The sequence below is a fragment of the Stenotrophomonas sp. 21LCFQ19 genome, from assembly GCF_056861425.1.
The window spans coordinates 336,834-387,092 of record NZ_JBSPUF010000003.1; the positions used below are offsets into that span (position 1 = coordinate 336,834).

Annotated in this window: 36 protein-coding genes and 1 pseudogene (1 of these 37 cut by a window edge); 19 read left to right on the forward strand and 18 right to left on the reverse strand. The window is 65.0% G+C overall.

Annotation, left to right across the window (positions count from 1 at the left end):
• Both AC13FW_RS05465 and AC13FW_RS05470 read left to right on the forward strand, forming a co-directional pair.
• Positions 1-1,341, forward strand: the 3' portion of a protein-coding gene (locus AC13FW_RS05465; RefSeq protein WP_482988447.1) for an ATP-binding cassette domain-containing protein. The gene continues 276 nt to the left of window position 1, outside the view; only the last 1,341 of its 1,617 coding nucleotides appear in the window; its start codon lies beyond the left edge, outside the window; its stop codon occupies positions 1,339-1,341.
• A gap of 128 nt (positions 1,342-1,469) precedes the next feature.
• Positions 1,470-2,504 (forward strand): glycerophosphodiester phosphodiesterase, encoded by a 1,035-nt coding sequence (locus AC13FW_RS05470; RefSeq protein ID WP_482988448.1) that lies wholly within the window; start codon positions 1,470-1,472, stop codon positions 2,502-2,504.
• Positions 2,505-2,748: 244 nt separating this feature from the next.
• On the opposite strand, the gene AC13FW_RS05475 is transcribed toward AC13FW_RS05470, so the two are convergent.
• Positions 2,749-3,537, reverse strand: a complete 789-nt coding sequence (locus tag AC13FW_RS05475; protein WP_296247298.1) for a rhomboid family intramembrane serine protease — start codon at positions 3,535-3,537, stop codon at positions 2,749-2,751.
• A 96-nt stretch (positions 3,538-3,633) separates the two neighbouring features.
• Positions 3,634-4,593 (reverse strand): TerC family protein, encoded by a 960-nt coding sequence (locus AC13FW_RS05480; protein WP_482988469.1) that lies wholly within the window; start codon positions 4,591-4,593, stop codon positions 3,634-3,636.
• Positions 4,594-4,877: 284 nt separating this feature from the next.
• On the opposite strand from AC13FW_RS05480, the gene AC13FW_RS05485 reads away from it, so the two are divergent.
• Positions 4,878-6,047 (forward strand): class I SAM-dependent rRNA methyltransferase, encoded by a 1,170-nt coding sequence (locus AC13FW_RS05485; protein ID WP_482988449.1) that lies wholly within the window; start codon positions 4,878-4,880, stop codon positions 6,045-6,047.
• A 287-nt stretch (positions 6,048-6,334) separates the two neighbouring features.
• Complete coding sequence (locus AC13FW_RS05490; protein WP_482987714.1) at positions 6,335-7,576, forward strand: dipeptidase; 1,242 nt, start codon at positions 6,335-6,337, stop codon at positions 7,574-7,576.
• A gap of 302 nt (positions 7,577-7,878) precedes the next feature.
• Here AC13FW_RS05490 and AC13FW_RS05495 read toward each other — a convergent pair whose 3' ends face one another.
• From AC13FW_RS05495 to AC13FW_RS05505, 3 genes are all read right to left on the reverse strand, one after another.
• A complete protein-coding gene (locus tag AC13FW_RS05495; protein WP_482988450.1) occupies positions 7,879-9,315 on the reverse strand; it encodes an amino acid permease in 1,437 nt (478 codons plus the stop codon).
• 226 nt (positions 9,316-9,541) lie between these two features.
• A complete protein-coding gene (gene leuE / locus AC13FW_RS05500; protein ID WP_282270305.1) occupies positions 9,542-10,168 on the reverse strand; it encodes a leucine efflux protein LeuE in 627 nt (208 codons plus the stop codon).
• Between the two features lie 18 nt (positions 10,169-10,186).
• Positions 10,187-10,732 (reverse strand): nucleoside 2-deoxyribosyltransferase domain-containing protein, encoded by a 546-nt coding sequence (locus AC13FW_RS05505; RefSeq protein ID WP_482988451.1) that lies wholly within the window; start codon positions 10,730-10,732, stop codon positions 10,187-10,189.
• Between the two features lie 120 nt (positions 10,733-10,852).
• Between AC13FW_RS05505 and AC13FW_RS05510 the strand changes: the two genes are divergently transcribed.
• Both AC13FW_RS05510 and AC13FW_RS05515 read left to right on the forward strand, forming a co-directional pair.
• On the forward strand, positions 10,853-12,391 hold the full coding sequence (locus tag AC13FW_RS05510; RefSeq protein WP_482988452.1) for a DNA recombination protein RmuC: 1,539 nt from the start codon (positions 10,853-10,855) through the stop codon (positions 12,389-12,391).
• A 444-nt stretch (positions 12,392-12,835) separates the two neighbouring features.
• Positions 12,836-13,381, forward strand: coding sequence for a glutathione peroxidase (locus tag AC13FW_RS05515; RefSeq protein WP_282267706.1), 546 nt, complete (start codon positions 12,836-12,838; stop codon positions 13,379-13,381).
• A gap of 176 nt (positions 13,382-13,557) precedes the next feature.
• Here the strand turns inward: AC13FW_RS05515 and AC13FW_RS05520 are convergent, their stop codons facing one another.
• The 6 genes from AC13FW_RS05520 to AC13FW_RS05545 form a co-directional block, all read right to left on the reverse strand.
• The gene (locus tag AC13FW_RS05520; protein ID WP_482988453.1) at positions 13,558-14,544 is read right to left on the reverse strand and encodes an MlaA family lipoprotein; all 987 of its coding nucleotides are present in this window, start codon (positions 14,542-14,544) and stop codon (positions 13,558-13,560) included.
• Between the two features lies 1 nt (position 14,545).
• Positions 14,546-14,854 (reverse strand): STAS domain-containing protein, encoded by a 309-nt coding sequence (locus tag AC13FW_RS05525; RefSeq protein WP_282267702.1) that lies wholly within the window; start codon positions 14,852-14,854, stop codon positions 14,546-14,548.
• Entirely contained in the window at positions 14,844-15,515 is a 672-nt protein-coding gene (locus AC13FW_RS05530; RefSeq protein ID WP_282267700.1) for an MlaC/ttg2D family ABC transporter substrate-binding protein, read from the reverse strand. Before AC13FW_RS05530 ends, AC13FW_RS05525 begins: the two co-directional genes overlap by 11 nt.
• Positions 15,512-16,036 (reverse strand): outer membrane lipid asymmetry maintenance protein MlaD, encoded by a 525-nt coding sequence (gene mlaD, locus AC13FW_RS05535; RefSeq protein WP_296247276.1) that lies wholly within the window; start codon positions 16,034-16,036, stop codon positions 15,512-15,514. The genes AC13FW_RS05530 and mlaD overlap by 4 nt, the downstream gene beginning before the upstream one ends.
• Positions 16,037-16,145: 109 nt before the next feature.
• The gene (locus AC13FW_RS05540; protein ID WP_282267696.1) at positions 16,146-16,895 is read right to left on the reverse strand and encodes an MlaE family lipid ABC transporter permease subunit; all 750 of its coding nucleotides are present in this window, start codon (positions 16,893-16,895) and stop codon (positions 16,146-16,148) included.
• Positions 16,896-17,109: 214 nt separating this feature from the next.
• Positions 17,110-17,907 (reverse strand): ABC transporter ATP-binding protein, encoded by a 798-nt coding sequence (locus AC13FW_RS05545; RefSeq protein ID WP_282267693.1) that lies wholly within the window; start codon positions 17,905-17,907, stop codon positions 17,110-17,112.
• A gap of 225 nt (positions 17,908-18,132) precedes the next feature.
• Between AC13FW_RS05545 and recC the strand changes: the two genes are divergently transcribed.
• From recC to AC13FW_RS05595, 10 genes and pseudogenes are all read left to right on the forward strand, one after another.
• Positions 18,133-21,495, forward strand: coding sequence for an exodeoxyribonuclease V subunit gamma (gene recC / locus AC13FW_RS05550; RefSeq protein WP_482988454.1), 3,363 nt, complete (start codon positions 18,133-18,135; stop codon positions 21,493-21,495).
• The gene (gene recB / locus AC13FW_RS05555) at positions 21,492-25,118 is read left to right on the forward strand and encodes an exodeoxyribonuclease V subunit beta (protein ID WP_482988455.1); all 3,627 of its coding nucleotides are present in this window, start codon (positions 21,492-21,494) and stop codon (positions 25,116-25,118) included. The genes recC and recB overlap by 4 nt, the downstream gene beginning before the upstream one ends.
• A complete protein-coding gene (gene recD / locus AC13FW_RS05560; protein ID WP_482988456.1) occupies positions 25,115-27,154 on the forward strand; it encodes an exodeoxyribonuclease V subunit alpha in 2,040 nt (679 codons plus the stop codon). The genes recB and recD overlap by 4 nt, the downstream gene beginning before the upstream one ends.
• A gap of 37 nt (positions 27,155-27,191) precedes the next feature.
• Complete coding sequence (dinD, locus tag AC13FW_RS05565; RefSeq protein WP_296253853.1) at positions 27,192-28,037, forward strand: DNA damage-inducible protein D; 846 nt, start codon at positions 27,192-27,194, stop codon at positions 28,035-28,037.
• A gap of 54 nt (positions 28,038-28,091) precedes the next feature.
• On the forward strand, positions 28,092-28,637 hold the full coding sequence (locus AC13FW_RS05570; RefSeq protein ID WP_482988457.1) for a DUF3828 domain-containing protein: 546 nt from the start codon (positions 28,092-28,094) through the stop codon (positions 28,635-28,637).
• Between the two features lie 154 nt (positions 28,638-28,791).
• Entirely contained in the window at positions 28,792-29,391 is a 600-nt protein-coding gene (folE, locus tag AC13FW_RS05575; protein WP_282267683.1) for a GTP cyclohydrolase I FolE, read from the forward strand.
• A gap of 22 nt (positions 29,392-29,413) precedes the next feature.
• Positions 29,414-30,883 (forward strand): DUF3375 domain-containing protein, encoded by a 1,470-nt coding sequence (locus AC13FW_RS05580; RefSeq protein ID WP_282267681.1) that lies wholly within the window; start codon positions 29,414-29,416, stop codon positions 30,881-30,883.
• Positions 30,870-31,577: a DUF4194 domain-containing protein gene (locus tag AC13FW_RS05585; protein ID WP_482988458.1), complete on the forward strand. Its 708-nt coding sequence runs from the start codon at positions 30,870-30,872 to the stop codon at positions 31,575-31,577. The genes AC13FW_RS05580 and AC13FW_RS05585 overlap by 14 nt, the downstream gene beginning before the upstream one ends.
• Before the next feature lie 157 nt (positions 31,578-31,734).
• Positions 31,735-35,050: pseudogene (locus tag AC13FW_RS05590) on the forward strand (ATP-binding protein); the annotation flags it as partial.
• A gap of 441 nt (positions 35,051-35,491) precedes the next feature.
• The gene (locus AC13FW_RS05595; RefSeq protein ID WP_282267677.1) at positions 35,492-35,869 is read left to right on the forward strand and encodes an MAPEG family protein; all 378 of its coding nucleotides are present in this window, start codon (positions 35,492-35,494) and stop codon (positions 35,867-35,869) included.
• 211 nt (positions 35,870-36,080) lie between these two features.
• Here the strand turns inward: AC13FW_RS05595 and AC13FW_RS05600 are convergent, their stop codons facing one another.
• The 5 genes from AC13FW_RS05600 to AC13FW_RS05620 form a co-directional block, all read right to left on the reverse strand.
• Positions 36,081-39,005, reverse strand: a complete 2,925-nt coding sequence (locus AC13FW_RS05600) for a TonB-dependent receptor (protein ID WP_482988459.1) — start codon at positions 39,003-39,005, stop codon at positions 36,081-36,083.
• A gap of 144 nt (positions 39,006-39,149) precedes the next feature.
• Positions 39,150-39,893 carry an SDR family NAD(P)-dependent oxidoreductase gene (locus tag AC13FW_RS05605; protein ID WP_482988460.1) on the reverse strand — a complete coding sequence of 248 codons (744 nt, stop codon included), beginning with the start codon at positions 39,891-39,893 and terminating at the stop codon, positions 39,150-39,152.
• A gap of 76 nt (positions 39,894-39,969) precedes the next feature.
• The gene (locus tag AC13FW_RS05610; RefSeq protein WP_482988461.1) at positions 39,970-41,601 is read right to left on the reverse strand and encodes an EAL domain-containing protein; all 1,632 of its coding nucleotides are present in this window, start codon (positions 41,599-41,601) and stop codon (positions 39,970-39,972) included.
• Positions 41,602-41,696: 95 nt separating this feature from the next.
• On the reverse strand, positions 41,697-42,476 hold the full coding sequence (locus AC13FW_RS05615) for a sulfite exporter TauE/SafE family protein (protein ID WP_282267671.1): 780 nt from the start codon (positions 42,474-42,476) through the stop codon (positions 41,697-41,699).
• A gap of 33 nt (positions 42,477-42,509) precedes the next feature.
• On the reverse strand, positions 42,510-44,147 hold the full coding sequence (locus tag AC13FW_RS05620; protein WP_482988462.1) for an EAL domain-containing protein: 1,638 nt from the start codon (positions 44,145-44,147) through the stop codon (positions 42,510-42,512).
• A 377-nt stretch (positions 44,148-44,524) separates the two neighbouring features.
• Here AC13FW_RS05620 and AC13FW_RS05625 point away from each other — a divergent pair, with 377 nt between their 5' ends.
• The 3 genes from AC13FW_RS05625 (at position 44,525) to AC13FW_RS05635 (ending at position 48,178) form a co-directional block, all read left to right on the forward strand.
• Positions 44,525-44,920: a YchJ family metal-binding protein gene (locus AC13FW_RS05625; RefSeq protein WP_482988463.1), complete on the forward strand. Its 396-nt coding sequence runs from the start codon at positions 44,525-44,527 to the stop codon at positions 44,918-44,920.
• Between the two features lie 320 nt (positions 44,921-45,240).
• On the forward strand, positions 45,241-47,364 hold the full coding sequence (locus AC13FW_RS05630; protein WP_482988470.1) for a lytic murein transglycosylase: 2,124 nt from the start codon (positions 45,241-45,243) through the stop codon (positions 47,362-47,364).
• A gap of 82 nt (positions 47,365-47,446) precedes the next feature.
• Entirely contained in the window at positions 47,447-48,178 is a 732-nt protein-coding gene (locus AC13FW_RS05635) for a GYF domain-containing protein (protein ID WP_482988464.1), read from the forward strand.
• 60 nt (positions 48,179-48,238) lie between these two features.
• Here AC13FW_RS05635 and AC13FW_RS05640 read toward each other — a convergent pair whose 3' ends face one another.
• Both AC13FW_RS05640 and AC13FW_RS05645 read right to left on the reverse strand, forming a co-directional pair.
• Positions 48,239-49,429, reverse strand: a complete 1,191-nt coding sequence (locus AC13FW_RS05640) for a benzoate/H(+) symporter BenE family transporter (RefSeq protein WP_296252157.1) — start codon at positions 49,427-49,429, stop codon at positions 48,239-48,241.
• 642 nt (positions 49,430-50,071) lie between these two features.
• A partial coding sequence (locus AC13FW_RS05645; RefSeq protein WP_482988465.1) for a hypothetical protein occupies positions 50,072-50,259 on the reverse strand: 188 nt, incomplete at its 5' end.

Consider the following 50,259-nt stretch of genomic DNA (forward strand, 5'->3'; position numbering starts at 1 on the left):
CGTGTGGATGCATTGCGCAGGATTGAAGCAGGAAGCACGCTGCAAGCGGATTTCGACGCGATTGGCGAGCAATGGAGCCTGTGTGAAACCCTGCAGCAGGCCTTGGCTGATGCGGGCCTGTGCGGCGTTGATGCGGATACACCTGTGGATAAGCTCAGTGGCGGGCAATGCATGCGCGTCGCCTTGGTGGGTGCATTGCTGCAGCCGGTGGAGTGGCTGATCCTCGACGAACCCAGCAATCATCTCGATCACGCCGGCCGGCATTGGTTGGCCGAGCAACTGCAGGCGAGGAAACAGGGCCTGATCCTGGTCAGCCACGATCGCCTGTTGCTGCAACAGGTGGAACGCATCGTCGAACTGTCGCCGCAGGGGCTGCGCAGCTACGGCGGCAACCATACGCTTTATGCACAGGCGCGCGCTGGCGAACGCGCAGCGGCCGAGGCTTTGCTGCAGCAACGTCGGCACGAGCGTCGCAAGGGCGAGCAGGCACTGCGCGAACAACGCCAGCGGCTGGAACAACGCAGCGCGCGCGGCAACCGCGAGGCCGCCAACGCCAATCAAGCGCCGATCCTGCTTGGCCTGCAGCGGCAACGCGCCGAAGCCAGCCTGGGCAAGGCGCGCGCGCAACTGGATCAACGGCAGCTGCAGTTGCACGATGCGGTGCGCGAGGCGCAGGCCGACAGCGAAGCCGCCGCCCCGGTGTTGCTGGTCCCGAACGTGCAAATCAGCGGACCGAAGTGGGTAGTGCGTTCCACCGGACTGCAGCTGCCGCATGTGGCACCGGCGTTGCGCGCGCTGGACTTCAACCTGCGCCGGGGTGAGCGCGTCGCCATCACCGGCGGCAACGGTCTGGGCAAGTCGACCTTGTTGAAGGTGTTGGCGGGGCAACTGCCAGCGCTGGCTGGCGAAGTGAGTGTGCAGGTGCCAGTGGCCCTACTGGATCAGCAACTGCAGTTGCTACCCGAGCACAGCAGCGTGCTGGAGGCCCTGCGCCTGCGTAATCCGGGCATGGCCGAAGGTGAGTTGCGCAGCCGGTTGGCCTTGCTTGGTCTGGATGCAGACCAGGTACAGCTGCCCTCGGCCCAGCTCAGTGGCGGGCAACGCCTGAAGGCCGGCCTGGCCTGCGCGCTGTACGCCGATCCACCAGCACAGCTGCTGTTGCTGGACGAGCCCGGTAATCACCTGGACCTGGATGCGCTGTCGGCTCTGGAAGATCTGCTGCGGCAATACCAGGGCAGCCTGTTGCTGGTTTCGCATGACGAGGCGCTGCTACAGGCCATCGGCATCAGCGCGCGCCTGCATGCCAGCGCCGATGGCTGGGAGTGGCAACGCAATCAGTGAGGCGATGTTCTTCCGCACGTCACATGCGGCCGTCATGCTGCGCGCCTTGTTTTCGAATTGGAGTAGTGACGGTGCGAAGCTGGGCCTGGTTGATGGCGGTGGGGGTTGGCGTGGCATGCTGTTGGGCAATGGACAGCTCAGCCGCGCAGACTTATCCCCAGGTTTCGGTGTACGCGCACCGTGGTGCCAGCGCGCTGCTGCCCGAGCACACCCTGGCCGCTTATGCACAGGCCATCAGCGACGGCGCCGATTACATCGAGCCGGACCTGGTGATGAGCAAGGACGGGGTGATGCTGGCCCGGCACGAGAACGAGATCGGCTCGACCACCGATGTCGCCAGCCATCCCGAGTTCGCCAGCCGTCGCACCCGCAAGCTGATCGACGGCCAGCAGGTCGAGGGCTGGTTCACCGAAGACTTCACCGTCGCCGAGCTGAAGACGCTGTACGCGCGCGAGCGCCTGCCGCAGATACGTGGCACCGCCTTCGATGGCCAGTTCCGCATTGCCACCCTGGACGAGATCATCAGCTTCCTGGTGCAGCAGGCCGGTCGCGCCAACCGTGGCATCGGCCTGGCGCCGGAGATCAAGCACGGCAGCTACTTCCAGAGCATCGGCCTGCCGATGGAAGACAAGCTGTTGAGCACCTTGCAGGGCAACAGCTACACCAAGGTCGCGCCGATCCTGCTGCAGTCCTTCGAGACCGCCAACCTGCGGCAGATCCGCGGCAAGCTCGGCAAGGACAGCAATATCCGTCTGCTGCAGTTGCTGGGCAGTGGTGAAGAAAAGCCGGCCGACGTAGCCTTGGCCGGCGGTAAGCTGACGTATGCACAGATGATGACTCCCGCTGGCTTGGGCGAAATCGCCAGCTATGCCGATGCGATCGGTGTGGAACGGCGCGCGCTGGTGCCGCTGGACGCGCAGGGCAAGTTGGCTGCGCCCACCGCTTTGATCGGCGACGCGCATGCGGCCGGCCTGCAGGTAGTGGCTTACAGCTTCCGACCGGAAAACCCGTTCCTGCCGCCGGCCTTGCGCCAAGGTGCGGAGAATGCGCGCAATCCGGAGGCTTCGGTGGCCGAGATCCGCACCTATCTGCAGGCGGGCATCGATGCGTTCTTCACCGATGATCCGGCGCTGGGGCGACGGGCGGTGGATGGTGGTTCTTAAAAGCTGAAGAGCGACCCCTCCCCAACCCTCCCCTTGGCTACGCCAAAGGGAGGGAGCCAAGCGGCTAAGCTGCTCACTGGCAAATCGCCGAGAACGGCCCCCTCCCTTTGGCGTAGCCAAGGGGAGGGCTGGGGAGGGGTTAGCTCTTAGGCCTTTCAAGCTTCGCGGCCTATGCCGCTCCTGCAGGTTGATGGTTCGCGGGTAGAGCCTCTGCCGAGCATGGCTCGGCACTACCGTGCGGCGCTTAGGGCCGTTCGTCTGAATCCCGCCGCCGCAGCGGTACCACCACCTCATAGTCACGCCCTTCGCGCGGCTGCCACAGCACCGGCACCTGGCCCGGTGCGGGCGGTTCCAGTTCGTTGTCGGCTTCGGCCAGCTGCTCGGCGTCTTCCTCGTCTTCCCAGCTGTAGCGCTTGCGTGCAGCGCGCGGGTCGACGTTGCGGAACAGCAGTGCGGCGATCACGCCTGCCGCAGCTCCGCCCATATGCGATTGCCAGGACACGCCCGGCTCGTGCGGCAGGATGGTGATCAGCATGCTGCCGTAGAACAGGAAGCCGATCAGGCTGGCGGCGATTGCCGGCCGGTCGCGGCGCAGCAGGCCGAGCACGAATACCAGGAACATCAGGCCGTGGGTCAGGCCGCTGGCGCCGAGGTGGCGGCTGCCGGCATCACCCAGCATCCAGGCGCCCAGACCGGAACCAAGCCACAGCAGGGGCAGGGCACGTAGGGTGGCTTTGGGATAAACGCTGCCAGCCAAGGTACCGAGAATAAGCAGGGCGACCGCGTTGGCGCCCAGGTGTTCGATCGACCCATGCAGCAGGGGCGCGCCAAGCAGGCCGGCCAGACCGCTGGCTTCCAGCGGCGCTACTGCCCAGGGCCGCCAATCCCAGCCGCTGCTCTGCAGGGCGAACATCGCCACCAGCAGCAGGACAAAGCCCAGGCTGATGTTGAACGCGCGCAGCACCCGGCTGCGGTCGTTGCGGGCGGTGGTGGCCGGCGTGTCGCCGGTGTCGGGCAGGGTTGGCGTGTCCATGATCAAGGGATTGCGGCGCCTTCAGCGAAAGCCAAGGGCGCCGCGCATGGGATCTGGCATGCCACCGGCGGGACAATCCCGCCGGTGGCACGGACGTCAGGCCTTGTGGCCGCCCTTCGGCGGGATCTTCAGGCTCAGGATCACCGTGGCCACCAGGACCGCGGCAACCACACCCAGCGATACCGGGACCGGGATCTTGAAGATGTCGATCAGCAGCATCTTGGTACCGATGAAGGCCAGGATGACGGCCAGGCCGTAGGGCAACAGGTGGAAGCGGTCTGCCATGCCGGCCAGCAGGAAGAACATCGCGCGCAGGCCCAGCACCGCGAACACGTTCGAGGTCAGCACGATGAACGGGTCGGTGGTGATGGCGAAGATGGCCGGGATCGAGTCCACCGCGAAGATCACGTCGGTGACGGCGATCAGGATCAGCACCACGAACATCGGGGTGAACCAGCGCACGCCATCCTTTTCGGTGACCAGGTTGTTGCCGTTGTACTCGTGGGTGATGCGCAGGTGCTTGCGCATGAACTTCAGCGCCGGGTTGTTGTCCAGGCTGGGTTCCTCGCTGGCGGCGAACCACATCTTCCAGCCGGTGTAGAGCAGGAAGGCGCCGAACACGTAGAGCAGCCAATGGAACTGGGTAACCAGCACGGAACCGGCGAAGATCATGATCGTACGCAGCACGATCGCGCCCAGGATGCCGATGATCAGCACGCGCTGGCGCTGGGTCTCGGGCACCGCGAAGTAGCCCATGATCAGCAGGAAGACGAAGATGTTGTCGACCGCCAGCGCCTTCTCGATCAGGTAGCCGGTCAGGAACTGCAGGCCCACTTCATTGGCGACGGCCGCGCCTGCGGTCTCGTGCAGGTAGTACCAGAGGCCGGCATTGAAGGCCAAGGCCAGTGCCACCCAGCCCAGCGACCAGTAAATGGCCTCCTTGAAGGTGACCTTGTGCGGGCCACCGTGGCGCATCAGCACCAGGTCGATCAACAGCGCGGCGATGACGACGACGATGAAGCCGCCCCACAGCCAAGGATTACCGATTGTCTGCATCATTGGAAAAATTCCGGTCGTGAACGGGGATATCTCGGAACCACAAAGGCCAAGAACTGGACACGGAATAAGGAGACCGGGGACAGAGCTTCGCCGTTGCGGCGAAGGTCTTGCTCACAGTCCCGATGGTCGGAACTGCCGTTGCACCGGAGCCTTGCGGCTCGAATTGACGGCGACAACGTCTGGGAGCTACTCCCCTTCTGGGGCGAATAGTGCCGTGTGGGCCTATTACAGTCAATGAATACGCTGCAGGCAGGGGGCGGCGCCCGGCTACAATAGCGCCCATGAATACCCCACTCCCCGTCGTACGCCTGAAGAACGCGTGGCGCTCCAGCCACCCGTGGATTTTCCAGAAACTGGTCGAGAAGCCGACCGTCAAGCCCAAGTCCGGCACCATCGTCGATGTGGTCGGCGTGGACGGCGAGTGGATTGGCCGCGGCTTCTACAACGGCCACTCGCGCATCGCCGTGCGCATCCTGGAAACCAACCCGGACGTAGCGGTGGACCAGGCCTGGTTCGCGGAGAAGCTGGCGCAGGCCGTGGCGCTGCGCCGCGATGTGCTGAAGCTGGACGCCACCTCCAATGCCTGGCGCGTTGTCCACAGCGAAGGCGACGGCCTGTCCGGCCTGGTGGTGGACCGCTATGACGACCTGCTGGTGGTGGAGTTCTTCGCCGCTGGCATGTTCCGTCACCGCGAATGGATCTACGAGGCACTGCGCGACCTGTTCCCGGGCTGCCGCTTCCACAGCTTCGCCGACGAGCACGTGCAGAAGCAGGAAAGCTTCGACTTCCACGGCAACACCACCACCGAACCGGCAGTGATCACCGAGTACGGCATCAAGTTCCGCGCTGACCCGGCCGGCGCGCACAAGACCGGTTTCTTCGCCGACCAGCGCGAGAACCGTGAGTGGCTGAGCCAACAGGTCGAAGGCAAGACCGTGCTCGACCTGTGCTGCAACACCGGTGGCTTCGCGGTGTACGCCGCAGCGCGCGGTGCGGCCGAGGTACTGGGCGTGGACATCGACCAGGACGTGATCCAGATCGCCAAGGGCAATGCGCGTTTGAACAACGCCAAGCCCAAGTTCGTGCAGGCCGACATCTTCCCGTGGCTGCGTGATGCGGCCAACCGTGGCGACCAGTACGACGTGGTGATCCTGGACCCGGCCAAGATGACCCGCGACCGCGACCAGGTCATCACCGCGTTGAAGAAGTACCTGGACATGAACAAGCTGGCCTTGGGCGTGGTCAAGCCCGGCGGTCTGTTTGCCACCTTCTCCTGCACCGGCCTGGTGGCCGAGGACCAGTTCCTCGACATGCTGCGCCGTGCCGCCTATTTCTCGGGCCGCACCATCCAGATCCTGAAGGTAGCCGGCGCTGGCCCGGACCACCCGTTCATGGCGCACGTGCAGGAATCGCGTTACCTCAAGGCGGTGTTCTGCCGCGTGCTGGACTGAGGCGAAAGCGACCCCTCCCCAACCCGTCCGGCCCGAAGGCGCAGCCTTCGGTCGTTCATCAGGCCGCGCGCCAATGGCGCGCAAGCAGGCCTTCTTCACCCCCTTCGCTGCGCGAAAGGGAAGGCTCGGCACAGGTAGTGCCGAGCCATGCTCGGCAGGGGCTTTCCCGGTAAAGCTCCAGCCGAGCATGGCTCGGCTCTACAAAAAACCGCTCCATGCCGTCAGTCACTGGCCCGCAGCTCCGCTTGGGCGCTAAGGTCTGGCCTTTCCCTTCACGGTGAGGCCTCATGACGCTGCGTCCCCTGTCCCTGCTGGTATCCCTGTCGTTGTGCGTTCCACTGGCAGCTTCGGCGGTGGAGTTCAGCCAGGCCGAGCTGAGCAAGGCCAGCGCCTTGCAGCACAAGCTGCTGACCCTGGACTCGCATCTGGATACGCCGGCCAACTTCGGTCGTGCCGACTTCAACATCATGCAGCGCCACGACCACAATGCGCTGTCGCAGGTGGACTACCCGCGCATGGTCGAGGGCGCGCTGGATGGCGGCTTCTTCGCCATCTATACCGACCAGGGCGATCGCAGCCCGGCCGCGCATATCGCCGAGCGCGACCACGGCCTGCAGCGCATGCAGGAAATCCACGAAATGCTGGCCGCCAACCCGGACAAGTTCCAGCTGGCACTGACGGCTGACGATGCTGCAAGGATCAAGGCCGCCGGCAAGCGCGTGGTCTACATCAGCATGGAGAACGGCAGCCCGCTGGTCGCCGACCCGACCTTGCTGAGCTACTACTACAAGGCTGGCCTGCGGCTGATGTCGACGGTGCACTTCGCCAACAACGAGTTCGCCGATTCGGCCACCGATCCCAAGGGCGCCGAATGGAATGGCCTGAGCCCGGCTGGCAAGGCGCTGGTCAACGAGGCGGTGAAGCTGGGCATCGTGATCGACCAGTCGCACGCTTCGGATGCGGTGTTCGACAACCTGATCGAGATGATGCCGGTGCCCTTCATCCTCTCGCATAGCTCGGCCAAGGCGGTGTTCAACCATCCGCGCAACCTGGACGACGCGCGCCTGCGCCAACTGGCGGCCAAAGGCGGCGTGATCCAGGCCAATGCCTACGGCGGTTACCTGGTGGATGAAACCAAGAGCGCCGAGCGCAAGCAGGCCGAGGAGGAACTGGAAAAGCGCCTCGGCGGCTGGGAGAACATGACCATGGCCAAGGGCGTGGAACTGCGCAAGGCAATGGCCGAGCTCGACCAGAAATACCCGCGGCGCAAGGCCACGCTGGATGATTTCTTCCAGCACTTCGGCCACATGCTCGACGTGGTCGGCCCGGATCACGTTGGCATCGGCATGGATTGGGACGGCGGCGGCGGCGTGACCGGCATGGAAGACGCGGCTGACCTGCCCAAGATCACCGCCTGGATGCAGCGCCGTGGTTTGACCGACGCGCAGATCGGCAACATCTGGAGCGGCAACGTGCTGCGGGTGATGCGCCAGGCGCAGGACTACGCGGCGGCGCAGAAGAAGTCTTGATCGCGCGCTGTTGATACGTGGAATGACGAAGCGGGCTCAGGCCCGCTTTGCTTTTATCCACACGTTGTTGGGGATAAGTGGGTTGTCCACAGGTGGGGGAGCTTCAAAGCCTTAAAGCAGAAGCACCCCTCCCCAACCCTCCCCTGCGCTACGCGCAAGGGAGGGGGCAGAGCGGCTCCCTCCCTTTGCCGCAGGCAAGGGGAGGGCTGGGGAGGGGTGCTCTTCAAGCAGAACCAACAACTCCCCAAAAACAAAAAGCGGGCCGAAGCCCGCTTTTCGCCTTATCCACAACAACCTGTGGATTACTTGCTACGCCCCAGCACCGCATTGCGGCGGCTGTATACGGCATAGACCAGCAAACCAAACACGTTCCACGCCAGGAACCATAACTGGGTACGCATCGGCAGGCTGATGAACAGGTAGATGCAGCCGCCGATCGCCAGCGGCCCCACCACCCACGCCAGCGGCGTGCGGAAGGTACGCGGACGGTTGGGCTCGCGCTTGCGCAGCACCAGCAGGCACAGGCCGACCGCGGTGAACGCCGCCAGGGTGCCGGCATTGGCCAGCGCGGCGATTTCATCCAGGCGCGCCACACCGGCCAGCGCAGCCACCAGTACCGCGGTGAACAGGGTGATGACCACCGGCGTACCGGTGCGCTGGTTGACCTTGGACAGGCCACGCGGCAGCAGGCCGTCACGCGACATCACGAAGAAGATGCGGCTCTGGCCGTAGAAGAACGCCAGCAGCACGGTCGGCAGCGCGATGATGGCGACGATGCCGATCACCAGCGCGGCGGTGCCATGGCCGAGTTCGCGCATGATCAGCGCCAGCGGCTCGGCGCTCTTGCCGAACACGGTGTAGCTCATCGCACCGACGGCGGCCAGCGCCACCAGCAGGTAGATGATGGTGCAGCCGACCATGGAACCGATGATGCCGATCGACAGGTCACGCTTGGGGTTCTTGGTTTCCTCGGCCGCGGTGGAGATCGCATCGAAACCGTAGAAGGCGAAGAAGATGATTGCTGCTGCCGCCATCACCCCGCGCTCGACGCCATCGGCGCTGATCGACTTGGGGAAGCCATACGGCATGAACGGCTGCAGGTTGGCGCTGTCGAAGGCCGGCAGCGCAACCGCGACGAACACCGCCAGCGCGATCAGCTTGAACACCACCAGCACGGCGTTGAGGGTGGCGCTCTCCTTGGTACCGACCATCAGCATGCCGGCGACCAGGAAGGTGATGACGATGGCCGGTACGTTGAGGAAGCCGCCTTCAACATGCGGACCGGCAGCAAGGGCCTGCGGCAAGGCCACGTTCCAGCCGAACGAGGTGTGCAGCCATTCCAGGAAGCCGACGAAGTAGCCGGACCAGCCGACCGCCACCGTGCTGACCACCAGCGAGTACTCCAGGATCAGGCTCCAGCCAACCACCCAGGCGATGGTCTCGCCCAGTGCGCTGTAGCTGTAGGTATAGGCGCTGCCGGCGGCCGGCATCATCGTCGACAGTTCGGCATAGGCCAGCGCCGCACAGGCGCAGATGGTGCCGGCGATGATGAAGGACAGCAGCACCGCAGGGCCGGCCTTGTCCGCACCCACGCCGATCAGCGTGTAGATGCCGGTGCCGACGATGGCGCCGATGCCAAGCGCGACCAGATGGGGCCAGCTCAGCGTTGGAATAAGCCGACGGCCTTCTTCGTGTTCGGTGAGTTGGTCGATGGGCTTGCGCCGGAGCCAGGATTGCATGCGGACCTCACGGTTCGTGGTGGTTCGGGGAAGCGGCCGAGTTTGGCGTAACGCAGTGCAGCAAAGCTAGAAAAACCCGTCATTTGGCGCGCTTTTACCGCGAATGGATGTCAACGTGCCGAATTCGGCATAAAAACCATCGATCCAGGCCGGGCTGCGGCCCCGCCAAACGAGCTTACGCCGCTGTGGTGGCCTGCTGGCGGTCAGCCGCGGCCTTGCAGCAGCGTCACTCGGCTATGCCAAGCCGCAGCCCGAACACCACCAGGCAGACGCCAACCCCGCGTCGCAGCCACACGCCAACACGCGGATAGCCGGCCAGGCGACGGGCGATGAACTGGCCGCCGAAGATCAGCACCGAGCACCAGCCGATGCTGAGGAGGGCGATCAGCACCGCCATCGTCGCCAGGGTCAGCGCACCGCGCTGCCGTACCGGGTCGATGAATAGCGGGAAGAAGGCCATGTAGAACAGGATCGCCTTGGGATTCAGCACGCCGACCAGCAAGGCCTGGCGGAACCAGCGTCGCCCGTGCTGTACCGGCGCAGCCTCGCCAGCGGCGGCTGCCGGTTCACGCAGCAGGTTGATGCCGACCCAGATCAGGTAGGCTGCGCCGACGTAGCGCAGCGCGGCGAACAGCATCGGATGGGCCTGCAGCAGCGCGGCCACACCGGTGGCGGCGATGGCGATCAGGATCTGGTCGCCCAGCATCAGCCCGGCCAAGGTGGCGTAACCGGCACGCACGCCGCCGCGCGCGGTGGCGGTGAGCAGGGTGAAGGTGCCCGGGCCCGGCAACATCAGGAACAGGATCACGGCCACCACGAAGGTACCCAGGTCGTTGATACCCATCCACGGCATGGTGGTTCTCCGTGGGGATCAGCGCGCGCGCTGCGTGGCGATGCGCTGCTTCACCGCGTCGATCAACGCTTGCAGGTCATCAAAACGCAGCACACCGTAGCGGTCACCGGTGATGTCCAGGTTGCCCTTGCGCCAATAACCCGCTGGTGCCGCAACCAGCAGCTTGCCCGAGCGCGCATACAGGCCGAATTCGAGCAGGGTGATCGGGCTCTGGGTGCCGGGGGCGAAGTACATCAGCACGATGTCGGCCTGTTCCAGTGCGGCCAGCTCCCACTCCACCTGACGGCGGAACTCGGGTTCATCCGCCTCGGCACGCCAGGCCGGGTTCCAGTCGGCGCGGCGTGGATTGAGCATCAGTACGCCCTGGTCGGCCAGCGCGGCCTGCACCTGCTGCTGCCAATCACCGGCCTTACCCATCTCGATGCTGCCAGCCAGGAACACCTTGGGCCGCGCGTCATTGGCGGGCAGGGCGTGGGGCGAGGTGATGGTCTGCGAGTCGCTGGCCAGGGCGGCCATCGGCAGCAGGCACAACAGGCTCGACAACAGCAGGGAGGGCAACTTCATGGTGGGGCTACGGCGGGTGGGGGTGCACATGATCGCAGATAGGCGCCGATGGCTGTTTTCGCCAGCGGTCGGCTGCTTGCAGGATCAGCTTCTGAGACGGGCAGGGCTACACTTCTCCCCATGCAAACCGAAACCCTGATCCTTGGCGGCCTGCTGGTCGTCGTCCTCGTGCTGCAGCTGCTGCTGTTGCTGCGCCGTAATGACAACACCGCGCTGGAAAGCACCTTGCGCGAAGAACAGCGCAGCGGCCGCGGCGAACTGCGCGAACAACTGGAAACCATGGCGCGGCAGCAGGACATCCGCATCGATGGCTTCGGCCGCAACCTCACCGACCTGTCCACCCGCACCGACCAGCGCCTGGACCTGTTGCGTGACAGCCTCAATGACGACGCCCGCAAGGGCCGCGAAGAGACCGCCAACGCCCAGCAGCTGCTGGCGCAGTTGCTGGGCACGCGCCTGCAGGATGTGCGCGGCCAACTCGACGTGTTCGGCCAGCAGCAGGAAGCGCGCATGGAAGCCTTCGCCCGCCAGCTGGCCGGCCTGCAGCAAAGCCTGGTCGAGGAAACCCGCAAGGGCCGTGAGGAAGGCGCGCAGGTCCAGCTGCGTTTCGGTGAGACACTGAACCAGAAGCTGGGCGAACTGACCCAGCGCAACGAGCAGCGCATTACCGAGATGCGGCAGACCCTGGAAGCACGATTGAAGGACCTGCAGGGCGACAACGCCGCCAAGCTCGAAATGATGCGCCAGACCGTCGACGAGAAGCTGCAGAGCACCCTCAATACGCGCCTGGATTCCTCGTTCAAGCTGGTCTCCGAACGACTGGAGCAGGTGCAGCGTGGGCTCGGCGAAATGCAGCAGCTGGCGACCGGCGTTGGTGACCTCAAGCGCGTGCTGAGCAACGTCAAGAACCGCGGCGGCTGGGGCGAAGTGCAGCTGGACAACATCCTCGAGCAGACCCTGACCGCCGAGCAGTACACACGCGGGGTGAAGCTGCGCGCCGACAGCGGCGAGATGGTCGACTTCGCGGTGCGCCTGCCCGGCCGTGGCGATGCCGAGTCGCCGGTCTGGCTGCCGATCGATTCCAAGTTCCCGCGCGAAGACTACGAACGCCTGCTCGACGCACAGGAAGCCGGCGATGCGGAGGCGGTGCGCAACAGCGGCAACCAGCTGGAGCGCGCGATCCGCATCCAGGCCAAGTCGATCAGCGAGAAGTACATCGTGCCGCCGCACAGCACCGACTTCGCGGTGATGTTCCTGCCGACCGAAGGCCTGTATGCCGAGGTGATCCGCCGCGCCGGGCTGGTGGATGCCCTGCAGCGCGAGCACCGCGTGGTGATCGCCGGCCCGACCACGGTGACGGCGCTGTTGAACAGCCTGCAGATGGGCTTCCGTACCCTGGCCATTGAGCAGCGCTCGTCGGAAGTGTGGAGTCTGCTGGGCGCGGTCAAGAGCGAGTTCGGCAAGTTCGCCGGCATCCTCGAAAAGGCCGAGAAGCAGATCAACACCGTCGGCAAGAGCCTGGGCGACGCCAGCCGCAAGACCCGCACCATCGAGCGCAAGCTGCGTGGTGTGGAGTCACTGTCCAGCGATGCCTCGCAGGCAATGCTGGGTACAGACGATGACGCCGACGAGGCCGAAGACGAAAGCCCGACAGCGTAGCGTCGAGCGCAGCTTCTGCTCCCTCCCTTTGCCGCAGGCAAGGGGAGGGTTGGGGAGGGGTTGGCTCTTCGCATGTTGCTGCAGTACCAGCTTCGCGGCTCACGCCGCTCCCACTAAGTGCGGGCAACGCCGGTTTTGCTCCCTCCCTTTGCCGCAGGCAAGGGGAGGGTTTGGGGAGGGCTTGGCTCTTCGCAGGCTGATGCAGCACCGACTTCGCGGCTTACGCCGCTCCCACAACAGGATGCAGGCAACACCCATGTAGTGCCGAGCCATGCTCGGCAAGAGGCTCCAGCGGTAACGCCCCAGCCGAGCATGGCTCGGCACTACCAACAGCTAGCCAGCCGAGCATGGCTCGGCACCACAGTGTTGCAGCACGACTGTCGTGCCAGCGCCACCCGCGCCGCTTATGATTGCGTGCTCCCCAATCCCACAGCAGGCAACCGCATGACCGCTTCCGTATACGACACCGCGCTGACCACCATCGACGGTGCCCCGACTTCGCTGGCCGACTACCGTGGCAAGGTGTTGCTGCTGGTCAACACGGCTTCCAAGTGCGGCCTCACCCCGCAGTACGAAGGCCTGGAAAAGCTCTACCGCGAAAAGAAGGACGCCGGCCTTGAAGTGCTGGGTTTCCCGGCCAACAACTTCAACGGCCAGGAGCCGGGCAGCGAAGACGAGATCAAGCAGTTCTGCGCGCTCACCTATGACATCAGCTTCCCGATGTTCTCCAAGATCAGCGTCGCCGGTGCCGACATCCACCCGCTGTACCAGCAGCTGACCGCTGCCCAGCCGGTCGCCATCGGCGAAGGCCCGATGCGCGAGAAGCTGGTCGGTTTCGGCATCGAGGCCAACCCGGCCCCGGCCGTGCTGTGGAACTTCGAGAAGTTCCTGGTCGGCAAGGACGGCACCGTCGTCGCCCGCTTCGCCCCGGACACCACTGCCGATGACGAAGGCCTGCGCAAGGCCATCGATGCAGCGTTGGCCGCGTAAACCAGCCAACGCTGTGTTGTGGGAGCGGCATAAGCCGCGAAGCTGGAATTGCTTGGCAACCGGTTCCAACCGCGATCTGTTGATCCATCAGCTTCGCGGCTTACGCCGCTCCTACAAAAAGCTAAGCAAAAAGCCCGGGTTTCCCCGGGCTTTTTGTTGGCCAGCAGCAACCAGGATCAGTCGCCCCAGTTCGGCATCGGCATTGCGTCGACCGGAATCGTGGTCTGGTCGTCGTCCTGATGCTTGCGGTCGCGGCGCAGGTCCTTCTCGATCTGGTAGTTGCGGCGTTGCAGCCAGGCATCGCGGGTCAATGCGTATTCGTCCACCGCAGTGTCACGCAGCGAATCCACCGCCATCAGCTGTGCACGCATGTCCACCAGCTGCAGGCCCTGCAGGCCGATGCGGACCTTGTCCATCTCGATCTGGCGCATCGGCGACAACGGGATGTCACCAGCCAGGCCGAACACATCACGCACGGTGCGCGGGCCGAAGAACGGCAGCTCCACGTAACGCGAACGACGCCAGCCCCACGTGCCCAGGGTCTGACCGAAGTCTTCGCTGCGCTTGGGCACCATTGCCTTGCTGGCCGGATCGAACAGACCACCAATACCGAAGGTGGAGTTCATCAGGAAGCGGCCCAGCGTGTCCCAGGCGTCATCGGCGTGGCCCTGCAGCAACTGGTTGACCATGGTCAGCGGTGAGCGCAGGTTGCTGAAGAAGTTGCTGACGCCAGTACGCGCGAACTGCGGCACGACATTGGTGTATGCCGTGGCCAGCGGGCGCGCAACGCCGCGGTCGACCGCATTGTTGAAGCGGTGCACGCCGCGGTTGTACTTCTCCCACGGGTCGTAGGTCACGCTTGCAGCGGCCCCGGCAGTCTCGCCTTCAGCGCTGGGGGCCGGGCCGCCATACAGTGCAGCGAAGTCGTCTTCGGCCCCGGTCGGCGTGGTGTCGTCGCTGGCAGTTGCGGTGCCCTGCGTGCCGTCGGCCGTGGCCGTGCCAGCGGCATCCTGCACGGGGACGGCTGCAGCGTCGACGGTTTGCTCAGCGGCCTGCGGTGCAACCACGGTGGACGCTGGCAGTGCATCGCGCGCTGGCTTGCCAGCACAGGCAGCAAGCATCGCCACGCTGAGCAGGAGGAGGAGGGTGCGGAAAAGTTTCATGTCAGCTTCCTGCCGAGGAGGCGTTGAAATCGAGGGACGGTGACAGCCGGTAGGCTGCACGCAGTTCGTCCAGACCCGCCGGGCTGCCGCTGACGTTGCCGCCACCGTGGGCCCGCAGACCTGCGGCCAGTTCACCCAGCAATGCCAGCCCGGCGCTGTCGATGGCTTCAACCGCCGCCAGGTCGAGCTGACGCACAGGCGCCAGCGCCCGCGTCAGCTGCGGCCACAGTGCAACCACCGCTTCGCGGTTGATCACGCCTGCCAGCAGCAGGGTGTCGCCCTCGGTGCGGAAGGTGGCGTTATTTGCCACGGGGAGCGGCCGGACCCGCATTGGCCTGCATGCTGCCGCTGCGCAGTTCGGTGGCGACCTGCTTGATCGACTTCTGTCGCAGCGGCGCGTCGAACTGGTTCTTGAAGGTCTGCACGTAGGAGATACCTTCGATCATCACGTCGAAGATCTTCCACTGGCCATCGACATTGCGCATCAGGTATTCGACCGGGGTCGGCTCGCTGCCGGCACGCACCAGCTCGGTGGAGACCTTGACGCCGCGGTTGCCCGGCAAGGGCTGCTCGCTCTTGTAGCGGAAGCTGGGCTTGCCCTGGATATCGAGCAGGGCCGAACCGTAACGCGACATCAGGTTGTCGGCCATCGCATCGGCGAACAGCTTGACGTCGGCATCGGCGGCTCCGCGGCCGTGCACGCCCAGCACCAGGCGGGCGGCGTAGTCGCGGTCGAAGGCGCGGCTCAGCTCGCCATCGATATAGCTGCGCAGCGTTGCCGGATTGGCGCGGAACTCAGCGCGACGCGTCTGCAGCGAATTGATGATGCGGGTGCTGGAGTCCAGCACGGTGCGGGCGGCGGCCGAGGGCTGCGCGGCAGTGGCGGCCGGGCGTGCCTGCGCCAGCGTGACCGACGGTGCGGCGGCCAGCAGGGCAGAGGCGAGCACGACGGTAAGCAGTTTCACTTTCATGGTTGCGGTTCCGTAGCGGGCGCGTCTGCGCCGGGGGTTTCGTTTGCAGCAGCGCCGGCATTGCCGCCGCCGCTGAACATGTATTTGCCAACCAGCTGCAGCAGGTCTACCGCCGGCTGGGTGAAGACGATTTCATCACCGGACTTCAATACGTCCGGATCACCACCTGGCTGCAGGCCGATATAGCTTTCGCCCAACAGGCCGCTGGTGAAGATGCCGGCCGAGGTGTCGGCAGGCAGGTCCTTGAACTTGCTGTCCAGCGACAGGGTCACGATGGAATCGTATTTAATCGGGTCCAGCTGAATGTCAGCTACTTGGCCGATGGTCACGCCGCCAACCTTCACTGGCGCCTGCTTGCGCAGCTGGCCGATCTGGCTGAAACGGGCCTTCAGTTCATAGCCGCCACCGCCGGTGCCGAAGCGCTGGTTGGTGGAGGCGACGGCCAGCACCAGCAGCGAGGCCAGGGCCAGCAGCAGGAAGGCGCCGACGGAAAATTCGAGTCTGGGTCCACGGATGGCCATGTTGTGTCTCACTCCTGATCCATCTGGTGCTTCGCCAGGCGAAGCGGGTTGTTCGATTCTTTGTTTGGTTCCCGCACGTGGATGTGCAGGCTCTTGCGAGCGACTCGCATCATTGGAACAGCAGCGCCGACAGCACGAAGTTGAACATCAGCACCAGCAATGAGGCGTTCACCACCGCACGGGTGGTGGCCACCGAGGTGCCTTCGATGGTCGGCTCGGCGTGGAAGCCGACATACGCCGCCACCAGTGCCGCGGTACCGCCGAAGATCGCCGACTTGAGCAGGGCCACGGCGAAGTCGTCCCAGAAGTCGACGCTGCCGCGCAGCCCCGACCAGAAGGTGCCGTTGTCCTGGCCCAGCACATGCACGGCCTCGAAATAGCCGCCAGCAATGGCCAGCGAACAGAAGATGCCGGTCAGCAACGGCACGGTCAGCACCGCCGCCCAGAAGCGCGGCGCGACCGCCTTGGCGATCGGGTCGATGGCCATCAGCTCCAGTGCCTTGATCTGGTCGGTGGCACGCATCAGGCCGAGCTCGGCGGCGATCGAGCTGCCGGCACGGCCGATGAACAGCAGTGCGGTCAGCACCGGCGCCAGCTCGCGGTACAGCGACAGGCCGAGCAGGGTGGACAGCGCATCGGAGGCACCAAAGGTGGTCAGCGTGCGGTAACCCTGCAGGGTCAGCACCAGGCCGACGAAGGCGCCGCCAACGGCGATGATCGGCAGCGAACGCGCACCGATCTTGTAGATCTCACGGGTCAGTTCGGCCAGGAAGTCACGCGTCGGCAGCGAGCCACGCAGCACCGTCAGCGAGAACAGCCCGGCACGGCCCAGCGAGCGGATGGAGGAGGTGAAGGGCATCAGGAAACTGCTCCAGAAGCGCTGATCACGCTGGACGACACGTCCTTCTCCCGCGTGCGGGAGAACGAAGGGCCTGCCCCCGCGAAGGCGGGGGTGCCCGAAGGGCGGATGAGGGGAGCTTTTGCTCTACGTGCTTTAAAAGCGCCCTCACCCCAGCCCTCTCCCGCCATGCGGGAGAGGGGGCAGGAATCACGCATTTCGCGCAGCGTCGTCATCACGCGTTCTCCAGCCCGTAGTTGCGTGTCGGCGCATCGAACGGGATCGGGCCGTCTGGCTGCCCGTGCAGGAACTGCCGCACCAGCGGGTCGGTGCTGGCCTGCAGTTCGTCCGGTGTGCCGGAGAACACGATGCCGCCATTGGCGATCACCACGGCCTGATCGCTGATCGGCAGGGTTTCATGCACATGGTGGCTGACGATGATGCTGGTCAGGCCGAGGCTGTCGTTCAAACGCTGGATCAGGCTCATGATCACGCCCGAGGCGATCGGGTCCAGCCCGGTCAGCGGCTCGTCGTAGATCATCAATGGCGGGTCCAGGGCCAATGCACGGGCCAGCGCCACGCGACGCGCCATGCCGCCGGAGAGCTCGCGCGGCCAGGCATCGGCAGCAGCCAGCAGGCCAACCGCATGCAGCTTCATCTGCACCAGGCGGCGCAGCACCGGCTCGGGCAGCTTGGTATGCGCACGCAGCGGCAGCGCCACGTTGTCGGCCACGCTCAGGTCGGTCAGCAGGCCGTTGCCCTGCAGCAGCACGCCGACGTTCTTGCGCATCTCCAGCAGGTCACGGTTGCCGTGCGGAATATCCTGACCAAACAGCTGCACGGTGCCGGATACCGGCCGCAACTCGCCGGTCAGCGCCGCCAACATGGTCGACTTGCCGCTGCCCGAAGGACCGAGCACCGCGGTGATGCTGCCACGCGGTACCTGCAGCGAAACATCGCGCAGGATGGTGCGTCCGCCGCGATCGATTCGCACGTTGGACAACTGCACCAAGGGAGTCCGGGCTGAGGGCATGACGACCTTTAACGGAAAACCAACGTTCTAGGATTGCCAGCAGCGCCTGAACATAAGCGTACTGGACCGTCCAGTATTGTCTCATTGTCAGCGCACAGTGCCATGCACAGCTTGAGGCGTTGGCAGCAACACAGTGTGCAGGGGATGGGAGAGTCAGCCGGTCCGGATTGTGCGCAATGCATTCATGTCTCGCCCCCTGCGATGCTGCTGCGGCAAGATGGCGCGATGAGCAATGCCCCCGATTTCCGCCTGTACCACTCCAATGCCCTGGACGTGCTGGCCCAGTTGCTGGCCCACGCATTGCGCGAGCCGGCGCCCGGCCAGTCCTTGCTGGCCGCCGATATCGTGCTGATCCCGCAGGTGGCGATGCGCCGCTGGCTGCAGTCGACCCTGGCCGCCGAGTACGGCGTCTCCGCCAATCTGGAATTCCTGACGCCCGGCGAGTTCGTCGCCAAGGCGCTGAAGGCCAATGTGCCGGGTGAGCGCGATGACCTTGGTGCTACCGGCCTGCACTGGCGTCTGTATGGGGCCTTGACCGACAGCAGTTTGATGCAGAAACCGGCGATGGCCGGGCTGCGTGCCTACCTTGACCGCAACGACCCGCTGCGCCCGTGGGCGCTGGCCGCCGAGCTCGGCGGGGTATTCGAGAAGTACCAGGCCTGGCGCCGCGACTGGCTGTTGCGCTGGGAGGACGGTGCCGAGCCGGACGACCCGCAGGCCATCCTGTGGCGGCATATCGCCGGTGGCCAGAACTACCGCGCACGCCGCATCAACGATTACCTCGCCCGTTTCGAAGGCGAGCACCAGCCTTTGCCGCAGGGGCTGCCGCAACGCCTGTTCGCTTTCGCCACGCTCAATGTCTCGCCGGACGTGTTGCGGGTGATCGCCACCCAGGCGCGGGTCGGCACGCTGCACTTCTATATGCCGACCCCGACCCGTTCTTACTGGGGCGATCTGCAGACGCTGAAGGAAAAGCTGCGCAGCGGCCTGGCCGAGCCATTCGGCACCGAGGCCGGCGAGAACCCGCTGCTGCAGGCCTGGGGCGAGGCCGGCCGTGACTTCATGGCGGTGCTGGGCGATTACGAAGTGGTGCATCCCAGCGGCGAAATCGCCGCCTACGTCGACCCGGAAAGCATTGCCGTGCCCGGTCTGGATGACGGCGGGCTTGGTGACAGCCTGCTGCACCGCCTGCAGGCCGACCTGTTCCACCGCCGCGCGCTGCCCTCGTCACCGTTGCGCGAAGCGCTGCGGGTGGACGACCCCAGCATCCAGATCCACGCCTGCCACACCCGCCTGCGCGAAATGCAGGTGCTGCACGACCAGCTGCGCGCGCTGCTGGAAGACCCGCGCTTCGACCCGCCACTGCAGCCGCGCGAGATCGCGGTGCTGGCGCCGGATATCGATCCCTACGTGCCCTACCTGGAATCGGTGTTCGGCGGCCGTGGCGGCAACGATGCGCATATTCCGTGGGCGCTGGCCGATGCCAGTCCGCTGCAGGGTGAGCCGCTGGCCGAGGTGTTCGTGCAGTTGCTGGGCCTGCCGGTATCGCGCTTCGGCCTCAATGAAATCCTCGACCTGCTGGCCAGCGCGCCGCTGGCGTCCGCCTCCGGTCTGGACGCGGCTGCATTCGAACGCCTGCACGGTTGGCTGCAGGCTGCGGGTGCGCGCTGGGGTCTGGATGCTGGCCACCGCAAGCAGCACCAGGCCCCGGCCGACGATGCCTACACCTGGCAGTTCGCGTTGGACCGGCTGCTGCTCGGCCATGCCAGCGGCAGTGATGAGGACATCGCCGGGGTCGCGCCGTGGCCGGAACTGGAAGGCGGCGGCCTGGCTGCACTGGATGCGCTGATCCGCCTGCTGCGTGTTCTCGCCCGCCACCAGAAGACCCTGGCCGAGGCACTGACGCCCAAGCAATGGCGTGAGCGCCTGCTCGGCTTGTTGCTGGCGTTGTTGCCGGAAACCCCGACCGAAGCCTCCGCCGTGCGCGCACTGGAGCGTCTGCGCAAACTGGTCAACGAGTTTGCCGAAGAAGCCACCAGCGCCGGTTTCGACGCGCCGGTGCCGGCCGAAGTCGTGCGCGCGCACTTCGCCTCGGTGCTGTCCGAAGCCGATACCCGTGCGCCGCTGCTCACCGGCGGCATCAGCTTCGGCCGCATGGTGCCGATGCGCTTGCTGCCGTTCCGTGTGATCTGCGTGCTGGGCTTGAACGACGGTGATTTCCCGCGCCGCGACCCGGCCGCCGGCCTGAGTCGGCTCACCGCCGAGCTGGGCACCGAGCGTCGCCGCTATGGCGACCGCTCGCTGCGCGAGGACGACCGCTTCCTGTTCCTGCAGTTGTTCGCCTCCGCCCAGGACGTGTTCTACCTGAGCTACCTCGGTGCCGATGCCCGCGATGGCAGCGTGCGCGAACCCTCGGTGCTGGTCAGCGAACTGGTCAACGCGGCATCGGCGTATCACCAGGACAGCGCTGCCACGCGCAAGCAACTGGTGGTGCGGCATCCGTTGCAGCCATTCGCGCCGGCGTCATTTGGCGGCGATGGCGAGCCGCGCCGTTTCAGTTACCGGCGCCAGTGGCACCCGGCCGCCAACGCGGTGGGCGGCAGCCGACAGCGCTTGGCGCCGTGGTTTGACGGCCCGCTGAACGCACCGCTGCCCACCGCACTCAATGACGACACTCTTTCGCTGGATACCCTGCGCCGATTCATCAGTGACCCTGCCGGGCAGTTCCTGAACCAGCGCCTGGGCCTGCGTCTGGCCGGTGACATCGACGACAGCGAAGACATCGAGCCGCTGCTGGTGCCCAGTGGTGGCCGCCTGCATTCGTCCTTGCAGCAACACGTACTTAGTGCCCTGCTGGAAGGCCGCGAAGCCGGCCTGTACCAGCGCCTGCGTGCCCGGGCTTTATTGCCTTCCGGTGCGCTTGGGCGGCAGCAGTTCGAGCGCATGCTCAGCCGCATCCGGCCCTGCGCGGAAACGTTTTCGCAGTGGTACGACGGCCAGCCGCTGGCCTCGCAACGCTACGAAGTTCAGCTTGATGGCGTGCGCCTGCATGGGCGTGTCGATCAAATTCATCCACAGGGCCTGATCCGCCTGCAGGCGGGTGCGCCAGGGGTGGCCTATGTGTTGCGCGGTGGCCTGGATTGGCTGTTGGTGAACGCTGCCGGTGTGCCGTCATCGATGCTGCAGTTCCACGACGACGGGCAGGCTGGCCATGGCCCGCACCGCTTGCCGGAGCTGTCTCCGGAAGCCGCACAAACAGCCCTGAAAGCCTTGCTGCGCCTGCGTTCCGAGGGAATGCAGGCGCCGCTGTTGTTCGCTCCCTACACTGGCTGGGAGATCTACAACGCCGATGAGGACAAGCGCGAAAACGCGGCGCAGGCGCGCTGGTTCGGCAGCGAACACAGCTGGGGCGAGCGCAACGGCGAAGCCCTGCAATTGGCCTTGCGCGGCACCGATCCGTTCGCATCGCCAAACACTACTCACAGATTTATCCACAACGCCTTGTTGATATTTACCGCGCTGCGCGAGGGCCGCGTGTTGCCCGATTTCGACGCTGAAAACGATGTCATGAATGGAGCCGGCGCATGAGCACCGAAGCGCTGCAGCAGGACCCGTACCTGCACCTGCCGTTGGACGGCCTGCGCCTGATCGAGGCCAGCGCCGGCACCGGCAAGACCTTCACCCTGGCCACGCTGTTCACCCGTCTGGTGGTGGAGCAGGGCCTGCGCATGGGCCAGATCCTGGCGGTGACCTTCACCGACGCGGCAACCCAGGAACTGCGCAAGCGCATCCGTGAACGCCTGGAACTGGCTGCACGTGTGGTCGACAGCACGCCAGACGACAAGGACAGCCCGGAAACCACGCTCACCCGCGACATCCTGCAGCGCCACCTGCAGCAGGGTGCGGAAAGTGCCGCACAACTGGGCCGGCGCCTGCGCATTGCCGCCGAAGAAACCGACCTGGCCTCGATCTTCACCATCCACGGCTTCTGCACCCGCGTTCTGGGCGAATACGCCCTCGAAAGCGGCCACACCTTCGCCGCGCCCGAGCTGTTGGCCAATACCCGCGAACTGCACGCCGAACTGGCCGCCGACCTGTGGCGGCTGCATGCAGGGCAGGGCGAGCATCTGGAAGCGCTGCTCGGCCTGTGGAAAAGTCCGGATGCACTGGCCCGGGACCTGCCTGCGTTGGCTGCCGAGCTGCCACTTTATCCACAGCCACCGCAGACCCTGATCGAAGACACACGCCCGTTCCGCGACGCCGCTGCGCAGCGTCTTGCTGCTGGCATCGCCGAGCATGGCGACACCTATCTGCAGCAGCTGCGTGGCGCGGTGGAAGGCGGCATCCTCAACAAGTCCAGCTACAAGTCGGACTGGATCGAACCGCTGTTCCAGCAACTGCTGCAGTGGAGCCGCCACCCCGATCCGACTGCCGAACTGGACGAACGTCTTGAGCGACTGACGCTGGACGTGCTCACTGCCAAGACCAACAAGGCCAAGGCCGGCAGCACCCCGCAATCGCCGCTGCAGCCGCTGATCGCCGATTACCTGCAGGCCTTGGCACAGGTGACGCAGTGGCAGCGCCAGCAGTCGATCGTGTTGTTGCACCAGTTGCGCAACGAGGTTCGTCAGCGGCTTGCCCAGCTCAAGCAGCTGCGTCGCCAGCAGACTTACGACGACCTGATCGACAACGTCGCCAATGCCTTGCATAGCCCGCACGGTGCACACCTGGCCGAACGCCTGCGCGCGCAGTACCGCTTCGCCCTGGTCGACGAGTTCCAGGACACCGACCCGCGCCAGTGGGACATCTTCCGCCGTGTGTTCGCAGCCGATGATGGCGATGCCGCGCTGTTCCTGATCGGCGACCCCAAGCAGGCCATCTACGGCTTCCGTGGCGGTGACGTGCATACCTATCTGCAGGCCAAGGCACTGGCAGAAGCCGCACCGGCGTTGGATCGCAACTTCCGCTCACGGCCCGGCGTGCTGCGTGCGATCCAGGCGCTGTACGACAACGCCGGTGCCGAGGCCTTCCTCGACGAGCGCATCCAGTTCGAACCGGTCTTGCCGGGCAGCAAGCGCAGCGACGCCGACTATCTGTTCGATGGCAAGCCGGCACCAGCATTGACCCTGCAGCTGATCGCAGGCGACGCCGACGGTAAACCCTTGAAGGCCGATGCCTCGCGCGACGCCGCCACCGCTGCCTGCGTGGCAGATATCCACAAGGTGCTCAGCGCCGCCCGCGAAGAACGCGCACTGGTCGATGGCAAGCCAGTGCAGCCGGGCGATATCGCCGTGCTGGTGCGTTCGCACAAGGAAGCTTCACGCGTGCAGCAGGCCTTGGCCGCGCTCGGCATCCCAGCGGTCGCTGCTGGCAAGCAGAGCCTGTTCGCCAGCGCCGAGGCGCACGAACTGCGCCTGCTGTTGCTGGCCCTGCTGCAACCGGCCGACGAAGGCCGCCTGCGTGCCGCGCTGGCGACGGTGCTGCTGGGCGAAAGCGCAGCAGCCATCGCCGCGATGGAACACGAAGGCGAACAACAGCGCCTGCACCAGGAACGCCTGCTGCAATGGCGCGAGCGCTGGCAGCGTGGCGGCGTGCTGGCCCTGCTATCGGACCTGTGCGCCGAACAGGCCGAACGCCTGTTGCTGTTGATCGACGGTGAGCGCCGCCTCACCAACTACCTGCAGCTGGCCGAAGCCCTGCAGGAAGCCAGCAACCGCAGCATCGGCCTGCACGGCCTGCTGGACTGGCTGCAGACGCAGATCGCCCACGCCGACGAAGGCGACGAAGCGCAGCTGCTGCGGCTGGAATCGGATGCCCGCCGCGTGCAGATCATCACCCTGCACAAGAGCAAGGGCCTGGAATACCCGCTGGTCTACCTGCCCTTCGTCGGCATCGCCACCAATGCGCCGGACAGCAGCAACCACCGCACCGTGCACGACGGCGAACAGCGCGTGCTGCACTGGAAGATCGACAAGGAAGATCCCGAGTGGAAGGCCGTGGGCCAGCAGGTCAACGCCGATGAGGAGGCCGAAACCGCGCGCCTGCTGTACGTCGGCCTGACCCGCGCCGAGCATGCCTTGTGGATAAGTGGCGGTGCCTTGACTGGCCTGGCCGCCTCGCGGCTCGGGCCGATGTTGCAGGGCCTGCCCGAGCATGCCGACATCCAGGTGATCGAAGACGACAGCGGCCCGGTGCCGACGCGCCTGCCGCCCGAGCGCGAACAGGCCTTGCCGCCGGTACGCGAGGTGCGCCGCAGCGTGCCGCACGACTGGTGGGTCTACAGCTTCACCCAGCTCGCCCATGCCGAAGGCGGCCACGACACTGCCGCCGCCGCCACTGAAGACAGCGGTGGCGCCGCTGACGAACCGGCGCAGGTCGACGTCGATGCCGAGTCGCCTACGGAAGCCACCGTGGCACTGGCGGAAGTGTTCGATCCGCGCTTCGCCGGCAGCCGCTTCGGTAACGTGCTGCATGCGGCGCTGGAGAACGTCGACTTCGGCGTCTGGCGCGACTGGCAGCCCGGCCTGGCCGCACCGGATGGCCAGGCCGAGATCATCGAAAAAGCAATGCGTGCAGATGGCTACATCGACGAAGAGATCGAAGACGGCGTGGCGTTGCTGACCGAGCTGATCGGCCAGACCCTGACCGTCACCCTGCCCGAAGGCGGTGCCCTGCATTCGCTGGACGAAGGTGAGCGCCGCGCCGAAATCGAGTTCCATTTCGCCATGCAGCCAACCACGGTGCCGGCACTGCTGCGCGTGCTGCATGCCCACGGGGTTGTGCGCGGCCGCAATGGCTTTGGCCTGCGCCGGCAGCTGGAAGGGCTGATGACCGGCAAGATCGACCTTACCTACGTCCGCGATGGGCGCTGGTATGTGCTGGATTACAAATCCAACCGACTGCCCGATTACGCCCCGGCGCAGCTGGATGCGGCCATGCGCCACAGCGAGTACGACCTGCAGGCGCTGATCTACACCGTGGCCCTGCATCGCTGGCTGCGCTTCCGCATTGGTGCTGGCTACGACTACGCGCGTGACTTCGGTGGCATCCGCTATTTGTTCTGTCGCGGACTGGATGCAACCCGTCCGCAGTCGCCGGGCCTGTACGCGCACAACTTCGCCCCGGAGCTGGTGCATGCGGTGGATGAATTGTTTGCCGGTGGCCGTGATGGCCATGCGGCGTTGTTGGCACGACTGGGAGGCGAGGCATGAGCCTGCTGGCCGCATTGAACAAAGCCGGCGCGCTGCGCGCGCTGGATCATGCCCTGGCGCAAAGCCTGCGGCGGCTGGATACGGAGACTCCGGACGCGGTGCTGGCTGCTTCGGCCTTGGCATCGCTGGCGGTATCACAGGGGCATGCGGGTTTTGATCCGACCCAGCCGCAACGTCTGGTGGATGCCGGTGTGGAATGGCCGACTGCCGAAGCGTGGATTGCGCAGCTGGAGGCGTCGAAGTGGATATCCACAGCTGTGGATAGCAGCGTGGAGTCGCAGCAGGCGCCCTTGGTGTGGGAGAACGGGCTGCTGTATCTGCGCCGGTACCGCGAGTACGAGCGCCGCTTGGCGGCGGGTCTGCAGCGGATCGGGCAGGCGCCGGTTGCTGCTGGTGATGTGGCTGGGTTGGCGGGGGTGTTTGCTTGCCTATTTCCGGGGCAAGCCGTTGCACCGCAAACAGATCTGTTAGGCGCACCCTCACCCCAGCCCTCTCCCGGAGGGAGAGGGGGCCAGAAGCGTGCAGCGCCGCAAGACCCACAGACCTCAGCGCAGCCGGACCTCTTCCTTCTCCCGCTTGCGGGAGATCAAAGGGCCTGTCCCCGCGAAGGCGGGGATGCCCGCAGGGCGGATGAGGGTAGGACTCCAGACCACCAAGCAAGAGCCGCAGCCACCGCCCTGCGCCACAACCTGCTGCTGGTCACCGGCGGCCCCGGCACCGGCAAGACCACCACCATCACCCGCCTGCTGGTGCTGCTGGCCGCACAGGCGCAGGCCACGAACCAACCAGCACCGCGTGTCGCCCTGGCAGCGCCAACCGGCCGCGCCGCCGAGCGCATGGCCGAAAGCCTGCGTCACGCGCTGCAGAAGCTCTCGGTGGAAGGCATCGACAGCGCCCTGTGCGAACAACTGCCAAGCACCGGCACCACCTTGCACCGCCTGCTCGGCGTGATCCCGGATTCGCCGCGCTTCCGCCACCACGCCGACAACCCATTGCCCTATGACGTCATCGTGGTCGACGAAGCCTCGATGATCGACCTGCCATTGATGACCAAGCTGGTCGAAGCCATTGCCGCCGGCACCCGCCTGGTGCTGCTCGGCGATCCCGATCAGCTGCCGTCGGTGGAAGCGGGCGACGTGCTCAGCGCCATCCTGCGTGCCGCCGGCGACGGCCAACGCACGACCGCAACGGACGCCGACGCGCTGCGTCCGTTGCTGGGCGAACTGCCGACCGATGCGATCGAAACCAGATCTGCCGACTTCGCCGGCGCCCGCGTGCAGCTGCAACGCGGCTACCGGCAAAGTGAAGCCCTGCAGCTGGCACCACTGGCCAGCGCCATGCGCGATGGCGACGCAGTGCAGACGCTGCAGCTGCTGCGCGACGCTGAACTGACCGGCGTGCACTTCCACGAAGGCGACATTGATCCACTGCAGGCCTGGCGCGAGCCGCTGCAGCAGTACTGGCAGGCACTGGCCGATGCGCCCACGCCGGCCGACGCGCTGGCCCTGGCCGGGCGCATGCGCCTGCTCACCGCCGTACGCGAAGGCCCGCAGGGCGCGCGCGGACTCAACGCCCGCATCGAAGACCTGCTGGCCGGCACGCGTGGCCGCGCGCTGGGCCCTGGCTGGTTCCACGGCCGCCTGCTGATCATTGGTGAGAACAGCTACCGCCACCGCCTGTTCAACGGCGACGTTGGCATCTGCCTGCGTGATGGCGACGGCCGCAGCACCAGTGCCTGGTTCCCCGGCGACGATCCCGCCAACCCGCGTGCCTTCCACCCGGCGGCCTTGCCGCTGCACGAAAGCGCGTTTGCTATGACCGTGCACAAGGCGCAGGGCTCGGAATTCGACCAGGTCTGGCTGCAGCTGCCACGCCGCGACAACCGCGTGCTCAGCCGCGAGCTGCTCTATACCGGCATCACCCGCACCCGTAACGGCCTGCATCTGGCCGGCAGCGCCGAGGTCATCGAAGCCGCGCTGGCCCGCCATGCCAGTCGCTGGTCAGGCTTGGCGCAACGTTTGAACGGGTCGTTATGATCCCCAGTGTGGATTCCGGATGGAAAGGAGGCGGGTAGTGAAAACGGATTTTGTGCAGGCGCTCACGCGTGACTTTGAAGCACATGCGGAACGGACCGACGGTGGTGTGGAATTCTGGTTGGCCAGAGACCTCCAGCATCTGCTGGGTTACGCCGAATGGCGCAACTTTTCGAGCACGGTCATATCCAAGGCGAAGACGGCATGCGAGGTCTCCGGACATGCCATCGAAGACCATTTTGTTGACGTCAACAAAATGGTTGATCTGGGCTCCGGAAGCCAGCGGGATGTCGAGGACATGATGTTGACCCGCTACGCCTGTTACCTGATTGCCCAGAATGGGGATTCGCGAAAGCAACAGATTGCCTTCGCCCAGACTTACTTCGCAATGCAGACCCGCCGCGCGGAGCTCATCGAGCAGCGTCTACTGGAAAATGAGCGTGTTGAAGCCCGGCGCAAGCTGAGCGAGACGGAAAAAGAACTCTCCAGCGTGATCTTTCAACAGACTGGCGGCAATCAGGATTTCGCGTTGATCCGCAGCAAGGGCGACACAGCCTTGTTTGGCAGGAACACGCAGGAGATGAAGGTTCGCTGGAGTGTTCCGGCGAACAGGCCGCTTGCTGACTTCGCTCCCACGTTGTTGCTGAAGGCGAAGGACTTTGCCACGGAGATCACCATCCACAACGCGAAAGGCAAGCAGATGGTCAGCGAGCTCGAGATATCAACCGAGCATGTGACCAACAACAAAGCGGTACGCCAGACACTGCTGGCTCGCGGAATCGCTCCGGAAGATATTCCTCCGGCTGAAGACGTTAAGAAAGTGGAACGCCGCCTGGTTTCTGATGAGAAAAAGGCGCTGAAGAAGCCAGATACTCTGGATGATTGATGCGTTGTCGTATTCAGCACAAGAAACCTGGCCACAGAACACGCAAGGACGCCCATGAAAACCCTGACAAGCACAGCACTGCTGCTCCTGGCCCTGACCGGCTGCAACAAGGAGGCACCGGCCACCGTCACGCCCGAGCCAAGCCAAGCAACGACCAGCACCAGCGCCCAGGACATCAGCAGCGCCCGCAGCTTCCTCAGCCACATCTACGCCGGCTACCACCCGGATGCCGGGTTGGACGCGATCCTGCCCGACGAAGAGGTCTATACGCCGATCCTTGTCGCCGCGATGCAGGCCAATAGCGACGCGTACGCCGGCGAAGTCGGCTATCTGGACGGCGATCCGCTCTGTGACTGCCAGGACACCGCCCAGGACCTGCGCCAGCTCAGCTTCGACATCCAGCCACTGGCCGACGGCCAGCTGCGCGCCAACGCCCAGCTCGACGACCCCCAGCACCCTTTGCAGCTGCAGTTGACCCTGCAGCGCCAGGGCAGCAGCTGGCGTGTCGCCGATATCGCCAACGCGCGTGCGCCCAGCCTGTTGCAGGCGCTGGAGCGCGATACCGCCACGGCCAAGCGGGCTGCAGGGCAGGCAGATTGAACCGGGGGATCGGCGGGCTTTTAAAAATACCATGTAAAACAATGAAATAGATTCTCCGGGGCCGGCCCGCCGGAGCCGGTCAAGGCGCCGTAAATGCTCCTCCACAGCCCCGGCTGGTAGCATGTCCACCCCGTAATCCAAGCGCAGTTCTGTAATGGCCGATCCCAAGAACCCGTCCGTCACCCAAGCCCAGGCCGAAGACGCCGTGCGCACCCTGCTGCGCTGGGCCGGTGAAGATCCCACCCGCGAAGGCCTGCTCGACACCCCGCGCCGGGTGGCCGAGGCCTATGGCGACTGGTTCAAGGGCTATAACGACGACCCGCGCGAGTATCTGGCCCGTACCTTCGAGGAAGTGGCCGGCTACGACGAAATGATCGTGCTGCGCGACATCGAGTACGAAAGCCACTGCGAGCACCACATGGCGCCGATCATCGGCCGTGTGCATGTCGGCTACATCCCCAATGGCCGCGTGGTCGGTATCTCCAAGCTGGCGCGCGTGGTCGAGGCCTATGCGCGGCGCTTCCAGGTGCAGGAGAAGATGACCGCGCAGATCGCCGACGTCATCCAGGACGTGCTGCAGCCGATGGGCGTGGGCATCGTGGTGGAAGGCGCACACGAGTGCATGACCACCCGCGGCATCCACAAGCGTGGTGTCAGCATGGTCACGTCGCGCATGCGCGGCACCTTCCATGACGACGCGCGCACCCGCGCCGAGTTCCTGCGTTTCATCGAAGTCGGCCACGCCCGACGCTGAGCCCAGGGATCGCACGCGCTCGATGAAGTACCGCCAACGTATCGCCGGCTACCAGCGTCTGCGCGAGCAGCCGCTATGGAAACTGCTGGCCTCCGACCGTGCGCCGGTGCTGGTGGGCCTGTTGCAGGGCCTGCTGCTGGAAGCCGATCGTCGTATCCCCGGTTCCATCCTCGCCGAGCGCCTGCAGCAGCAGCTGGACACGCTCAATGGCGAGGAGCTCGAGGTCGAGCTGCCGCGTACCGCGCCGGCCTACATCGCTTACTGGCTGGCCCAGGGCTGGCTGGTGCGGCGCCTGCCTGAAGGCGCGAGCGAAGAGGAATACGAGCTGTCGCGGCACGCCGTGCAGGCGATCCGCTTCATCGCCGGCATCGAGCACAACGCCAGCCTGGCCACCGAAAGCCGCTTGGCCATGGTGATGCAGCAGATCTCGCAGCTGGCCCAGCAGACCGAGGCCGATCCGGAAGCACGCCTGGCCGCGCTGAAGGCCGAGCGTGACCGCATCGATGCCGAGATCGCGCAGGTGTCCACCGGCAAGGTCAGCGCGCTGGATGGCAAGCGCGCGCTGGAACGCACCCGCGACGTGATCCGCCTGGCCGATGACCTGGCCGAGGACTTCCGCCGCGTGCGCGATGACTTCGAGCAGCTCAACCGCCGCTTCCGCGAACGCATCATCGACGACGAAGGCGCACGCGGCGACGTGCTCGACCGCCTGTTCAACGGCGTCGATGTGATTGGTGAATCCGATGCCGGGCGCAGCTTCCAGGCGTTCTGGGACCTGCTCAATGATCCGCGCCGCAGCGGCGAACTCGACGCTGCGCTGGACACCGTGCTCAACCGTGGCTTCACCCGCAAGCTGGACCGCAACGAGCGCAATTTCCTGCGCAACTTCACCAGCACCTTGCTGGAACGCGGCAGCCAGGTGCACGAGGTGATGCAGCATTTCGCCCGCAGCCTGCGAGGCTTCGTGCAGAGCCGCGGTTACCTGGAACAGCGCCGCCTCAACCAGCTGCTCAAACAGGCGCAGGGCCAGGCCCTGCAGCTGCGCGACGAAGTGCGTCCCACCGCGCCTACCGGCTTCGTGCTGCCGCTGTCCTCGGCGCGCGTGCGCTCGATCGGCCAGTGGCGCCTGCACGACCCGCGCACGCATCAGGTCGACACTTCCATCTATTACGCCGAGGCTGCCGAGATCACCCTCGACAGCGTCGGTGACCTGGTCGCGCAGTCGGAAATCGACGTGCGCACGCTGAAAGACAATCTCTTCATGCTGCTGGGTTCACGCCCGCGCCTGAGCATCTCGCAGGTATTGCGCGAGCGGCCGGCGCGGCAGGGCCTGGGCAGCGTGATCGGCTATCTCTCCATCGGCACCCGCCATGGCAAGGTGATGACCGACCAACTCGAAACCGTGGAATGGACCGGCGGTGACGGCGTGGTGCGACGCGCCCGCGTGCCGCTGATCTGGTTCCTCAAGGAAAGACGCGATGAACTGGTCTGAGACCGAAACTGAAATGGAAGCCGCCCCGGCGCCGGCCGCCCCGGTGCTGACCGGTGGCGCCTTGTTCGTCGGCGACAGCGGCCGCCTGCCGGTCGATGCACGCCGCGCGCTGTGCCTGCTGCTGGCCGGCCCCAGCGTTGATGCCCAGCGCCAGCCAGCGCAATGGGCGGCGCTGCTGCGCAATGAAGACGACGTGCGCAGCCTGCTGTGCGAACTGTTCCTGGAGCTGGTGCTGGACCGTGATGGCGGCGTCGCCTTCACCCGCCAGTTCGATACTGCCGAACTCGACTCGCCCAACCTGCTGCGCGCTGCACCGCTGACCTTCATCGAGTCGGTGCTGCTGCTGTTCCTGCGCCAGCAGCTGGCCGAGGCCGATACCCGCGGCGAACGCGCGGTGGTGGCCGAGTTCCAGCTGGTGGAAGCGATGAGCATCTACCAGAAGAACGTCTCCACCGATCAGGCCGGCTACGGCAAGCGGGTCACCGCTGCCATCGCCAAGATGCGCGAGAACCAGCTGCTGTCCAAGCTGCGTGGCAGCGAGGACCGCTACGAAGTGTCGCCGGCACTGAAGCTGTTGTTCTCGGCCGAGGACGTGCAGGTGCTGGTCGAGGCTTACCGCCAGTTGCGCGACGGCGATGCCGTCGCTGACGCGGTTGCCTACGATGAAGACAACAACGGCGCTGCCGCCGAATGATGCCTGGCACCCACGCCACGCTGACCAGAATGACCACCGCCGCGCCTTGCGTGGCGGCTGAAGGATGAGCCGTATGGAAACCACGTCCCACACCCTGCTTCCCAATGCCGCGTTGTTCAACGACCCGGCCAGCGATGCCCGCGCGAACCAGTTCCGCATGCGCCGTTTGCAGGTGCTCAACTGGGGTACGTTCTCCGGCCTGACCGAAGTGCCGATCGCCGAACGGGGCTTCCTGTTCGTCGGCCGCTCCGGCTCGGGCAAGTCCACCCTGCTCGATGGCATGAGCGCACTGCTGACGCCGCCTAGCATCGTCGACTTCAACGCCGCCGCGCGTGAAGCCGAGCGTTCGGGCCGCGACCGCTCGCTGGTGTCGTATGTGCGTGGCGCCTGGGCCGACCAGCAGGACAGCGAGTCCGGTGAAATCGCCACCCAGTACCTGCGCAAGGGCGCGACCTGGAGCGCATTGGCGCTGGAATACCACAACGCCCGCGGCGACGCGGTGTCGATCGTGCGGCTGTTCTGGATTGCCGGTGCCGGCACCTCGGCCAATGACGTGCGCAAGCATTACATGGTGATCCCACGTCGCTTCGACCTGGCCACCGAGATGGAAGGCTTCGACCTGGACCTGCGCAAGCTGCGCGGCCGCCTGGGCGAAGACGTCGGCCACTTCGACAGCTTCACCGGTTATGCCGAGCGCTTCCGACACCTGCTCGGCATCGGCAACGACATGGCGCTGCGTCTGCTGCACAAGACCCAGTCGGCCAAGAACCTTGGCGACCTCAATGGCTTCCTGCGTGGCTTCATGCTGGAAGAACCGCGCACCTTCGAAGCCGCCGACCGCCTGGTCGATGACTTCGCCGAACTTGATGGCGCCCACCACGCCGTGGTCACCGCGCGCCGCCAGGTTGAAACGCTGACCCCGGCGCGTGATTTCCACCAGGACCTGATGACGCTGCGCAAGGGCGTGGCGACGCTGCGTGACCTGCAGATCGGCATTGACGGTTTCCGCGAGGAAAAGCGTCTGGAGCTGGTCAACGAGCGCCTGAAGGAAGTGGAAATGCTCGACCGCGGCCTGATGGGCGAGGAAGGGCAGCGGCGGCAGTCGCTGGACAACCACGAACAGAAGCTGATCGAACTGGAACGCCAGCAGCGCGAGCAGGGCGGTGAGCGCATCGACGAACTCGAACGCGAGCGTATTCGCATCGAACGCGAGGTCGAAGAACGCAGCCGCCGCCGCAAGCAGCTGGAAGGCGCCTGCCGCCAGCTCGGCATGGTGCTGGCTGAAACCGCCAGCGGCTTCTCCGAACAGGTGGAGCAGGCGCGTGCCTTGATCGATGGCACCAAGTCCGGCGCCGGCACCGTGGACGATGCCATCGCCGAGCGCATGGCCGAGCGCCGCGACGACGAGAAGCGTTTCGCCGCACTGCGGGTGGAGCTGGAATCGCTGAAGGCGGCGCCGAGTTCGATCCCGGCGCCGCTGCAGCAGATGCGCGCACGTCTGTGCGACGACACCGGCCTGTCCGAGTCCGCGCTGCCCTTCGTCGGCGAGTTGATTCAGGTACGCGAGGACCAGATCGGTTGGCGTGGTGCGATCGAGCGCGTGCTGCATGGCTTCGCGCAATCGCTGCTGGTCGACGAGAAGAATCACCAGCAGGTCGCCGAGTGGGCCAACCGTACCCACCTGGGTACCAAGCTGGTGTATTTCCGCATCCGTGACAACGAACTGCTGCACGCACGCGAGCCGGAGAAGCGTTCGCTGATACACAAGCTGCAGTTGCGTGATCATCCCTACGGCGATTGGGTCTACAACGAGCTGCAGCGCCGCTTTGATTACACCTGCGTGGAGAACGCTGGGCAGCTGCGCAACGAAGACCGCGCGATCACCCGCGAAGGCCAGATCAAGCATCCGGGCGACCGCTACGAGAAGGACGACCGGCATGCGGTCAACGATCGCAAGCGCTGGATGCTGGGCCACGACAACCGCGACAAGCGTCGCGTGTTCGAACGCGAAGGCCAGGAGCTGGCCCAGCGCATCGCCCGCAGCGAGGCCGATGTGGCAATGCTGCGCAAACAGCGCGAGAGCGGGCAGGAAAAGCAGTTGGCCGCGCACTCGCTGATCGAGCGCGACTGGGACGAAATCGATGTCGGTCCGCGCCTGCAGCGACTGAGCGATATCGATGAGCAGCTGGTCGACCTGCGCGAAGGTGACACGGCACTGGCGCGTATCGGCCAGCAGATCGAATTGACCCGCGGCCTGCGTGACCAGGGCAAGCGCACCTATGAAGACGTGCGACTGGAACGCGGTCAATTCTCGCGTGAGCGCGCACGCCTGGAGCAACTGCGTGACAACGGCCAGGCGCGCGTCGCCAGCGCACCGTTGACCGAGCTGCAGCGCGAAGGTCTGGAAGAACGCCTGAACATCCTGCCGGGCTTGAACCTGGAAAGCCTGGAAAGCCACTTCCGTGTGATCGAGCGTGGTCTGGCCGAAGAGTTGGGCAGCAGCCAGGGCCGTGATGCCAAGTTGACCCAGCATCTGCTCGATTGCTTCCGCAAATACACCCAGCAGTGGCCGGAAGACTCTGGCGACTTCACGGTGTCGCTGACCAGTGCCGACGATTTCCTTGCGCGTTTGACCCGCCTGGAGAGCGACGGTCTGCCGCGCCATGAAGGCCGCTTCTTCGAGCTGCTGCAGACCCAGAGCAAGAACAACCTGCTGGCCCTGCAACGGCACACCGCCGAAGCGCACAAGGCGATCAAGCAGCGCATGGACGAGGTCAATGCCTCGCTGGAACAGGTCGCATTCAACCGCGGCACCGTGTTGGCCATCGACGTGCACGACCGGCGCCTGCCGGAAGTGCAGGATTTCCAGCTGCAGCTGCGTGCGGTGTTGACCCACCAGCAGACCGAAGACCGCTCGCTGGCCGAGTCCCAGTTCAACGTGTTGCGTGACCTGGTGCGTCGCCTTGGCGCGCAGGAACCTGAGTTGCGCCGCTGGCGCGAGCAGGTGCTCGACGTGCGCCAGCATGTGGAGTTCATCGGCGTCGAGCTGGATGCTGATACCCGCGAGCAGGTGGAAATCTATCGCAGTGGCGCCGGCAAGTCCGGTGGCCAGCGGCAGAAGCTGGCGACGACCTGTCTTGCCGCCGCGCTGCGCTACCAGCTGGGTGGCGAAGACGGTGAGCTGCCGCGCTACGCCGCGGTGGTATTGGACGAAGCCTTCGACAAGGCCGACAACGAATTCACCGCCTTGGCGATGAACATCTTCGAGAACTTCGGTTTCCAGATGGTGGTGGCCACCCCGCTGAAGTCGGTGATGACGCTGGAGCCGTTCATCGGCGGCGCCTGTTTCGTCGAGATCAGCGGCCGCCATGACTCAGGCGTGCTGCTGATCGAGTACGACGACGCAGGCAATCGCCTGAAGCTGCCGGCGCGCGCACGTGGTGCGATGGCGCAGGCCAATGCGGAAGATGCGGTGGATGTGCCGGTTGCGGCTGAGGCACCGGCTGCGTCCAGTGCAGCTGCTGATGCCGAGCTTGAAGCGCCGGTTGCTGAAGCTGCAGTGGAAGCGGAAGCCAAGCCTTCGGTGAAGAAAGCTGCGAAGAAGGCTTCGACGAAGAAGAATATTCCAGCCTGACGGTCGGGAAGCGCGATTTTCCCTATTGTCAGGGCCGCCAGGCTTTTTCTTCTCCCGCTTACGGGGGAAGGTGCCCGAAGGGCGGATGGGGGGAGTTTTTGACGTTGCTTTGGCTGGCGCATCGAGCCAAAGCCAAAGCCAAAGCCAAAGCCAAAGCCAAAGCACCCCTCCCCAACCCTCCCCTTGGCCTTCGGCCAAAGGGAGGGAGCACCGCCAAAGCAAAGCCAGCGCTGCGCTTGTTACCCTCCCATAACCCAATACACGCGCAACGGAGATCAGCATGCATTACGTGGAAATCATCACCGCCCTGGTGGTGCTGCAATACTTGTTCTTCATTGTGCAGGTCGGCCGCGCGCGTGGCCGCTACGGCGTCAAGGCACCCGCCGTTACCGGCCACGAAGGCTTCGAGCGCGCCTACCGCGTGCAGATGAACACCCTGGAGCTGATGGTCGCGCTGCTGCCAAGCATGCTGATCGCCGCACGCTTCTGGCCGGCCGAATGGGTGGCAGGCATTGGTGCGGTGTACCTGGTCGGCCGCTTCATCTACTGGCGTGCCTATGTCGGCAACCCATCCAGCCGCGGTCTGGGCTTCGGCCTGTCGATGCTGCCGGTGCTTGTGCTGCTGTTGATGGCGCTCGCTGGCGCGTTCCTGCGCTGAGCAATCCAGCTCTTGTAGGAGCGGCGTAAGCCGCGAAGCAGGGCCGCCTACCGCCGTCGATCAATCTGCAATCGAGACAAGCCCGGCGTTGGGTCAGCAGGAATTCCAGCGGACTGGGCACTCGAGCCCACCGGCTTCGCGGCTTACGCCGCTCCTACAACAACGGCATTGGACCAAGGGAGCCTCGCGGCTCCCTTGGTCGTTTTCCGACTCAGAAATCCATGCTGAGCCTTGCGTAGGTGTAGCGGCCGGGCAGGTCGTAGGTTCCCGGGTCATAGCCATTGAGCGTGCAGCTCAGGCAGATCGGCGGGTTCTTGTCGAACACGTTGTTGACACCGACGCTCACCTTTACGCCCTTCATCCACGCATCGGTACGCCAGCTGACCTGTGCGTCGTGATAGGTGGTCGCGCCCAGCCAGTGCTGATCGGCGACGCTGTCGGTGCAGATCGCAAAGCCGTTGGCACCGGCACAGCTTTCGCGCAGACGGTCGATGTAACGCATCGTCCAGTTCACGTTCCAGTTGTGGAAGTCCCAGTTGGTGGCCAAGGTCGAACTCCATTCCGGGATCGAGCTGTCACTGACTTCGATACCCGGACCCTTCGGCTCCGGTTGCCCGGATTCGTTGATCAGCTCGTAGCGCGTCACCCAGGTCGCCTTCCAGTCGAAACCGAGCTGGCCCCAGCCGTTCTCCGGCAGCAACCAATGTGCGTTGAAATCCCAGCCACTGGTGTTGATGGTGCCAAGGTTGGCGAGGATGTCCTCGAAGCGCACGATCTGGCCGCGGTCGTTGCGGGTATAGCTGGCACAGGCCACGGCATCGCGGGTATCGATGCAGCGGTCCATGATGGCCTGCGCGTCCGGTGCCTGGATGGCCTTGTCGATGGTGTGGCGGTAGAAGGTCACACCCAGGTCGAGCTTGCTGGCCCAGCTGCTGTCTTCGGCCCAGCTTGGGCTCCACACCGCACCGGCCATGAACGAGCGGCTTTCTTCCGGCTGCAGGTCGCGGTTGCCGGAGGTCACCACCGAGATCTGCGGATTGGCCTGTTCATAGCCCGGCGGTACGCCATCGGCCACGCACTTGGGGGTGGTGGATGCGGCGTTGTTGCAGGGGTCGACGATGGTGGCGTCGAAGCGGCTCAGCGTGCCGTACAACTCACCGATCGACGGCGCACGGAAGCCCTGTGCGAATGACATGCGCAGCAACAGCTCATCGGCCGGCTGCCAGCGCAGCCCGATCTTGCCGGTGCCGGTGCCGCCGAAGGTGGAGTAGTCCGAGTAACGGCCGGCAATGCTCAGGTCCAGGCTCTTGCCCCAGAAGCCTTCGCGCGCCAGCGGCACGTCGAACTCGACATAGCCTTCCTTCACCGAGTAGCTGCCGATGGTCACACCCGACGGCACGCCGTTGTACTCGCCGGCGACGGTGATCGGGTCGGGGTGGTATTCGCCCTTGTAGCGACGCCATTCGGCACCGGCGGCGAAGGACACCGGCCCGGCCCAGATGTCGAACAACTCGCCGGTGATATTGGCCGAGCCCAGCGACAAGGTGTTCTTGCTGCGATCACGCACGATCGGCGAGATCCACGCCAGCATCTCGGGGGTGATGGTGCCGGGGCCGCCAAACAGGTTCAGTGGCACGCAACCGGCGATGGCCGCACATGCTGCTGGATCGCCCAGTGCCTGGTTGATGTGTTTGATGTTGTAGCTGCCGGTATTGGTCTGGGTAGCCTTGCTCTCGCTGGACATCACATTGACGTCCCAGTTCCAGGTGCGCTGGTTGACCTCGAAGATGCCGTCCAGTCCGCCGGCGGCGTACCAGGTCTTGACGTCCTGCTCGTAGCGGCGCGGGCCGCCTTCCACCGGTCGTCGACCGAGCAGGAACAAATTGGGATTGGCCCCCATCGTGGTCAGGTCGAAGCCGAAGGGGTTGTACGGATTGTTGGCCGAGATGACCAGTTTGGTTTCGGCCCAGTCGTTGTACACGCCGGCATCAGTGCCGAGGAAGATCGGCTCCGGTGCGGCCTGGTTGGCGGACTCGCGCTCGCTGTACAAACCGCGGAACCAACCGCTGACATTCGGGGTGAATTCAAAGCGCACCTGGCCGAATACCGATTTGCGCTCGTTGGGAGTCAGCAACAGGTTGTAGGGTGCGAAGTTGAATCGGTTGGCGGTACCGAAGCGGATGAAGTCGCCGGGGAACGCGGCCCCGTTGGCGAAGTTGGCGCCATTGGGCAAGGTGATGTTGCAGGTCGCCGAACCGGGGATGGGATTGCCGGCAGCGTCCTGACCAAGCGGACACAGCCCGCCGTACGTATTGTTGCCGTCCGGCGGCGCAAACACCGTGCGGCCGCCTGGCGTGGCCGAGCTGCCGTTGGCCAGGCCGGTGCCTGGTACTGGCTCGGTCGCCCACTTGTATTCGGACGAGCTGATCTCTTTCTGCTTGAACCACGACGCTCCAACAATCCACTGCGCGCGTTCACTGCTGCCGCCGAAGCTCAGGTCGATGCTGCTGGTGTCGCCACCCTTGAGGTTGTAGTCGCCGTACTGCACCTCGACATGGCCGCCGTCGGCGCCCTTCTTGGTGATGATGTTGACCACGCCGGCAATCGCGTCGGAGCCGTAGATCGAGGAGGCACCGTCTTCCAGCACTTCGATGCGATCGACGATTGCCAGTGGAATGGTGTTCAAGTCCACCGACGAGCCCACGCCCGAGCCGGAGGATTCATTGACCCAGCGGATGCCGTCCACCAGCACCAGCACGCGCTTGGGTCCGAGATGACGCAGGTCCACCGTCGCCGCACCGGCGCCGACACCGCCGCCATCAGGTGGAAAACCAAAGTTGCCGCTGGAGTTGAGCTTGGTGCTTAACGATGCGCCGCTGGCAGTGAGGTGCTGGACCACGTCGGCGACCGAGCTGTAACCGGTGCGTTCGATGGCTTCGCGGCTGAGTACCTGCACCGGAACCTGGGTTTCCAGTTCGGCCTTCTTGATGCGGGTACCCGTGACTTGAATGCTGTCCAGGGTCTTGGGAGTACTGTCTGGCGCCTGTTGCGCGAAGGCCGCGCCGGGCAGCAGGCACAACAATGACAGGCGGACAGCGCAGCTCAGGCGGCGCGGGCGTAGCGGTAACAACGTCATCGGAATGCTCCTGGTGATTGCCGGACTACGTGCCCGCCACCATGACGGGCGTAGCCGATTTGTAAGCAATTCGTTAGGAGCAAACAAGCGGCGACGCCGCAACGCGAGCCTGAATCCGCACACTGAAACGGTAGTTACATCACCTCATCGTGCTGAATAGCCACCATCGACCAAGTGGTAGCTCCCGGTGATGAACGACGCTTTGTCCGACAACAGGAAGCAGGTCAATGCCGCTACTTCCTCCGCCGTGCCCAGGCGACCTGCCGGATGCAGCGCCACCAGCCCGGCATGGGCGCGCTCGTCCATGCTCTGCAGCAACGGGGTATCGATGAAGCCCGGACCTACCGCATTGATGCGCATACCGCGCGCGGAGTATTCCAGCGCCGCGCTCTTGGTCATGCCGACCAGTGCGTGCTTGGCCGCCACGTAAGCGGCCGCGCCGGCCCAGCCGTTGCTGCCGAGGATCGAGGCCATGTTGACGATGGCACCGCCGCCACTGGCAAGGATCGCGGGGATTTCGTACTTCATCGAGTAGAACACGCCGTGCAGGTTGACCCCGAGCACGCGGTGCCATTCTTCCAATGGGTAGTCGGCGGTCTGCAGGCTGGCGCCGCTGATGCCGGCATTGTTGACCGCCAGGTGCAGGCCGCCAAAACGCTCGTTGCAGGCGTTGACCATCAGCCGCACCGCGTCCGGGTCGCTGACATCCACCTGCAGGGCGTGCACCTGCTCGCCCAGTGACATGGCCACGGCGGTGGCAGCATCGCCGTCGATATCGGCGGCCAACACCTGCGCGCCGCGTGCGGCGAGTTGTCGCACCACCGCCTCTCCTATTCCGGAGGCGGCACCGGTAACCAGCGCAATGCGGCCGGCAAAATCCTGTTGCATGGGAAGCTTCCACAACTGCGGTCATTCCGCATATGGCTAGGCTCCCGCGTTTGCCTTACAGGCGCATTGCGCCGGATCAATCCAGTGCGGCAGCGGGCGTGTGCTGCAGCGGCGGCTGAACTCCGGCATGTTGCCCGGGGCGGGTATGCAGCGGCACGAAAGCACTCAGATCGGCTGCACGCATCGGCCGGCCAAAGAAATAGCCCTGCCCGTAGAGCACGCCGTTGCTACGGAAGAAATCGGCCTGTTCCTGGGTCTCGATGCCTTCCGCCAGGGTCTGCATGCCCAGGCTGCGTGCCAGCTCGATGATATGAATGGCGACCTGGCTGGTCACCGCTTCGGTGCAGGCGGTGGAGGTGAAGCTCTTGTCCACCTTGAGGATGTCGAACGGATAGGTGGTCAGGTAGGCAAGGCTGGAATAGCCGGTGCCGAAGTCATCGATGGCGATTTCGATGCCCATTGCGTGGATCGCTGCCACCACGTCCTGAGCGCTGGCTTCCTCCAGCAGGCCACGCTCGGTGGCTTCCACCACGAACAGGCCATTGCCGGGACCGATGGCGCGTTGCATTTCCGCCAGCAGCCGTGGGGTGTCCATCGATTGCAGGTCGCGTGGTGACAGGTTCACGCCGAGGCGGAAGCGCGGGTATTGGCGGAAGAAGCCGCTCAGGTCCTGGACCACCAGTTCCAGGACCCGGCGGGTGACCAGCTGGATCAGCCCGGCATCCTCGGCGAAGGGAATGAAGTGGTCCGGTGGCACCACGGTGCCGTCCTCGTGCTGCCAACGCAGCAGCGCCTCGGCACCGATGCAGGTGCCGTCCTGCAGGCAGAACACCGGCTGGTACATCAGGAAGAAATGCCCGTTGTTGATGGCGCGCAGCAACTCGGCACGGGTCGACCATTGGCGGCGGATCATCATCAACGCCATCCCCAGCACCGCCAGCCCGGCGATGATGCCGATCGGGATGAACCAGTGCGCGAACTGGGCCATGCGTGTATCGATCGTGGCCAATGGCGTGGCCACGATCACCCCGGTGCCGCCCGGGCGAAGTACGCGGCGCACCACCAGATAGCCCGCTTCGGCATCCGTGAAGTGGCCGTCGTTGTTCTTGTCCGCCGTCGTCGTGGTCCAGCTTGGCAGCAGCGTGCCCTGGCGCGCGGCGTAGCGGCCGTCCATGCTGTTGAACAGGCCGAGTGACAGGTCGGGGCGGGCGAACGGGGAGATCAACCCGTCCGGGAAGACCAGCAGCGCGTAGCCGTCCTTTTCCAGGATCACGTACTCGCGCCCGGGCAAGCCGGGCACCTGCACCTGGGTGTAGACCAGCACGCCATCAGCTGCACGCAGGGGGTGGCGAGGCAGCACGATCTGCCGCATCAGTGCGCCGCCGGAGGAGCAGGCGATCTTGCCATCCTGCAGGTACAGCGTGCTCTTGACGATGTGCGAGCTGATACCGAAGCGCTGCATACGCAGCAGCCCTTCCGGGCTGCAGGGGGCATCCCCGCTGCTGCGCATTTCCGTGCTCAAGCGTTCGATCACATCGATGGTGCCGGCAACCTCGCGGCGGATGCTCGCCGAGACGTCATCGAGCAACACGTACTTCTCGCGGATGGCCTGTTTTCTCGCCTGGTGCAGCGAGTAAACCACCGGGACACAGGCAAGTATCGCTGCGGCGAGCAGCAGCAACCCTGCGATTCGATAACGTTTTGTCATGGATGCGCCATCCCCGGTTGGCTGCCTACTGCATCACTATGTGACGTACATCAAAAATTTCCAGTGATTTATATTTATCTATGTGCAAGCCGGCTTCACGCGGCGCTGAAGGTATCCCAGGCCATGCGTGTGATCAGTACCACTACCAGGACCACAAAAAGCTTGCGAATCAATGGGGTGCCACCGCGCAGGGCAAGCCGGGTGCCGGTCACCGCGCCCAGCACATTGGCCGCCGCCATCGGAATGGCGAGCGCCAGAAGCACATTGCCGCTGGGCACGAAGAACGACAATGCCGCCACGTTGGTTGCCAGATTGACAACTTTGGAGGCAGCCGAGGCACGCAGGAAGTCCAGTCCGAAGAACCGCACGAACAGGAAGATCAGGAAGCTGCCGGTGCCCGGCCCGAAGAAACCATCGTAGAAACCGATCACCCCGCCCATCGCCAGTGCGATCAGCAACTCCCGGCGGCCAACCTCGCGTGGCCGGTGCAGCGCACCGAAGTCCTTCTTGGCCAGCGTATAGCCCAGCATCACGATCAGCAGGGTCAGCACCAGTGGCCGTACCGCCTCCTTGGACAGCAGCGTCACCGCAGTGGCACCGAGGAAGGAGAACGCAAACGCGGCGGCGGCCGCCAACAGCACCGGCCGCCACGGGAAGCGCACCGCGCGCGCATAGCGCAGCGCCGAAGCACCGGTACCGAACACCGAACTGAACTTGTTGGTGCCGAGCAGGGCCGCAGGGGTCTGCTGCGGCAGGGCAGTGAACAAACCCGGCAACTGGATCAGACCACCACCGCCGACCGCCGCATCCACCAGCCCCGCGATGAAGGCGATGACCAGCAGCCAGGGCAGTTCGGGGGGGATCAACTCCAGCATGGCAACTCCGGCGCAGGGCGCGACAGCATACGCTCAGTGCGGCGGTGTATCGCTTGGAACCGGGCCGCGCGGCAATTGCCCATGCAGCGCAGGCTGGTATGCACGGTTGTCGGCAGCCACAAACTGGAACAGCGCCTCGGCGCTCATCGGCCGGCCGAACAGATAGCCTTGGCCATACAACACCCCCCGGGAGCGGAAGAATTCGGCCTGCTCCGTGGTTTCAATGCCTTCGGCCAAGGTCTGCATGCCCAGGGTGTGGGCGAGGTCGAGAATGTGCTCAGCCACCTGGCTGGTCACCGCCTGGGTGCAGGCGGTGGAGGTGAAGCTTTTGTCCACCTTGAGGATGTCGAACGGATAGGTGGCCAGGTAGGCCAGACTGGAATAGCCGGTGCCGAAATCGTCGATGGCCAGTTCAATACCCAGTGCGCGGATCGCGTCGAGCACGCTCAATGCACTGGTCTCTTCCAACAGCGCACGCTCGGTGGCCTCCACCACGAACTGGCCACAGCCAGGGCCGATGTTCTGCAGCATCTCGCCCAGCAGCCCGGGTGTCTGTTCCGATTGCAGATCGCTGGCCGCCAGGTTCACCGCAAGGCGGAAGGTCGGCATGCGTCGCAGGAAGCTGCTCATGTCCTTTTCCACCAGTTGCAGCACTTGCCGTGTGATCTGCTGGATCAGCCCGGATTCTTCAGCGATCGGAATGAAGCGGTCAGGCAGCAGTACCGTGGCCTCCTCATACTGCCAACGCAGCAGCGCCTCGGCGCCAATGCAGCGGCCATCGTGCAGATCGATCAGCGGCTGGTACAGCAGGAAGAAGTGGCCTTTTCCGAGCGCACGCAGCAACTGGTTGCGTGGTGAGAGCTGGTGCCGGCTGAGCAGCAGCACGCTCGCCAGCACGCTCAAGCCGATCACGATGCCGGCCGGGATGAACCAGCGCCCGAACCAGGCCATGCGGGCATCGATGCTGGCAATTGGCGTGGCGACGATCACGCCGTCGTCCCCGCCCTGCATGATGTGCCGTACCACCAGGTAACCCGCATCGGCATCCAGAAAACGGCTCGATGCGCGCGCAGTGCTGGCGGAGGATGCCCAGTGATCGAGCACGCCGCCGTTGCGGACGCTGTACAGGCCGTTGCGGGGCGTGAACAGGCCCAATGACAGGTCGGCACGGACGAACGGCGCGATCACGCCCTCCGGGTATACCAGCAACGCATAGCCTTCCTTCTCCAATACCGCATAGCTGCGGTCATGCACGCCGGGCAGCCGCACATCGGAGTAGACATGGATGCCGTCGGCGCGCTTCGGTGGCGCGTGCCCAAGCACCAATTGCTGCATCAGCGGATCGCTGGAGGAGCAGACCACGCGATGGTCCTCCAGATACAACGCCGCGATGGAGATCTGGGTTCGCGCCGCTACCCGTTGCAGATGCCGGATGCCCGCAGGGCTGCACGCGGCCTCACCCCTGGCCGACATCTCGGTATGCATTCTGGTCAGCATGACGAGTGCATTGCGCACGCGCCGATCCAGCCCCTGTGCTACATCGTCCAGCTCCCTGTACTTGTCGCCGATGGCTTGTTGTCGGGCCTGATGCAATGCGTAGAACACGGGAAGACAACCCAGCAGCAAACCTGCAAGCAGGAAAATTGCAGCGATCACATGGCGGCGTTTCATGGCTGCCCCATCCGGGGATTGGCGGGAGTCGCGCAAATATGTGACGTGAATCGGCAAGAAAACAATGTGCAGACAACTGTCCACAAACCGCGTGGTTACACGCCACCCAAGCTGTCCCATGCCTTGCGCGCGATGAACATCATCAGCAACACAAGGAAAGGCTTGCGGATCAATGGTGTGCCATCGGCATCGCCATTCGTGTGCCGACCACGGCGACACGGACGCTGGCTGCTGCCATGGGTACAGTGGATCCAGTGGCTACGACGGTCCGGGTGGCAACAACGCCAGCATGGCAATGCCGGCGCAGGATGCGCCGTCATACGCTCGGCGTCTGGCCATCGCTTGGAACCGCAGCGTCCGTGGATGAAAATGCAGCGATGCAGATATCTCCCACTACTCCCTGTCCCTGCGGCCGCGACCAGGCCTATGCGGCCTGCTGTGGCCGTTACCACGCCGGCCAGGCCGCAGCTGACGCCGAGTCACTGATGCGTTCGCGCTACAGCGCCTATGTGCTCAAGGACGTCGACTACCTGTTGGCCAGCTGGCACCCGGACACCCGTCCGGCCACGCTCTCCTTGGACGATGCTCCCGGCCAGCGCACGCAATGGCTGGGACTGAACGTGCAGCGGCATGCAGTCACCGGCGAAGACACCGCCGACGTCGTATTCACCGCCCGCTATCGCGTAGGCGGTGGCAGCGCGGTGAAGATGGTCGAGCACAGCCGCTTCCAGCGCATCGACGGCCGCTGGTATTACCTGGATGCCGCTGGCTGAAGCGCGCGGCTTCCCGCGCACCGCGACGGGGGCGAGGCAGCGGCAGCGATCCCTAGTAGAGCCGAGCCATGCTCGGCTGGAGCCCTACCGGTGAAGCCTCCGCCGAGCATGGCTCGGCACTACGCTTCCGCTCCCTCCCTTGCGCTACGCGCAGGGGAGGGCTGGGGAGGGGTGCTTTTGGCTTTCGCCTCCCCAAACACCTTCAGCCTCGCGGCTCACGCCGCTCCCACAACCAAACGCAACCACACCGCTTATCATCAAGCTCCAGTGCAAGGAGCGTATGGATGAACCCGATCAACCTGCTGCGTGCAGGCACCACGATGGCAGCGCTCACGCTGGTCGTCCCTGCCCAGGCCGCAATCACCGACTTCGGCAGCTGTGGCGCCTCACTCAAGGCCGCTGCCGTTGCCCAGGGCATCAGCGGCGAAAAGTTTGATCAGGTCTTCAGCAGCATCACCCCCGACCTGAGTGTGCTGCCGTTGCTCGACGCGCAACCCGAGTTCACCACCCCGATCTGGGACTACCTGGCCTCGCTGGTGGACAGCCGTCGTATCGCCGATGGCCGCGCGCTGCTCAGCCAGCACCGTGCGCTGCTGGACCAGGTCAGTGCCCAGTACGGTGTCGATCCGGCCACCATCGTCGCGGTCTGGGGCGTGGAAAGTGATTATGGCCGCGTGTTCGGCAAGCGTCCGTTGCTGCAGTCGCTGGCCACCCTGTCCTGCAATGGCCGACGCCAGCCCTTCTTCAAGGGTGAGCTGCTGGCCCTGCTCAAGCTGATCGACAAGGGTGACCTGAATCCCAGCGGCCTGACCGGCTCCTGGGCCGGCGCCTTCGGCCACACCCAGTTCATGCCATCGACCTACGCCCGCATCGCCGTGGACGGCGATGGCGACGGCCGCCGCGATCTGGTCGCCAGCATTCCCGATGCGCTGGCCTCCACCGCCAACTATCTGAAGCAATCCGGTTGGCGCAGCGGCCAGCCGTGGGGCGTGGAAGTCCGCATCCCGGCCAACTTCAACGCCGCACTTGCCGGCCGCACCAAGCGCAAACCGCTGGCGGACTGGCGCGCGCTGGGCATCACCCTGGCCGACGGCAAAGCGCTGCAGGTAGCGGCCATCGGCGACGACAGCAATGCCGCCTTGCTGCTCCCGGCCGGTGCCAAGGGGCCGGCCTTGCTGGTGTTCCGCAACTACGACGCGATTTATTCCTATAACGCCGCCGAGAGCTACGCATTGGCGATTGCCACCTTGGCTGACCGCCTGCGCGGCGGTACCGGTCTGAGTGCCGCCTGGCCCACCGATGACCCCGGTATCGGCCGCGACGAGCGCCGCGAACTGCAGACCCTGCTGCTCGCGCGCGGGCACGATATCGGCAGCGCCGACGGCATGGTCGGCACCGCCACCCGCCGCGCCATCCAGGTCGAACAGCAGCGCCTCGGCTGGAAGCAGGCCGACGGCCGTGCCGGCACCCGCATCCTGCAGGCGCTACGCAACGCCAAACCGGCGCAGCCCACCGCGTTCCAGCTGCCGCCCAACTACCAGCAACTTGTCCAATCACCGATCGTACGGAGCAGTGTTTCAATGAAGGATGTGCAGGGCCTGAGCACAGGCGACTTCAAGGGCTTCACCGCCTGGAAGGTGGAAACCCCGTTCTCCACTGCTGCCATCAGCGTGTTTGGCGGCCAGTTGCTGTCCTTCGTGCCGAATGGTGGCCAGGACGTGATGTGGCTCTCGCCCAGCGCCAAACAGCCGCCCACGCCCATCCGTGGCGGTGCGCCGGTGTGCTGGCCGTATTTCTCGCGGCAAGGGCAGGGCAATGACGTGCCTGCGCATGGTTTCGTGCGCACTGTTGCCTGGGAGCTGCGCGACGCCCGTCGCGAAGCCGATGGCAGCGTGGTGTTGACCCTTGCACCGCCGCCGATGGACAACCTCGGGCTGCGCCTGCAGATGGTGGCGCGCATCGGCCGCACCCTGGAGCAGGAACTGATCACCGAGAACACCGGCAGCCAGGCGACCAGCTTCACCCAGGCCCTGCACAATTACTTCAATGTCAGCGACGCCTTGAAGGTGGATGTTACCGGGCTGGATGGACTCACCTACCTGGACAAGCTCGACAGCGGCAATGCCCACGTGCAGAAGGGCGACTGGAACCTGCGTGACCCGCGTGACCCCGGCCGCAGCGACCGCCTCTACACCCAGGCCGGCGGCCATTACGTGCTGCGCGACCCGGGTTTCAAGCGCGCAATCGACATCAGCACCAGCGGCAGCCGCACTGCCGTGGTCTGGAATGCAGGCGAAGCCGGTGCCGCGAAGATGGACGACATCGGTGCCGCGTGGCGCAACTACGTCTGCGTGGAGGCCGCCAATGCCGGCCCTGATGTGATCGAGCTGGCGCCCGGCGGACGCCACGTCCTCAAGCAGGTGTTCGAGGTGAAACCACTTTGAGTGCAATCCGCTTGTGACGCGCGCCAACTAGCGTAGATACCGCTGCCAAGAAGGCAGCAGTTGCTCCATCAAGGAAGAAGCAATGCCGAATATCCAGTGGTATTACACCGACGCCCAACACGAGCGGCAGGGGCCACTCGCCACCGCGCAGATGAAGCAGCTGTTTGCTGAGGGTGGGCTGACGCAGTCGGCGCTGGTATGGCGTGCGGGCATGGAGCAATGGCAGCCGGTGCAGGACTTCGCGCTGGAACTGGCCTGGCCGGAGCCGGCGGAAGGCAAGCACGAGGGCAGCAATCCGTACGCGGCTCCAGCTGCCGTTGTCGGTGAGCCGCCGCTCGCGCTGATGGACGATACCTTGCAGCCCTACGCCGATTTTGTCGGCAGCAACTTCGATAAGTACCGCCGGAAGTGGCACCTCGACGGAAAACATCCCCATGCCAAGGACACCTGGCATTGGCCTGCCTTCTGCTTCGGTTTGATGTGGATGCTCTACCGCAAGATGTACCTGCTCGCGGTGATGTGGGGGGGCGGGTCCTTGCTGCTTTCAACCGCGCTGCGCCTGTTGGGTATCCCGGATATTGCGGCATGGGGGGGCAGCATTGGTGTTGCGGTTGCCGCGGGTGGCCTGGGCAACGCCTTCTACCTGAAGCATGCGCAGAAGCAGATCCAGCAGGTGACCTCTGCAAACACCGGGGGCGCCCACGCGCTGCGGGCGCAGCTGCGCCTGCGTGGCGGAACCAGCATCGCCGCCGTGTTCACGGGTATTTTTGTGATGATCGTGATCAACGTGACAATCGTATTCACGATCATGTGAAAAGCGTCAGTGCGCACCGGCTGATATCGAGCCGATGCGCGCTGACTGCATGTACAGAAGTCAGCGCGGTGGCGCAGGCCGACGCAGCACCAGCAAGGTGATCACACCGGCCACCAGCCCCCAGAACGCAGAGCCAATGCCGGCCATCGACAATCCCGATGCCGTTACCAGGAAGGTCACCAGCGCCGGTTCGCGCTCGGCCTCTTCCTTCAATGCCACGGCCAGGCTGTTGCCGATAGTGCCGAGCAGGGCGATACCGGCCAGCGTCGCAATCAGTTCCTTGGGGAACGCCGCGAACACCGCCGCCACGGTCGCGCCGAACAAGCCGATCACGATGTAGAACACGCCAGCACTCACCGCAGCGGTGTACCGCCGTGCCGGATCCTCATGCACATCCCGGCCCATGCAGATCGCCGCGGTGATCGCGGCCAGGTTCAAGGCATAGCCACCGAATGGCGCCAGTGCCGTGTTGACCACGCCGATCCAGCCGATCACCGGCGATATCGGCGCGTCATAACCAGAGGCCTTCAACACCGCAACGCCTGGCACGTTCTGCGAGGCCATGGTGACGATGAACAAGGGTAGGGCGATGCCGAACAATGCAGCCCACGACAGTGTCGGCATGGTGAACACCGGTAGTGCCATCTGCAGCTGCACCTGTTCCATGTGCATCAGCCCCTTGCCGCTGGCGATCGCCACGCCCACCAGCAAGGTCGCGATCACCGCATAGCGCGGCAACCAGCGCCGCCCCGCCAGGTAGGTGGCGAACATCAACAGCACCAGCAACGGCTGGGTGTTCACCGAAACAAAGACATCCAGGCCGAAGCGCAGCAACACCCCGGCCAGCATGCCCGAGGCCAGCGACACCGGAATCCGCCGCATCGCTTTCTCGAATACGCCAGAGAACCCGGCCAGCGTGCCCAGTACCGCGGCCAGTACAAACGCACCGATCGCGTCCGACAGCGGCAGCGTGGTCGCCCCGACCACCAGCATCGCCGCGCCCGGGGTCGACCAGGCCGTCACCACCGGCATCCGGTAGCGCAGTGACAGACCAATACAGGTCACGCCCATGCCGATGCCCAGCGCCCACATCCACGACGCAATCTCGGCCTGCCCGGCACCTACGGCCTGCGCGGCCTGGAACACGATCACCGCCGAACTGGCAAAGCCCACCAGCACCGTAATGAAGCCGGCAACCACGGCAGGCAACGAGAGATCACGAAAGAACGAACGCGGAGCCGGAGTGGTCATCTATATAGAGGTGCAACGGATCAACCCGCATTGTGGCCCAGAGAGCTGCTCTGCGGTCCCAGACAAAAGTAGGCGGAGCAATAGCCCCTCTCCCGCTCACGGGGTGAGAGGGGCAGCTTGCGAACCATTGGTTCGCTGCCCATCGAACGCCCTTGCGCCAGCGTAAGGGCCGGGGCGCGGAGCGGGGGTTGGGGTGAGGGCAGCTCTTCGCCCTGCGACATGGCTGCCCTGGACCGGACGAGCCAAAGCGGCAGCATCACCGCCAAGCCGAGCGGCACATAGGCATTCGCGCTTGGCCAGACCGTCAGCAGGCCGGAATGCCCCACAAAGCGCGAAACCCAACCCGCAAGCAGCCCCACACTTTGCCAACTCTGGCCCCAACCGCCGATTTGCCGCCCTGCAACAAAAAGTGATTGCGATTTTCACAAAGATGTCTAGAATCCACCTCCTCGCTTCACGGCGCCGATCACAGCAGTGACCGACACCAAGAAACGACGTCACCAGCCTCGAAACAGGCTGTTGACGGAAACAAAAAGCCTGCCATAATAGGCGGCTCGCTTCGACGAAAAGCCTTCGGGCTCAACCTTGAAGCCGCCGAGTCAACAACCTCTCAAAAAGGTGTTGACGAAGCAGAAAAGCCGGCTATAATGGGCGGCTCGCTACGACGGAAACGTCGCGGCCTACGAAGAGGGCGCTGAGGCCTGATTCGAAGTTCTTTGAAAGTATGCGCAGGTATCTTGTGAGGACGCCTGCAGGAATGGATGACTGTCCATCTTGCAGACGTTTAATCAAGCAATGATTCAATTGTTTTAATGCAAGCGAAACGTTGC

What these genes read in the sequence shown, in the direction of transcription:
- AC13FW_RS05585 (WP_482988458.1), top strand. Translation starts at nt 30,870, where the DNA reads ATGAACTGGTCTGAGACCGAAACTGAAATGGAAGCCGCCCCGGCGCCG.
- AC13FW_RS05540 (WP_282267696.1), bottom strand. Translation starts at nt 16,895, where the DNA reads ATGCCCTTCACCTCCTCCATCCGCTCGCTGGGCCGTGCCGGGCTGTTC.
- AC13FW_RS05505 (WP_482988451.1), bottom strand. Translation starts at nt 10,732, where the DNA reads ATGAAGTTGCCCTCCCTGCTGTTGTCGAGCCTGTTGTGCCTGCTGCCG.
- folE (WP_282267683.1), top strand. Translation starts at nt 28,792, where the DNA reads ATGGCCGATCCCAAGAACCCGTCCGTCACCCAAGCCCAGGCCGAAGAC.
- AC13FW_RS05620 (WP_482988462.1), bottom strand. Translation starts at nt 44,147, where the DNA reads ATGAAACGCCGCCATGTGATCGCTGCAATTTTCCTGCTTGCAGGTTTG.
- AC13FW_RS05530 (WP_282267700.1), bottom strand. Translation starts at nt 15,515, where the DNA reads ATGAAAGTGAAACTGCTTACCGTCGTGCTCGCCTCTGCCCTGCTGGCC.
- AC13FW_RS05605 (WP_482988460.1), bottom strand. Translation starts at nt 39,893, where the DNA reads ATGCAACAGGATTTTGCCGGCCGCATTGCGCTGGTTACCGGTGCCGCC.
- AC13FW_RS05495 (WP_482988450.1), bottom strand. Translation starts at nt 9,315, where the DNA reads ATGCAATCCTGGCTCCGGCGCAAGCCCATCGACCAACTCACCGAACAC.
- AC13FW_RS05630 (WP_482988470.1), top strand. Translation starts at nt 45,241, where the DNA reads ATGGCAGCGCTCACGCTGGTCGTCCCTGCCCAGGCCGCAATCACCGAC.
- AC13FW_RS05545 (WP_282267693.1), bottom strand. Translation starts at nt 17,907, where the DNA reads ATGCCCTCAGCCCGGACTCCCTTGGTGCAGTTGTCCAACGTGCGAATC.
- AC13FW_RS05610 (WP_482988461.1), bottom strand. Translation starts at nt 41,601, where the DNA reads ATGACAAAACGTTATCGAATCGCAGGGTTGCTGCTGCTCGCCGCAGCG.
- AC13FW_RS05615 (WP_282267671.1), bottom strand. Translation starts at nt 42,476, where the DNA reads ATGCTGGAGTTGATCCCCCCCGAACTGCCCTGGCTGCTGGTCATCGCC.
- recC (WP_482988454.1), top strand. Translation starts at nt 18,133, where the DNA reads ATGAGCAATGCCCCCGATTTCCGCCTGTACCACTCCAATGCCCTGGAC.
- AC13FW_RS05635 (WP_482988464.1), top strand. Translation starts at nt 47,447, where the DNA reads ATGCCGAATATCCAGTGGTATTACACCGACGCCCAACACGAGCGGCAG.
- AC13FW_RS05580 (WP_282267681.1), top strand. Translation starts at nt 29,414, where the DNA reads ATGAAGTACCGCCAACGTATCGCCGGCTACCAGCGTCTGCGCGAGCAG.
- AC13FW_RS05600 (WP_482988459.1), bottom strand. Translation starts at nt 39,005, where the DNA reads ATGACGTTGTTACCGCTACGCCCGCGCCGCCTGAGCTGCGCTGTCCGC.
- AC13FW_RS05475 (WP_296247298.1), bottom strand. Translation starts at nt 3,537, where the DNA reads ATGGACACGCCAACCCTGCCCGACACCGGCGACACGCCGGCCACCACC.
- AC13FW_RS05470 (WP_482988448.1), top strand. Translation starts at nt 1,470, where the DNA reads ATGGACAGCTCAGCCGCGCAGACTTATCCCCAGGTTTCGGTGTACGCG.
- recD (WP_482988456.1), top strand. Translation starts at nt 25,115, where the DNA reads ATGAGCCTGCTGGCCGCATTGAACAAAGCCGGCGCGCTGCGCGCGCTG.
- AC13FW_RS05640 (WP_296252157.1), bottom strand. Translation starts at nt 49,429, where the DNA reads ATGACCACTCCGGCTCCGCGTTCGTTCTTTCGTGATCTCTCGTTGCCT.
- AC13FW_RS05625 (WP_482988463.1), top strand. Translation starts at nt 44,525, where the DNA reads ATGCAGATATCTCCCACTACTCCCTGTCCCTGCGGCCGCGACCAGGCC.
- recB (WP_482988455.1), top strand. Translation starts at nt 21,492, where the DNA reads ATGAGCACCGAAGCGCTGCAGCAGGACCCGTACCTGCACCTGCCGTTG.
- mlaD (WP_296247276.1), bottom strand. Translation starts at nt 16,036, where the DNA reads ATGGCCATCCGTGGACCCAGACTCGAATTTTCCGTCGGCGCCTTCCTG.
- AC13FW_RS05595 (WP_282267677.1), top strand. Translation starts at nt 35,492, where the DNA reads ATGCATTACGTGGAAATCATCACCGCCCTGGTGGTGCTGCAATACTTG.
- AC13FW_RS05480 (WP_482988469.1), bottom strand. Translation starts at nt 4,593, where the DNA reads ATGCAGACAATCGGTAATCCTTGGCTGTGGGGCGGCTTCATCGTCGTC.
- AC13FW_RS05510 (WP_482988452.1), top strand. Translation starts at nt 10,853, where the DNA reads ATGCAAACCGAAACCCTGATCCTTGGCGGCCTGCTGGTCGTCGTCCTC.
- AC13FW_RS05515 (WP_282267706.1), top strand. Translation starts at nt 12,836, where the DNA reads ATGACCGCTTCCGTATACGACACCGCGCTGACCACCATCGACGGTGCC.
- AC13FW_RS05490 (WP_482987714.1), top strand. Translation starts at nt 6,335, where the DNA reads ATGACGCTGCGTCCCCTGTCCCTGCTGGTATCCCTGTCGTTGTGCGTT.
- AC13FW_RS05570 (WP_482988457.1), top strand. Translation starts at nt 28,092, where the DNA reads ATGAAAACCCTGACAAGCACAGCACTGCTGCTCCTGGCCCTGACCGGC.
- AC13FW_RS05485 (WP_482988449.1), top strand. Translation starts at nt 4,878, where the DNA reads ATGAATACCCCACTCCCCGTCGTACGCCTGAAGAACGCGTGGCGCTCC.
- AC13FW_RS05520 (WP_482988453.1), bottom strand. Translation starts at nt 14,544, where the DNA reads ATGAAACTTTTCCGCACCCTCCTCCTCCTGCTCAGCGTGGCGATGCTT.
- leuE (WP_282270305.1), bottom strand. Translation starts at nt 10,168, where the DNA reads ATGCCGTGGATGGGTATCAACGACCTGGGTACCTTCGTGGTGGCCGTG.